The organism is Halorubrum sp. ASP1 (genome assembly GCF_005435135.1).
Classification (GTDB): Archaea; Halobacteriota; Halobacteria; order Halobacteriales; family Haloferacaceae; genus Halorubrum; species Halorubrum tropicale.
Genome location: NZ_SGUA01000006.1, coordinates 167,789 through 221,924 on the forward strand (window position 1 = coordinate 167,789; position 54,136 = coordinate 221,924).

54 protein-coding genes and 2 tRNA genes (2 of these 56 cut by a window edge) are annotated in these 54,136 nt (G+C 70.0%); 25 read left to right on the plus strand and 31 right to left on the minus strand.

Annotated features, from left to right (window positions below; all coding sequences use genetic code 11):
• On the minus strand, nt 1-247 hold the 5' portion of the coding sequence (locus EXE48_RS10970) for a nascent polypeptide-associated complex protein (RefSeq protein ID WP_137711411.1). Its footprint begins 161 nt before the window's first position; 247 of the gene's 408 nt are visible here — the first part of the coding sequence; its start codon is at nt 245-247; the stop codon falls past the left edge of the window.
• A gap of 167 nt (nt 248-414) precedes the next feature.
• On the opposite strand from EXE48_RS10970, the gene EXE48_RS10975 reads away from it, so the two are divergent.
• Nucleotides 415-1,200, plus strand: coding sequence for a creatininase family protein (locus EXE48_RS10975; RefSeq protein ID WP_053771410.1), 786 nt, complete (start codon nt 415-417; stop codon nt 1,198-1,200).
• Here EXE48_RS10975 and EXE48_RS10980 read toward each other — a convergent pair.
• From EXE48_RS10980 to EXE48_RS10990, 3 genes are all read right to left on the minus strand, one after another.
• Entirely contained in the window at nt 1,197-1,922 is a 726-nt protein-coding gene (locus EXE48_RS10980) for a 6-hydroxymethylpterin diphosphokinase MptE-like protein (protein WP_137711412.1), read from the minus strand. The two genes, EXE48_RS10975 and EXE48_RS10980, sit on opposite strands and share 4 nt — an antisense overlap.
• A 162-nt stretch (nt 1,923-2,084) precedes the next feature.
• Nucleotides 2,085-3,356, minus strand: coding sequence for a dihydropteroate synthase (folP, locus tag EXE48_RS10985; RefSeq protein WP_199236381.1), 1,272 nt, complete (start codon nt 3,354-3,356; stop codon nt 2,085-2,087).
• Nucleotides 3,357-3,696: 340 nt separating this feature from the next.
• Nucleotides 3,697-4,266: a DUF192 domain-containing protein gene (locus EXE48_RS10990; protein ID WP_137711413.1), complete on the minus strand. Its 570-nt coding sequence runs from the start codon at nt 4,264-4,266 to the stop codon at nt 3,697-3,699.
• Between the two features lie 141 nt (nt 4,267-4,407).
• Between EXE48_RS10990 and EXE48_RS10995 the strand changes: the two genes are divergently transcribed.
• Genes EXE48_RS10995 through EXE48_RS11010 form a run of 4 tightly spaced genes read left to right on the plus strand, consistent with a single transcriptional unit; the run spans nt 4,408 to nt 6,894 of the window.
• Nucleotides 4,408-4,998, plus strand: a complete 591-nt coding sequence (locus EXE48_RS10995; RefSeq protein WP_053771412.1) for a DUF8114 family protein — start codon at nt 4,408-4,410, stop codon at nt 4,996-4,998.
• The gene (locus tag EXE48_RS11000) at nt 4,995-5,858 is read left to right on the plus strand and encodes an RNA methyltransferase (protein ID WP_121599536.1); all 864 of its coding nucleotides are present in this window, start codon (nt 4,995-4,997) and stop codon (nt 5,856-5,858) included. Before EXE48_RS10995 ends, EXE48_RS11000 begins: the two co-directional genes overlap by 4 nt.
• 2 nt (nt 5,859-5,860) lie before the next feature.
• A complete protein-coding gene (locus EXE48_RS11005) occupies nt 5,861-6,550 on the plus strand; it encodes an AzlC family ABC transporter permease (protein ID WP_053771414.1) in 690 nt (229 codons plus the stop codon).
• Nucleotides 6,547-6,894 (plus strand): branched-chain amino acid transport AzlD family protein, encoded by a 348-nt coding sequence (locus EXE48_RS11010; protein WP_053771505.1) that lies wholly within the window; start codon nt 6,547-6,549, stop codon nt 6,892-6,894. The genes EXE48_RS11005 and EXE48_RS11010 overlap by 4 nt, the downstream gene beginning before the upstream one ends.
• Before the next feature lie 84 nt (nt 6,895-6,978).
• On the opposite strand, the gene EXE48_RS11015 is transcribed toward EXE48_RS11010, so the two are convergent.
• Together EXE48_RS11015 and EXE48_RS11020 are read right to left on the minus strand one after the other, a co-directional pair.
• Nucleotides 6,979-7,314 (minus strand): DUF8066 domain-containing protein, encoded by a 336-nt coding sequence (locus tag EXE48_RS11015; protein ID WP_137711414.1) that lies wholly within the window; start codon nt 7,312-7,314, stop codon nt 6,979-6,981.
• Between the two features lie 61 nt (nt 7,315-7,375).
• The gene (locus tag EXE48_RS11020) at nt 7,376-9,307 is read right to left on the minus strand and encodes an aldehyde ferredoxin oxidoreductase family protein (RefSeq protein WP_053771416.1); all 1,932 of its coding nucleotides are present in this window, start codon (nt 9,305-9,307) and stop codon (nt 7,376-7,378) included.
• 278 nt (nt 9,308-9,585) lie between these two features.
• Between EXE48_RS11020 and EXE48_RS11025 the strand changes: the two genes are divergently transcribed.
• Nucleotides 9,586-10,068 carry a VanZ family protein gene (locus EXE48_RS11025; RefSeq protein WP_137705352.1) on the plus strand — a complete coding sequence of 161 codons (483 nt, stop codon included), beginning with the start codon at nt 9,586-9,588 and terminating at the stop codon, nt 10,066-10,068.
• Nucleotides 10,069-10,080: 12 nt separating this feature from the next.
• Here the strand turns inward: EXE48_RS11025 and EXE48_RS11030 are convergent, their stop codons facing one another.
• Entirely contained in the window at nt 10,081-12,003 is a 1,923-nt protein-coding gene (locus tag EXE48_RS11030; protein ID WP_137711415.1) for a bifunctional metallophosphatase/5'-nucleotidase, read from the minus strand.
• A 298-nt stretch (nt 12,004-12,301) separates the two neighbouring features.
• Here EXE48_RS11030 and EXE48_RS11035 point away from each other — a divergent pair, with 298 nt between their 5' ends.
• The gene (locus EXE48_RS11035) at nt 12,302-13,396 is read left to right on the plus strand and encodes an archaeosine biosynthesis radical SAM protein RaSEA (protein ID WP_137711416.1); all 1,095 of its coding nucleotides are present in this window, start codon (nt 12,302-12,304) and stop codon (nt 13,394-13,396) included.
• 219 nt (nt 13,397-13,615) lie between these two features.
• Nucleotides 13,616-13,819 carry a DUF8106 domain-containing protein gene (locus tag EXE48_RS11040; protein WP_137705355.1) on the plus strand — a complete coding sequence of 68 codons (204 nt, stop codon included), beginning with the start codon at nt 13,616-13,618 and terminating at the stop codon, nt 13,817-13,819.
• A 60-nt stretch (nt 13,820-13,879) separates the two neighbouring features.
• Here EXE48_RS11040 and EXE48_RS11045 read toward each other — a convergent pair whose 3' ends face one another.
• Entirely contained in the window at nt 13,880-14,620 is a 741-nt protein-coding gene (locus EXE48_RS11045) for a 5-formyltetrahydrofolate cyclo-ligase (protein WP_053771421.1), read from the minus strand.
• A 215-nt stretch (nt 14,621-14,835) separates the two neighbouring features.
• Between EXE48_RS11045 and EXE48_RS11050 the strand changes: the two genes are divergently transcribed.
• Nucleotides 14,836-15,525, plus strand: a complete 690-nt coding sequence (locus EXE48_RS11050; RefSeq protein WP_137711417.1) for a DUF4013 domain-containing protein — start codon at nt 14,836-14,838, stop codon at nt 15,523-15,525.
• 123 nt (nt 15,526-15,648) lie between these two features.
• Here EXE48_RS11050 and EXE48_RS11055 read toward each other — a convergent pair whose 3' ends face one another.
• Nucleotides 15,649-17,274, minus strand: a complete 1,626-nt coding sequence (locus EXE48_RS11055) for a Na+/H+ antiporter NhaC family protein (protein WP_121599546.1) — start codon at nt 17,272-17,274, stop codon at nt 15,649-15,651.
• Between the two features lie 409 nt (nt 17,275-17,683).
• On the opposite strand from EXE48_RS11055, the gene engB reads away from it, so the two are divergent.
• Nucleotides 17,684-18,304, plus strand: coding sequence for a GTP-binding protein EngB (gene engB, locus EXE48_RS11060; protein ID WP_137711418.1), 621 nt, complete (start codon nt 17,684-17,686; stop codon nt 18,302-18,304).
• A 499-nt stretch (nt 18,305-18,803) separates the two neighbouring features.
• Here engB and EXE48_RS11065 read toward each other — a convergent pair whose 3' ends face one another.
• Together EXE48_RS11065 and EXE48_RS11070 are read right to left on the minus strand one after the other, a co-directional pair.
• Nucleotides 18,804-19,850 (minus strand): enolase, encoded by a 1,047-nt coding sequence (locus EXE48_RS11065; protein WP_053771425.1) that lies wholly within the window; start codon nt 19,848-19,850, stop codon nt 18,804-18,806.
• Between the two features lie 70 nt (nt 19,851-19,920).
• Nucleotides 19,921-20,628 carry a DUF1405 domain-containing protein gene (locus EXE48_RS11070; protein ID WP_137711419.1) on the minus strand — a complete coding sequence of 236 codons (708 nt, stop codon included), beginning with the start codon at nt 20,626-20,628 and terminating at the stop codon, nt 19,921-19,923.
• A gap of 172 nt (nt 20,629-20,800) precedes the next feature.
• Here EXE48_RS11070 and EXE48_RS11075 point away from each other — a divergent pair, with 172 nt between their 5' ends.
• The 7 genes from EXE48_RS11075 (at nt 20,801) to EXE48_RS11100 (ending at nt 25,668) form a co-directional block, all read left to right on the plus strand.
• On the plus strand, nt 20,801-21,418 hold the full coding sequence (locus tag EXE48_RS11075; protein WP_137711420.1) for an FxsA family protein: 618 nt from the start codon (nt 20,801-20,803) through the stop codon (nt 21,416-21,418).
• Between the two features lie 103 nt (nt 21,419-21,521).
• Nucleotides 21,522-21,595 (plus strand) — tRNA-Ile (locus tag EXE48_RS11080).
• Nucleotides 21,596-21,813: 218 nt separating this feature from the next.
• Nucleotides 21,814-22,998 carry a threonine synthase gene (locus EXE48_RS11085; protein WP_137711421.1) on the plus strand — a complete coding sequence of 395 codons (1,185 nt, stop codon included), beginning with the start codon at nt 21,814-21,816 and terminating at the stop codon, nt 22,996-22,998.
• Nucleotides 22,999-23,328: 330 nt separating this feature from the next.
• A complete protein-coding gene (locus EXE48_RS19270) occupies nt 23,329-23,451 on the plus strand; it encodes a hypothetical protein (RefSeq protein ID WP_255510294.1) in 123 nt (40 codons plus the stop codon).
• 74 nt (nt 23,452-23,525) lie between these two features.
• The gene (gene dhaK / locus EXE48_RS11090; RefSeq protein WP_137711422.1) at nt 23,526-24,524 is read left to right on the plus strand and encodes a dihydroxyacetone kinase subunit DhaK; all 999 of its coding nucleotides are present in this window, start codon (nt 23,526-23,528) and stop codon (nt 24,522-24,524) included.
• On the plus strand, nt 24,521-25,240 hold the full coding sequence (gene dhaL, locus EXE48_RS11095) for a dihydroxyacetone kinase subunit DhaL (RefSeq protein ID WP_053771430.1): 720 nt from the start codon (nt 24,521-24,523) through the stop codon (nt 25,238-25,240). Before dhaK ends, dhaL begins: the two co-directional genes overlap by 4 nt.
• Complete coding sequence (locus EXE48_RS11100; RefSeq protein ID WP_137711423.1) at nt 25,240-25,668, plus strand: PTS-dependent dihydroxyacetone kinase phosphotransferase subunit DhaM; 429 nt, start codon at nt 25,240-25,242, stop codon at nt 25,666-25,668. Before dhaL ends, EXE48_RS11100 begins: the two co-directional genes overlap by 1 nt.
• 30 nt (nt 25,669-25,698) lie before the next feature.
• Here the strand turns inward: EXE48_RS11100 and ptsP are convergent, their stop codons facing one another.
• The 4 genes from ptsP to EXE48_RS11120 all read right to left on the minus strand — a co-directional run bounded on the left by ptsP (nt 25,699) and on the right by EXE48_RS11120 (nt 29,380).
• A complete protein-coding gene (ptsP, locus tag EXE48_RS11105; protein WP_137711424.1) occupies nt 25,699-27,420 on the minus strand; it encodes a phosphoenolpyruvate--protein phosphotransferase in 1,722 nt (573 codons plus the stop codon).
• Nucleotides 27,417-27,734: an HPr family phosphocarrier protein gene (locus tag EXE48_RS11110; protein ID WP_053771433.1), complete on the minus strand. Its 318-nt coding sequence runs from the start codon at nt 27,732-27,734 to the stop codon at nt 27,417-27,419. The genes ptsP and EXE48_RS11110 overlap by 4 nt, the downstream gene beginning before the upstream one ends.
• Nucleotides 27,735-27,802: 68 nt before the next feature.
• Nucleotides 27,803-29,005 (minus strand): redox-regulated ATPase YchF, encoded by a 1,203-nt coding sequence (locus tag EXE48_RS11115; RefSeq protein WP_053771434.1) that lies wholly within the window; start codon nt 29,003-29,005, stop codon nt 27,803-27,805.
• Between the two features lie 117 nt (nt 29,006-29,122).
• Nucleotides 29,123-29,380 carry a DUF5789 family protein gene (locus EXE48_RS11120; RefSeq protein ID WP_053771435.1) on the minus strand — a complete coding sequence of 86 codons (258 nt, stop codon included), beginning with the start codon at nt 29,378-29,380 and terminating at the stop codon, nt 29,123-29,125.
• A 123-nt stretch (nt 29,381-29,503) separates the two neighbouring features.
• Between EXE48_RS11120 and EXE48_RS11125 the strand changes: the two genes are divergently transcribed.
• Nucleotides 29,504-30,040: a universal stress protein gene (locus EXE48_RS11125; RefSeq protein WP_121599560.1), complete on the plus strand. Its 537-nt coding sequence runs from the start codon at nt 29,504-29,506 to the stop codon at nt 30,038-30,040.
• A 28-nt stretch (nt 30,041-30,068) separates the two neighbouring features.
• On the opposite strand, the gene EXE48_RS11130 is transcribed toward EXE48_RS11125, so the two are convergent.
• The gene (locus EXE48_RS11130) at nt 30,069-31,058 is read right to left on the minus strand and encodes a biotin--[acetyl-CoA-carboxylase] ligase (RefSeq protein ID WP_137711425.1); all 990 of its coding nucleotides are present in this window, start codon (nt 31,056-31,058) and stop codon (nt 30,069-30,071) included.
• Nucleotides 31,059-31,154: 96 nt separating this feature from the next.
• On the opposite strand from EXE48_RS11130, the gene EXE48_RS11135 reads away from it, so the two are divergent.
• Nucleotides 31,155-31,550, plus strand: coding sequence for a 2Fe-2S iron-sulfur cluster-binding protein (locus tag EXE48_RS11135; RefSeq protein ID WP_053771437.1), 396 nt, complete (start codon nt 31,155-31,157; stop codon nt 31,548-31,550).
• A 171-nt stretch (nt 31,551-31,721) separates the two neighbouring features.
• Nucleotides 31,722-32,288 (plus strand): DUF8526 domain-containing protein, encoded by a 567-nt coding sequence (locus EXE48_RS11140; protein WP_137711426.1) that lies wholly within the window; start codon nt 31,722-31,724, stop codon nt 32,286-32,288.
• Nucleotides 32,289-32,324: 36 nt separating this feature from the next.
• On the opposite strand, the gene EXE48_RS11145 is transcribed toward EXE48_RS11140, so the two are convergent.
• On the minus strand, nt 32,325-33,260 hold the full coding sequence (locus tag EXE48_RS11145; RefSeq protein ID WP_137711427.1) for a DMT family transporter: 936 nt from the start codon (nt 33,258-33,260) through the stop codon (nt 32,325-32,327).
• A gap of 183 nt (nt 33,261-33,443) precedes the next feature.
• Here EXE48_RS11145 and EXE48_RS11150 point away from each other — a divergent pair, with 183 nt between their 5' ends.
• Nucleotides 33,444-33,926: an Lrp/AsnC family transcriptional regulator gene (locus EXE48_RS11150; protein WP_053771440.1), complete on the plus strand. Its 483-nt coding sequence runs from the start codon at nt 33,444-33,446 to the stop codon at nt 33,924-33,926.
• A gap of 45 nt (nt 33,927-33,971) precedes the next feature.
• Here the strand turns inward: EXE48_RS11150 and EXE48_RS11155 are convergent, their stop codons facing one another.
• From EXE48_RS11155 to EXE48_RS11165, 3 genes are all read right to left on the minus strand, one after another.
• Nucleotides 33,972-34,523: a phosphate-starvation-inducible PsiE family protein gene (locus tag EXE48_RS11155; protein ID WP_053771441.1), complete on the minus strand. Its 552-nt coding sequence runs from the start codon at nt 34,521-34,523 to the stop codon at nt 33,972-33,974.
• 107 nt (nt 34,524-34,630) lie between these two features.
• Entirely contained in the window at nt 34,631-36,514 is a 1,884-nt protein-coding gene (gene gatE, locus EXE48_RS11160; protein WP_053771442.1) for a Glu-tRNA(Gln) amidotransferase subunit GatE, read from the minus strand.
• A gap of 467 nt (nt 36,515-36,981) precedes the next feature.
• Nucleotides 36,982-38,037 (minus strand): alpha/beta fold hydrolase, encoded by a 1,056-nt coding sequence (locus tag EXE48_RS11165; protein ID WP_137711428.1) that lies wholly within the window; start codon nt 38,035-38,037, stop codon nt 36,982-36,984.
• Nucleotides 38,038-38,708: 671 nt separating this feature from the next.
• On the opposite strand from EXE48_RS11165, the gene EXE48_RS11170 reads away from it, so the two are divergent.
• Complete coding sequence (locus tag EXE48_RS11170; RefSeq protein WP_137711429.1) at nt 38,709-39,635, plus strand: hypothetical protein; 927 nt, start codon at nt 38,709-38,711, stop codon at nt 39,633-39,635.
• Between the two features lie 185 nt (nt 39,636-39,820).
• Here the strand turns inward: EXE48_RS11170 and EXE48_RS11175 are convergent, their stop codons facing one another.
• The 3 genes from EXE48_RS11175 to EXE48_RS11180 form a co-directional block, all read right to left on the minus strand.
• The gene (locus tag EXE48_RS11175; RefSeq protein WP_053771444.1) at nt 39,821-40,345 is read right to left on the minus strand and encodes a hypothetical protein; all 525 of its coding nucleotides are present in this window, start codon (nt 40,343-40,345) and stop codon (nt 39,821-39,823) included.
• A 153-nt stretch (nt 40,346-40,498) separates the two neighbouring features.
• Complete coding sequence (locus EXE48_RS18425; RefSeq protein ID WP_158295113.1) at nt 40,499-40,672, minus strand: hypothetical protein; 174 nt, start codon at nt 40,670-40,672, stop codon at nt 40,499-40,501.
• Between the two features lie 398 nt (nt 40,673-41,070).
• A tRNA-Leu gene (locus EXE48_RS11180) sits at nt 41,071-41,155 on the minus strand.
• A gap of 183 nt (nt 41,156-41,338) precedes the next feature.
• Between EXE48_RS11180 and EXE48_RS11185 the strand changes: the two genes are divergently transcribed.
• Nucleotides 41,339-41,899, plus strand: a complete 561-nt coding sequence (locus EXE48_RS11185) for a DUF420 domain-containing protein (protein ID WP_053771445.1) — start codon at nt 41,339-41,341, stop codon at nt 41,897-41,899.
• Between the two features lie 29 nt (nt 41,900-41,928).
• Here the strand turns inward: EXE48_RS11185 and EXE48_RS11190 are convergent, their stop codons facing one another.
• The 5 genes from EXE48_RS11190 to EXE48_RS11210 all read right to left on the minus strand — a co-directional run bounded on the left by EXE48_RS11190 (nt 41,929) and on the right by EXE48_RS11210 (nt 49,245).
• Nucleotides 41,929-42,993 (minus strand): halocyanin domain-containing protein, encoded by a 1,065-nt coding sequence (locus EXE48_RS11190; RefSeq protein WP_053771446.1) that lies wholly within the window; start codon nt 42,991-42,993, stop codon nt 41,929-41,931.
• A gap of 156 nt (nt 42,994-43,149) precedes the next feature.
• Nucleotides 43,150-44,649 carry an amidophosphoribosyltransferase gene (purF, locus tag EXE48_RS11195; RefSeq protein WP_137711430.1) on the minus strand — a complete coding sequence of 500 codons (1,500 nt, stop codon included), beginning with the start codon at nt 44,647-44,649 and terminating at the stop codon, nt 43,150-43,152.
• Nucleotides 44,650-44,788: 139 nt separating this feature from the next.
• A complete protein-coding gene (locus tag EXE48_RS11200) occupies nt 44,789-45,181 on the minus strand; it encodes a DUF5820 family protein (protein ID WP_137711431.1) in 393 nt (130 codons plus the stop codon).
• A gap of 73 nt (nt 45,182-45,254) precedes the next feature.
• Nucleotides 45,255-47,438 carry a ribosome rescue protein RqcH gene (gene rqcH, locus EXE48_RS11205; protein ID WP_137711432.1) on the minus strand — a complete coding sequence of 728 codons (2,184 nt, stop codon included), beginning with the start codon at nt 47,436-47,438 and terminating at the stop codon, nt 45,255-45,257.
• Between the two features lie 82 nt (nt 47,439-47,520).
• Nucleotides 47,521-49,245, minus strand: a complete 1,725-nt coding sequence (locus EXE48_RS11210) for a tRNA uridine(34) 5-carboxymethylaminomethyl modification radical SAM/GNAT enzyme Elp3 (protein WP_137711433.1) — start codon at nt 49,243-49,245, stop codon at nt 47,521-47,523.
• 87 nt (nt 49,246-49,332) lie between these two features.
• Between EXE48_RS11210 and EXE48_RS11215 the strand changes: the two genes are divergently transcribed.
• The gene (locus EXE48_RS11215) at nt 49,333-50,850 is read left to right on the plus strand and encodes a DUF790 family protein (protein WP_053771452.1); all 1,518 of its coding nucleotides are present in this window, start codon (nt 49,333-49,335) and stop codon (nt 50,848-50,850) included.
• Between the two features lie 10 nt (nt 50,851-50,860).
• Here the strand turns inward: EXE48_RS11215 and EXE48_RS11220 are convergent, their stop codons facing one another.
• Both EXE48_RS11220 and EXE48_RS11225 read right to left on the minus strand, forming a co-directional pair.
• Nucleotides 50,861-51,391 carry a DUF7122 family protein gene (locus EXE48_RS11220; protein ID WP_137711434.1) on the minus strand — a complete coding sequence of 177 codons (531 nt, stop codon included), beginning with the start codon at nt 51,389-51,391 and terminating at the stop codon, nt 50,861-50,863.
• The gene (locus EXE48_RS11225) at nt 51,388-52,344 is read right to left on the minus strand and encodes an RsmB/NOP family class I SAM-dependent RNA methyltransferase (RefSeq protein WP_121599576.1); all 957 of its coding nucleotides are present in this window, start codon (nt 52,342-52,344) and stop codon (nt 51,388-51,390) included. The genes EXE48_RS11220 and EXE48_RS11225 overlap by 4 nt, the downstream gene beginning before the upstream one ends.
• A gap of 97 nt (nt 52,345-52,441) precedes the next feature.
• Between EXE48_RS11225 and EXE48_RS11230 the strand changes: the two genes are divergently transcribed.
• Complete coding sequence (locus EXE48_RS11230; RefSeq protein ID WP_137705548.1) at nt 52,442-53,182, plus strand: proteasome assembly chaperone family protein; 741 nt, start codon at nt 52,442-52,444, stop codon at nt 53,180-53,182.
• Between the two features lie 17 nt (nt 53,183-53,199).
• Here EXE48_RS11230 and EXE48_RS11235 read toward each other — a convergent pair whose 3' ends face one another.
• A protein-coding gene (locus tag EXE48_RS11235) for an isochorismate synthase (RefSeq protein WP_121599578.1) crosses the window boundary here: on the minus strand, nt 53,200-54,136 show its 3' portion. The gene runs 452 nt beyond the window's last position; only the last 937 of its 1,389 coding nucleotides appear in the window; its start codon lies beyond the right edge, outside the window; its stop codon occupies nt 53,200-53,202.

The window sequence follows — 54,136 nt, forward strand, 5'->3', positions numbered from 1 at the left end:
CGCCGCCCTCGACGGCCGTCGCGCCGCCCGCGCCGGCGTCGGCGACCGACTCGGGCGAGCCGACGATCTGGTAGGTCTCCTGCCCCTGGGCGTCCATCTTGGTCACCTGGGCGCCGTCGAAGACGAGGTCGTCGCCGTCGGCCGTCTCGATGACGACCCGCTCGGCGTCGAGCTCCTCGACGTCGATCCCCATCTGTTTCATCATCTGTTTCATCTTGCGCGGGTTCATGCCGCCGCCTCCGAACATGCCACCTGATTCGGCCGGACGACACAAAAAGGGTGTCGACACGGGCCGAAGCGGCGACGCGCCGCGGGAGCGCGGTCGCGGCGAGGCCGGCTGAACGCAGTCCGACCGAACCCGGCGAACCGGACCGAGACGGCTGGGTTGATACGTGTCGCGCGCGAGGCGGCGGTATGTACCTCGCGGACCACACCTGGCCGGAGCTGGGCGACGCGCTCGCTCCCGGCTCCGTCGCGCTCGTCCCGCTCGGCTCGACCGAACAGCACGGCCCCCACCTCCCGCTCGCGACAGACCACCTGATCGCCGAGGCGCTCGCGACGGCGGCCGCCGAGCGGTCTGACGCGTTCCGAACGCCGACGGTCAACGTCGGCGTCAGCCCGCACCACCGGCAGTTCCCGGGGACGATGTGGGTCGACCCGCCGGAGTTCCGGGACTACGTCGAGTCGTTCTCGCGGAACCTCGCGTACCACGGGATCGACCGCGTGGTGTTCGTCAACGCCCACGGCGGCAACGTCCAGCACCTCCGCGAGGTGGGGCGCCGGCTCCACGAGGACGAGGTCGCCTACGCCGTCGAGTGGATGTGGGACGAGTCGATCCCGGAGCTGGTCGACGACCTGTTCGAGCACAACGGCCCCCACGCCGGACCGAAGGAGACGGCGATGATCACCCACATCGCGCCCGACCTCGTCCGCGAGGGCCGGCTCGAAGACGCCCGCGACGGCGGCCTCGTCGACCTCGCGAGCGCGGAGGCGACGGTCCACGGCGCCCGCACGTTCTACGACGCGATCGACAACTCGCCGAACGGCGCGTTCGGCGACCCGACCGACGTGACGCCCGAGAAGGCGGAGCGCCTGTTCGAGGCGGCCGCGGACCAGCTCGTCCAGCTGGCGGAGTGGATCGGCGAGCGCGACGCGGAGGAACTGTTCCCGGAGCCGCGCGTCGAAGGAGAGACGGCCTAAGCGCCGTCGGGCTCCCGGTCGCCCCCGTCGCCGAGGATCTCGTCCAGCGCGGCGTCGGTCGCCTCGCGCCGGCCGTCGAGGACCGCGAACGCCTCGCCGCGGCGGCGTTCGAGCCAGCGGAGCAGCCGCGCCGCCCAGTCGAGCTTCCGCGCCTTCATCGGGTCGACCGCCGGGTCGTCGAAGTCCCAGCCGGGGAAGACAAGCTCGCCGGCACCCACGTGGTCGGCGAGGAACGCGGCTCGGTCGCCGTCGGTGAATCCGCCGGGGTTTCGGACCGGGCCGACGGGGGCCGTCTGCGTCGTCGCCAGCGTCCACTCGTCGGCGAAGCGCGGGAGCCACTCGCGGACGGCGGGGACGTTGTCGCCGTGGGCGTGGGCGGCGACGGGGACGCCCTCGCGGGTCAGCGACGCCGCGGTCTCGGGGTTCTTGTCGAGGTCGGTCACCATACAGTCGACGTCGACGCCGCGGTCGGCGAGCACGTCGGCCGCCGTGGAGGCGGCGACGACGACGTCGGCGTCGCGGGCGAGCGCCACCTCGTCGGCGAGGCACGGCGCCGCGCCCGCGACCGCGACAGTCTGCCCCTCCCAATCACCGAGGCGGTCGGGCGGGAACGGCGTCGCGAGGTCGGCGGCGAGGTCTCGGGCCCGCTCGTCGGCGGCTCTGTCGAACCCGAAGTCGGCGAGGATCGCCTCGTAGACGGGCTCGAAGGTCGCGAAGTTCACGGACTGGTCACTCCGCGTGCGGGATCCTGTCTCCGTCCAGACCGGCGCCGCCGCTCGCCGGTCGAATTATGGTATGGACCGGAGTGGCACAGAGTACCCCTACCCGCGTGCCCCTCCGGCGTCCGGTCGATCGGTTGTCTACACGAGGGCATAAACTTTCTCTTAACTGACGTTGGCTGCGATTCCGTCGAGCGCGGCGTCGAGCGCGTCGGAGACGCCTGAAACCGACTCCCTGACCGATTCGATCGCGTCCGGGGTCCCGATCAGGAGGCCGCGACGGCGGTCCGGGAGGGCGCCGCCGGCAGATCCGCCGTTCGCGCGGTCACCGGTCCCGCCGTCGGTCGTCGTCGGAGTCGTCGGGACGCCGGCCCGGTTCGGATCGCCGAGCGCGAACGTCGCGGCGCTCGCGTCGCCGCCGACGGTCGCGGCGCGCAGGGCGCCGACCGCGGCGTCGCCGAGCCCGTCGAGCTCGTAGGTGCGGACGACCGCGGCCTCGGCGGGGTCGCGGTCGCCGTCGGCCGCCCGCGGCGCGCCGATCCGATCGAGGTGGCGCCCCGCTTCCCGGACCGTCGTCACGTCGAGCTCCGCGACCGCGACGGCGTCGTCGGCTCCGCCGGCGTAGCGGTCGCGGGCGAACTCGGCGCCGATCAGGGCGGCGTCGCGCGTCTCGGCCACGTCGTGCGTCCGGATCACGTGGGCGCCGCGCTCGACGGCCATCGACGTGGCCGCGAGCGAGACCGGGAGCGCCTCCTCGGTGCTGCGGCCGGCGACCGTCTTGAGGAAGCTCTTGCGGTTGATCGAGACGAGGAGGGGGCGGCCGTAGCCGCGGAACTCGCGCAGGCGGTGGAACGTCTCGCGGTCGTCCTCGTGGGTCTTCGCCTCGGACCAGCCGCCGAACGCGGGGTCGAGGATCGTCTTGTCGGTGAGGCCGTTCATCGAGAGGGCCTCGTAGATGTCGTCCACGTCCTCGATGGCGCCCGGGCGTTCGAGGTCCGGCGGCGAGGCCATCTTCGAGACCGCCACGTCGTGTTCGCGGCAGACGCGGGGCATCTCCGGGTCGGCGAACCCGCAGATGTCGTTGACCATGTCGAAGCCGCGCGAGAGCGCCTCGTCGGCGACCTCGTGGTAGCGCGTCTCGATCGACCAGACGGCGTCGCCCGAGGTCGATTCGAGGGTCTCGACGGCGGTGTCGAGCCGATCCAACTCCTGTTCGGCGGAGAGCACGTCGAGGTCCTTGTTGGCCGATTCGAGGCCCACGTCGACGATGTCGGCGCCCTCGCCGATCAGTTCCTCGTCGACGTACGCCGCGGCCTCACCGGGGTCGTCGTACACGCTGGGGTCGTACGGCGACTCCTCCGAGACGTTGAGCACGCCCATGATCCGGGGCGGGTGGTCGTCGCCGATCCCGAGCCCCGCGGCGTCCACGTTTCGCATACGATCACCACGGGCGCGAGCGACATAAACGGGGCGAGTACCCGACGGGTTCGCCGGGGGATCGACCGGACAACTATTTATAAATGATCGGTGGTGCGGTGGCGCGTGCCCGCGAGGCCGCTTTGCGGCCGAGCCGCGAGGGGCCTTTGGTCCCTCTGGAAGCCGGCGCGCAGCGCCGGTGACGGCACGCGCGAGGGACGCCGCGGGCGACGCGGGCGACCGAAGGGAGCCCCGAGCGAGCGGCGAGGTCGTGGTGGTGTGAGGTGCTGCACCAGGCGGGGTTCGAACGGGCCGGGGCTTTGGCGGTGTTCGCCGCCGATCCACGCACTGAAGACTCCAATTACAAATCGAACCGGAGGGAGTCGCCGACTCCGACGCCGTGGCGGTCGGTCCACTCGTACGGGACCTCCAGCACGTACTGCCCGGAGCCGGGGTACCGCTGCTCCTCGCCGTCCTCGTTCGGTCCCGGTTCGGGCGCGTTGTGGATCCGTGTGATCTCCCGGTCGCCGTCGGCGTAGACGATGTCGATGCCGAAGCTCATCCGACGCATCACGTAGGTGAGCGAGTCGCGCGGCGAACCGTAGACGAACAACATCCCGCTGTCCTCGGGCAGCGACTCGGCGTCGCTGAGACCCAGACGGCGTTCAGGACCGGTGGAAGCCATCGCGGCGGTCACCGACCCCTTCAGTTCTCCGTCGGGGCCCGCTACTGTCACGGTTGTCGTCTCGTAGTCCGCGTACGCCCCGGTAGGCCACGCGGTCTCGCCGTCGCCGCCGTCCGAACCGCCACCGCGGTCGGTCGAGTCGTTCTCCCCGCCCGCGCCGTCGCCGCCCGCGCGGTCGCCCAGACAGCCCGCCGCGGCGCCGAGGGTCCCGGCCGCGGTCAGTCCGAGGAGTCGCCGCCGTCTCATGGCCGGAACGAGGTCGGCCGGGGATATAAGGGACCGCGTCGGCGGCGAGCGCGTGCGGACGCCGCGGCCCCGGCGCGGCGCAGCGACCGTCCGCGTGCCGGGAAGGACGCGCTTTTATCGCCGCCGGAGCGTAGCGTGAACATGGCGAAAGTGAGCATCGGCCTCCGCGGGTGGCGCTTCGAGGAGGACGAGATATTCAGCGACGACGAGGAGCTGAAGCCCCTCGACGAGATTCCGGAGGACCCGCGGGAACGGCTCCTGCGGCTCGTTAGCCTCGTCGAGGAGCCGTGCGACGTCTGCTACCTCGACTACGGTGAGGCGGAGGTCCACCGCTGTAACGAGGCCGAGATTGTGTACGGCGAGCCGGAAGGGGAGGTCCTGCTCTGCCCCGAACACGAGCCCGACCTGCTCTACTGGTTCCGCGAGGAGGGCGGCAGCGAGCACAAGGGGTCGGTCGAGTTCGCCGACCGCTTCCACGAGTGGGTCGCCGCCGGCAACGAGGCCCCAGAGGGGTACGGCTCCGTCGAGCACGTCGAGGAGGACCCCGACGGGCTCCCGGACCTGCCCGACCAGCAGGAGGTCCAAGAGCGGATCGAAGAGGGGTTCGAGGGCGAGCGGATCGACATCCTCGAACTCGCCCGCGGCGAGGAGACCGACCGCGAGGAACTGACCGAGGAGGAGCTGGCGGAGTCCGACCTCGACCTCTCCACCGACTACCCGTCGGACCGATGAGCGGCGACGAGCGAGCGCCGGCGACGGGCGAGGGAGCGGCGGAGCCGACCGACGCCGAGGCGTCCGCCGAGTCGGACGACGCTGCGGATCGGCAGACGCCCGTGGTCGTCGTCGTCGAGCCCGAGACCCCGGGCAACGTCGGGACCATCGCGCGGGCGATGAAGAACTTCGGCCTCACCGACCTCAAGCTGGTCGACCCGCCGGAGCTGCGGGAGGACGGCGAGGCGTACGGCTTCGCCGGCCACGCCCGCGAGGACGTGCTGCCGAACGCGGACGAGGTCACCTTCGAGGAGGTCGTCGCGAACTACCACACGGTCGGCACGACCGCGATCACCGGCGAGGACGACCGCAGCCACGAGCGCTTCCCGTTCAAGACGCCCGTCGAGCTCCGCGAGTCGCTGAAGACCGTCGACGCGCCCACCGCCATCGTCTTCGGCCGCGAGGGTCGCGGGCTCAACAACGAGGAGCTCTCGCGGCTCGACGAGGTGTGTTCGATCCCGGCCGACGACGACTACCCCGTCCTCAACCTCGGGCAGGCCGCGACCGTCCTGCTGTACGAGCTGCGTGACCTCACGGTCGGCGAGACCCAGCTGCCCGACACCGAGGTCACCCGCGCGCCCGAGGCCGACGTGGAGCGCTTCCACGGGTTCTTCGAGGACTTCCTCGCGGCGACGGGGCAGCGCGACCACGTCCGCGAGAAGAACGCGCTGCTGATGCGCCGGCTGCTCGGCCGCGCGCACCCGACGGAACGCGAGATCCACACCCTGCTCGGCACCTTCCGCAAGGCGAACACGAAGCTGGAGCACGCCGACCACCTCGCGGCGAAGTACGACGAGCCGCCGTACCCGCGGGAGAAGTAGCCGTGTCCGACTCCGTCCTCGACGAGGACCTGCTGGCCGGCGTCCGCGACGTCTCGCCGCTCATCCTCGGGGTCGCGCCGTTCGCGCTCGTGGCCGGCATCGCCGCCGTCGACGCCGGGCTCGGCCTCGCCGAGGCGGTCGGGATGTCCGTGATCGTGTTCGCGGGCGCCTCGCAGCTGGCGGCGCTGGAACTGCTCGGCGAGAACGCGCCGCTCGCGGTCGTCGTCGGGACGGCCGTCGTGATCAACCTCCGGATGCTGATGTACTCGGCGTCCATCGCGCCGCACTTCGCCGACTACGGGCGCCGCCTCCGCGCGGGGCTCGCGTACCTCCTCACCGACCAGGCGTACGCGCTCTCGGTGGCCGAGTTCGGCGAGAACCCCGACCGGAGCCGGTGGCGCTACTACCTCGGCGCCGCCGCCTCGCTGTGGGTCGTCTGGCAGATCGGCACCGTCGCGGGCGTCGTCCTCGGCGCCGGCGTCCCCGACGCGTGGGGGCTCACCTTCGCGGTGCCGCTCGTGTTCCTGGCGCTCCTCGTCCCGGCGATGAAGGACCGGCCGACCACCGTCGCGGGCGGCGCGGGCGGCGCGGTCGCGGTCGTCGCGGCCGGGCTGCCGCTCAACCTGGGGCTGCTCGTCGGCGCGCTGTGCGGGATCGGCGCGGGGCTCGCAACGGAGGTCGCGGGCCGGTGACCGGCGCGCTCGTCGCCTCCCCACGGGCGTGGGCCGCCATCGTCGTCATCGGCGTGATCACCTACGGGATCCGGCTCTCTTTCATCCACCTGTTCGGCCGGATCGACGGGGTCCCGACGCGCGTCCAGCGGCCACTCCGGTACGTCCCGCCCGCCGTCCTCGCGGCGCTCGTCCTCCCGGACCTGGTGACGCTGCGCCCGTCGGTCGCCGCGACCCTCTTGGACGAGCGGCTGATCGCCGGCGCCGTCGCCGGCGCCGTCGCGTGGCGAACCGAGAACGTCTTCGCGACCATCGCGACCGGGATGGGGACGCTGTGGCTGTTCCGGTTCGTCGTGTTCGGCTGAGGCTCGCGAGGCGCGCTCCGTGCGGCCGCGTCGGCGTCGCGACGGCGTGACCCGCTGCCGCGGCCGACTGGAGCGACGAGTCCGTCAGCGCTCGCGCTCCGTCGGCCGCTCCGCGGAGGGCTTCCGGGAGGCCGAGTCGCTGCGGTCGACGGGGCGGTCGAACCGCGAGCCGCCTTCGTCGGCCTCGCGCTCGCGGGCGGCGGCGATCCGCTGGGCGGCGTCGGCGAGCGAGTCGAGCGCCGCGAACACCCGGTACGAGAGGTACGGGCCGACCGAGAGCACCGCGACGGCGATGACCCCGAGCAGGATCTGTCCGACGATCAACAGAGAGTAGACGAACACGAACAGGCTCACGGCGCCCAGAACCGTGCCGGCACGGGTGCGGAGGGCCTCGGACGGCGAGAGCGGGTCATGCGGCATAGCCGGGGCTACCGGCGTGAGACACTTAAAAATGAACGCGGGTCGGCGGACGCGGTGTCGATCAGTCGTCGGCCGGGGCGGCGGAGTCGCCGGCCGAGACGCCGGTGCCGGGGCCGATGTCGATGCCGAGCTCCTCGAGCTTCTCGTCGGGGACGACCCCGTCGACCCAGTCGCGGGTCTCGTAGTACTCGGCCTTCAGCTGGTCGAGTTCGACGAGTTCGCCCTCGCTGGCGCCCGTGCCGGGGACGGCGTCCGGGTGGCCCTCGATGAACCGGTTCGGCAGCGTGTCGTCCGCGCCGTCGAAGCCGGCGAGGTTGTTGTAGTAGCGTTCGAGGTTGTAGACGCGCTCGCCGGCCTCGAACAGCTCGTCCTCCGAGAGGTCGCGACCGGTCACGCCGTTGTACTGGAGGACGTACTCCTCGATCCCCTCCGCGAACGCGCTGAACTTACAGATGTCGAACGAGTCCGACACCGCGTGAAGGTCCTGGAAGGTGGCGGTGAGCTCGCCTTTCCCCTCCCACTCGTACGGGTCGACCTTCTCCGGGATCCCGAGGATCTCGGCGGCCGGCGTGTAGCCGCGCAGGTGGCAGGCGCCGCGGTTGGAGGTCGCGTACGCGATCCCCATGCCCTTCATACAGCGCGGGTCGTAGGCGGCCATCGTCTGCCCCTTGACGGAGAGCTTGTTGCCGTGCGCGTCCTTCGCGTCGGCGACGCGCTCGGGGCCCTCCGCGAGCAGGTCGCCGAGGTCCGACGAGCGGTGGCCGATCTCGTCGATGAGGTCGATCATCGTCTCGGAGTCGCCCCAGTCGAGGCCGCCGACGCCGTCCAGCTTGTCCTCCTCGCTCATCTCCATCGCCATCGCCATCATGTTGCCGGCCTCGATGGTGTCGATGCCGAGGTCGTTACAGCGCTGGAGCATGACCGCGATCTCGTCGCGGTCGGAGTGCCCCGAGTTCGGGCCGAGCGCCCACGCGGACTCGTACTCGTACGACTCCGTGCGGACGTTCATGTCCTGACCCTTGTGCGTGACGTTGACCTCGACCTCCTTCTTACACGCGACCGGGCAGGAGTGACAGGTCGGCTCGTCGACGAGGATGTTCTCGCGGACGTTCTCGCCGGAGACGCGCTCCGCCTCGATGTCGACGCCCTCGCCGTCGTGGTACGCCTCGGTCGAGGTGTACTTCGCGTTCTTGGTCGGGAGCCCGTCCATCTCCTCGGTCGCGTTCATCAGGACGTTCGTCCCGTACATCGAGAGCCCGCCCTCGTTGGGCGCGGTCACGTCGGACTCGCGGATGACCTCCATCGCCTGCTGGTACCCCTCCTGGAACGTCTCGGGGTCGGCGGGCTTGGGCATGTCCGTGCCCGACTTCACGACGACCGCCTTCACCTTCTTCGCGCCCATCACGGCGCCGGTGCCGCCGCGGCCCGAGGCGCGGTCGTCCTCGTTGATGACGCAGCCGTAGCGAACCTGGTTCTCGCCGCCCTGACCGATGGCCATCACGGAGACGTCGCGACCGACCTTCCCCTCGACCTCCTCGCCGATCTGGTCGATCGTGTCGTGGACGCCCTGGCCCCAGAGGTGCGAGGCGTCGCGTACCTCCACGTCGCCGTCCTCGACGAACAGGTAGACGGGCTCGTCGCTCTCGCCGTCGAGCAGGATGCCGTCGAGCCCGGCCCACTTGAGCCGCGCCCCGGACCAGCCGCCGTGGTGCGAGTCGGTGACGGTCCCCGTCAGCGGGGACTTGGTCACCAACGCGATCCGGCCGCTCATCACGGTCTGGGTGCCCGTCAGCGGGCCGGTCATGAACGCCAGTCGGTTCTCCGGTCCCAGCGGGTCCACGTCGGGCCCCTTGTCGAAGACGTACTTGACGCCGAGCCCGCGCGCGCCGATGTACTTCTTCGCGTCGTCGTCGTCGATCCCGCGGTAGCTGACCTCGCCACCGCCGAGTTCGACCTGTGCCACACGGTCTCTGTAGCCGCCCATTTCAGTCATGTAATGCTCGTTCATTATAGACGGACCACAACGTGTTAGGTGTTCACCTCCGGACGCAACCGGAACCAGTTACCAAACTGGAGGCGTCGGCGCCACGGCGCTTATGAATGGACCGCGCGTTCCGTGCGTGAATACTCGCGGACGGCAGCGGGGTGCGAACGGTTCTCACGTTACCGCGACGACGTGGTGCGAGCGACCGGTTTCGGTCGGCGTCCCGCGTCGGACGCCGAACATCGCGAAGCCGCAGGCCATAATTGCCGGCGAGGCGAAGCGCGAGCGTGACCGACCGAGACGGGCGGGGAGAGACGACCGGACGCCGTCCGGGAGGGGTCGCGCGCCGTCTGAGGGCGACCGGGCGCGACCGAGCGAGGGCGTTCGGGGTCGCGCTCGCCGTGCTCGTCGCGTCCGTGGTTCCGGTCCCGGCGTCGTCGGGCGGCGAGGAGAGCGCGCTCGGCGGCGCTCTCGACGCCCTGCCCGCCGAAGTCGGGCTTACCGACCCGTTCCACCTCGTCGGCTACGCGGTCCTCGCAGCGCTGCTCGTCCCGGTGGCGCGGGGACATCGGTTCGGACCGCTCCTCGCGGCCGGCGCCGCGGTCGCGTTCGGCTTCGGGATCGAACTCGTCCAGGCGCCGATCCCGTGGCGGTCCTTCGCGTGGCGCGACGCCGCGGTCAACGCGGTCGGCGCGGTCATCGGAGCGGGGATCGCGGTCGCCTGGGGGAGCGGACCGGAAGCGGCGAGCGACCGCGACGACGGGCGCTAGTGACGCCCGCGTTCAGCGTCCCGGCGGGCCGGCGCGGCCGCGGCCGCGGCGCCGGACGGTCGCCGCCACGTCGGCGTTCAGCCGCGAGCGCTCGAAGTATATGTGGTCGAACTCGCTCGACTCGTACTTCGCGTACAGGTCGAGCGGGACCTCCTCGCCGTCGTCCGCGTCCTCGACCGTCTCGGCGAGGTCGCCGTCGTCGACGCGCACCATCAGGGTCGCCTCCTCGTCGTCGAAGACGGCCTTCTCCGCGTCGAGGTGCTCGCCGTCGGACGCCCAGACGGCGACGGTGTCCTCGGCGACGGAGTCGACGTCGTCGGGCGCGTCGAACTGCGTGACCACCTTGCCGTTCCCGTCGACGGTGACCGAGGCGTCGGGGAGGTCGCGGTCGACGCGCTGCATCCGGCCCTCGACGGTCGGCGCGATCGTCTCCCGGGGTTCGAGGTAGTCGACGACCGTCGTCGCCTGTAGCTCGCCCGTCTCCTCGACCACGGGCTTGTCTTCGAGCGGATAGCCGCTGCCGCCGTTCGCGATGTAGCTGTTGACGGCCACCTCGTATGTCTCGTCGGGGTCGAGCGGCTCGCCGCCGACGTACACCTCGCGGACCAGTTCGTCGGCGTCGTCGTGGGGCACCCACTCGAAGCGCAGGCCGCTTGTCTGCTGGGAGATCTCCTCGCCGAACTGCTGTCCGGTGTCGCTCTCCAGCGTGACGACCTGGCTCTCCAGCGTCTCGACGAGCTCCTCGCCCGTGAGCTCCAGTGAGACGACCGTGTTCGGGAACGGCAACGTGTTGAAGATGTCACCGCCGGTGATCTCGCCGGGCCCGTACACCGAGTCCGAGCGGATACCGCCCGCGTTCGTGATCGCGGCGTCGGCGTCGACGCGCTCGCGCATCGCGTCGGTGATCAGGTTCCCGTAGCCCGTCTCGCGGTGGTAGTTCGCGCCGAACGTGGCGTTGAGCGGCGTCTCGGTCTCCACGACCGGCGAGTCGAGGCTCACTTCCGCGCGGTAGTCGTTAATGATGCCCGACGCGGTCGGGTCCTTCTCGACGTCCTCGGTGACCTCGATCAGCTCCCCGTCCCACGCGGTGACCTCGCCGCCCTCGATCGTCAGTTCGATCTCGCTGAGGTAGGCCGCGCGGGCCCGCGCCTCGGAGACGATCGATCCGTCGACCTCCTGGGGCGGATAGAGCTGCTCGTCGTCGCCGACGACGATCACGTCGATGTCGTCGTCCGCGTCGGCCTCCGCGAGCCCCTCGGCGTCGCCGATGCCGGTGTGCGCGAGCGCGACGACGGCGTCGACGCCCTCCTCTTCCTTGAGCCGCTTCGCCTCGGCGGGGCCGGTCTCGGTGTAGTCCTCGATGGTGATGCCCTCCGCCGCGAAGTCGATGTTCGTCTTCCCCGTCGTCGCGCCCTGGTCGGCGAGGCCGATGATCCCGACGCTGACGCCGCCGCGTTCGACGATCCGGTACGACTCCGTGCCGTCGAACGCCTCGCCCGTCTCGCTGTCGACGAGGTTCGTCGCGAGCCACGGGAACTCGGAGTCGGCCGTCACGTCCGAGATGGGGTCGAGCCCGTAGTCGAACTCGTGGTTGCCGATCACGTCGGCGTCCGGCTCGACCTCGTTGAGCACGTCCACCGGCGCGCGCCACTGCGATATCGGGCTCAGCGCGTGCGGTCCCACCTCGTCGCCGCCGCCGACCACGACGACGGGGCCGTCGGCCGCCGCCCGCCGCTGCTCGATGAGCGTCACCAGCCGCGGGAAGTTCTCGTCCTGCGCCGCCGCCGTCTGGATGTCGTTGTACGACAGGACGGTGAGCGTCGTCGCTCCCTCGCCGTCCGCGGCCGCCGCCGATCCGGAGACGAGCGACCCGCCGAGTACGATTCCACCCGCTCGCAGTACGTCACGCCGTCCGTAGTCACGGTCCCGTGACATCGAATTCTTCCACACAGAGAAGTTTATAAAATCTTTCTATGAAATGATATATATTTACCAGTTCGGCGTGTTTGAGTATTCTTCGCAAACGATTCGTCTCCGGCCGGCGGGCGCGTGGTCGACCCGCGTCGTCGGACTCGCGGCCGACCGCGACCGCGACCGCGACGACGCGACCGATCCCGACGCGGACGCGACATGGGGCTCGACGGCGCGGACGCGACATGGGACTCGACGACGAGGACGCGACGCGGCCCGCGATGACGACACCGCTTTACGCGCGCGACCGCTTTTCCCGGTAATGAGCCAGCCGAGCCCCGACGCGTACGAGCAGGGGCGCGGAATGGACGCGCACAACGCCGTGATGCGCGACATCCGCGCCGAGCGCTCGGAGACGTACGACCCGACGGAGCCGACCCGCGTGTGGATCGACGAGGACAACACGCCCGACGGCGTGGTGAACTCCCTCACGATCATCCTGAACACCGGCGGCTGCCGGTGGGCCCGCGCCGGCGGTTGTACGATGTGCGGCTACGTCGCCGAGTCGGTCGAGGGCGGCAGCGTCACCCACGAGGACCTGGTGACGCAGATCGGCGCGTGCCTCGACCACGAGGCCGAGGAGGCCGAGGAGCCGGCGGAGCTGATCAAGATCTACACCTCCGGCTCCTTCCTCGACGAGCGCGAGGTGCCGGCCGAGACCCGGCGGGCCATCGCCGAGACGTTCGTGGACCGGGACCGGATCGTCGTCGAGTCGCTGCCGGACTTCGTCGATCGAGAGAAGATCGCCGACTTCGCGGACTACGGCATCGCGACCGACGTGGCCGTCGGGTTAGAGACCGCGACTGACCGCGTCCGCCACGACTGCGTGAACAAGTACTTCGACTTCGCCGACTTCGAGGCCGCCTGTGCCGAGGCGGCCGCGGCCGACGACGAGTTCGACGCCGACGTGGGGGTCAAGGCGTACCTCCTCATGAAGCCGCCCTTCCTCGCGGAGCCCGAGGCGGCCGCCGACATGATCGACTCGATCCGGCGGTGCGCCGACGTGGACGGCTGTCACACCGTCTCGATGAACCCGACGAACGTCCAGCGCTACACGATGGTCGACGAGCTGTTCTTCGAGGGCGGCTACCGGCCGCCGTGGCTCTGGTCGGTCGCGCACGTGCTCGAAGCGACGGCCGACGTCGACGCCATCGTCGTCTCCGACCCGGTCGGTCACGGCTCCGACCGCGGCGCGCACAACTGCGGCGAGTGCGACGACCGCGTCCAGACCGCGATCAAGGACTTCGACAAGCGGCAGGACCCGAGCGTCTTCGAGCAGGTATCCTGCGAGTGCGAGGCCACGTGGGAGTACGTGATGGCCGAGGAGACGAGCTACAACATGCCCTTGGCGCGATAGCCTGCGACGGAAGCGCGGTCCGGGGCGAGGCGGACCTCCGAGGCGGGCGACGGAACGCCCCGGAACGATGATGACAGTCGCCGATCAGTTATTTTCTAATCGGTGAAATGAACGATCTATTATCTCTGAAAGTGCGTGACAGTCACGTTTTTGACTCCCGACCATACTGAACGATCAGGTCGAACAAGACCCTTATAGCTCCGGGCCCTACCGGACACCATGAACGCAGACGCCAGCGGTTCCCCGCCCTCCCGCAGGAAGTCGGTCCTGTTCTGTCCGGAGTGTCGCTTCGAGAGCCCCCTGTCGGACGGGTGGCTCGTCGTCAGCGACGGCGACGAGCGCACGATCGTCTGTCCGGAGTGCGGCCACGTCGCCGACCACCGGGCGGAGCGGGCCACGCCGACGCCGCAGCACGCGGACTGAGGGTATCGTACCGCCGACTGAACACCGTAATCGCCTCCTTTCGACCGCGATTTTCTCTCGTCAGGGTGCCCGCTCGGCGAGGACGGGAATTTCGGACAGCTTCTCCGCGTCGAGCGCGTCCCAGTCGACGCCGTCCGGCCGCGCGTACGGCGTGTCCGTCCGAACCGTCCGTTCCGGCGTCACGACGAGGTCGAGGGGAACGTCGTGGGCGTCGGGCGCCGGGAGGTCGGCGTCGGCGCCGACGGCGGACTCGGGGCCGTCGAGCACGGAGCACTCGTGAACGGTCGTCGCGACCTCCGTGTCCGCATCGGCCGCGCCGAGTTCGCGGAGGACCGCCCACTCCAGGTCGCTGTACCCCTCGCCCTTCCCGATCCGGGCGCCGTCGGTGGTGACGCCGACGGAGCCGGCGACGATCAGGTCGACGTGCGCGACGTCCTCGGGCGCGGTCGGCGTCCCGTACTCGCCGATCCCGGAGACGGTCGTCGCGTCGTCGATCTCCTCCGGCGGGATCTCGCCGGGGTCGAGCCGGAGGAACGGGTCCGGATCGCGGAGCCGGGGCTGCGCGACGTAGACGGTCTTGCCGGCGCGGAGCGCGGCTCTGCGGACCGGGAGCTGCGGCGCGTCGGGGTTGGCCTTCAGCGTCGCGGCCGCCTCCCACGCCTCGGTATCCGCGAGCCGCTCAGCCGCGGCGTCGGCGCCGGCGAAGTTCGGGATCCGGTCGTGCGGCGGGAACGGAAAGCGCGCGTGGTCGCCTGCGTCGAAGGCGTCCCACACCGCCTCGCGGACGGTCTGTTTGTTCATGCCGCAGGCAGGGGCGGGACCGACAAGTAGCCGGCGACGCGGCGGCACGGAGGGTCTCTCTCACGACGCCCACGCGGTGCGCACACGGTGTCCGCGCGACGGCGCTCACGCGACGCCGACGACGCTCGCGGCCTCGAACCGGACGCGGACGTGCGAGCGGTCCGGCGCGCGAACAGTGGCATCGATTTATATACCGGATCGCCGTGGTCGGAGGTATGATAGAGGACGGACTGTCGTACCCGGCGCGGGGCGACTGGGTCGGTCGTATCGTCATCGGCGGCGTGTTGGAGTTCCTCTCGGTGCTCGTGATTCCCACCTTCGCCGTCCTCGGATACCTCGTGCGAGTGCTCGAACGGACCGTCGCGGGCGAGGAGGAGCCGCCCGAGTTCACGGACTGGGCGGACCTCTTCGTGAAGGGCGTCGTCGCCACGCTGATCGCGATCGTGTACTCGATCGTCCCTCTGCTGGCGTACGGGGTCCTCGTCGCGGCCGTCGCGGGCGTGGGCGCCGGGATCGGCGGCGACCTCGGCGCGCTGATCGGCCTGACGGGCGCGCTCCTCGCGCTCGCGTTCATCCCAGTGCTCCTGTTCGTGTACTACGCGGTCCCCGCGGCGCTGACGGCGTACGCGGCCCGGGGCGAGGCGAGCGCGGCATTCGACGTCGGGCTCCTCACGCCGACCCTGTTCAGCGTGGAGTACCTGCTCGCGGTGCTCGTGCCGATCCTCGTCGCCGTCGGCGTGTTCGTCGTGTCCGCCGTCCTGATCGTCACCGTGGTCGGCGCGGTGCTCGTTCCGTTCGTCCAGTTCTACGGTCAGGTCGCCGTGTTCCGCATGTTCGGGACGGCGTTCGCCGACCAGAGCGACGGCATCGACGTCGGGACCGCCTCCGACGACGCCGCGATCTGATTGCGGCGAGAGCGCGGCGGGCCGGCGGCGACGACGCGTCGGAGAGACTGTCGGCCGCGCCCCGCGCCGGCCGGGGTCGTCGGCGAACCGTCCGGCGCGGCGCGCCCTCGGTGTGGCCGGGGGTCAGTCGTCGTCGGCCGGCGACCGGTCGGCGGATTCGACGGTGCGGGTCGCCGCCACGCCCTTCCGGTTCGCGTCGAACTCGGAGAGCGCGTACACGAGACCGGCGAGCGTCACCACGCCGATCGGGAGCAGCACGAGCGGCGTGATCCGCGTGGCGCCCCACACCGTCAAAAGCGTCGCGGCCACGACGAGCACCGTCGTGGCGTAGTAGATCTGGGTGCGGACGTGGTCGATGTGGTCCGCGCCGGTGAACGTCGACGAGAGGATCGTCGTGTCGGAGATGGGGGAGCAGTGGTCGCCGAAGATGGCGCCGCTGAACACGGTCCCGATCGCGACGGGAAGCAGCGCGGGCGTGGCGCCGCCGACGCTCCACGCCAGCGGGACCGCGATCGGCGTCACGATCGCCATCGTTCCCCACGAAGTGCCCGTCGAGAACGCGATGAACGCGGACGCCATCAAGACGACGACCGGGAGCAGCGTCGGCGACACGAACTCCTGAGCGATGTCGGTGACGAAGACGCCCGTGCCGAGGGCGGTGGTAACGGTGCCGATCGTCCACGCCATCACGAGGATCGTGAGCGCGGTCAGCATCATTCCGAAGCCGTCGATGACGGTCTCCATCGCCTCGTCGAGGTTCGCGATCCCGCTGGCGATGCCCATGGTGAGCGCGACGGCGACCATCATGAACGTCCCCCACAGGAGCGCGTCGACGAACGCGGCGTTGCCGGCGATCTCGAACGGCCCAGCGCCGGCCTCCGACGCGCCGAGTCCGGTGTAGAACCCGCCGCCGACCACGGTCGCCATCAGGGCGAGCGTCGGCACGAGGAAGTACCGGAGCTGCGGCGAGTCGGTCAGCACGTCGCCGAGGCTGTCCTCGGCGCTCTGCATCGGGATGGCCCCGTCGCGCAGGACCTTCCCCTCCGTCGCGGAGCGGTGCTCGGCGTCGAGCATCTCGCCGAAGTCGCGCCTCGAGAAGACGATTATCCCGACCATCACGACCGCCAGCAGGCAGTACATGTTGAACGGGACGCTCTGGAGGAACAGCGCGAAGGCGCTGGGGACCTGACCGGCGTCGACGGAGACGCCCGCCGCCTCGTAGCCGTCGCGGATCATGCTCAGCTGGTACGCGACCCAACTCGAGACGCCGAACGTCGCGACCGGCGCGGCGGTCGAGTCGATCATGTACGCGAGCTTCTCCCGAGAGATGCTCACCTCGTCGGAGATCTCCCGCATCGTGGTGCCGACGATCGCCGTGTTCGAATAGTCGTCGAAGAACCAGATCATGCCGAAGATCCACGTCGCCGCGCCGACCTTCCGTTGGCTGTCGAGCCTGGATGTCACCGCGTTCGCGAGGGCGTTCGCCCCGCCGAGCCGCCAGATGAGTGCGACGCCGGCCCCGAGGAACAGCACGATCAGCATGATCTTCGCGTTGAACGTGCTCTCGCCGATCGAGGAGACGAGCCAGTCCAGCGTCTGGACCACGCCGTGGTTCGTCGTGTAGATCGCGGCCCCGGACCAGATCCCTAAGAACAGCGAGAGGACCGGTTTCCGCGTCACCATCGCGAGCACGATCGCTAACAGCGGCGGCACGAGGGAGACGGCGCCGAACGTCTCGGCTCCCGTCATACGCCTCCCCCCGAGCGATCCCGACCTGACGAGGGGGACGAGCGGCCCACCGCAGACGACCGGAATCCTCGTCGCACGCGCTCGGAGGCGCCTGTACAGGCGTTCACCGGATTCGTCGAACCGATGCGACGGTCACGAGCCCTCGTCTGGAAAACCATGTTACACACACCCACACCGGCTCGGAGTATATATAATCTATGGTAGTTTCATATTTCTGACCGTACGTTTTCGAAATGTGGACATTCAATTCCCCTTCCGACTGTTTCGCTTCTCGAACGACGAGACGTTCGCGGGTGTGTCTCCCGAAGGAGGATTCCTCTCGGGCCGACAGCGCCCGCCCGCTCTCCGTCGCGACGCGTCAGAGACCGACGACGCGCCTTTTAACCCGCTCAGGCGCGCACCGTCGGGTATGTTCGAAGACCGGCCGGACCGCGACGTCGAGGTCGTCCTCGTTGGGCGCTCGAACGTCGGCAAGTCCACGCTGATGCGCGAGCTGACGGGCCACGACTTCTCGACCGGCGGTAAGCCGGGCGTCACCCGCCAGCCGAACCACTTCGACTGGGCCAGCGAGAGCTTCATGTTCACGGACCTCCCCGGCTTCGGGTTCATGTCCGGCGTGGAAGAGGAGCACCGCGAGCAGATCAAGACGGACATCGTCCGCTACCTGGAGGACAACGCCGATTCGATCCTCGCGGGGGTCGTCGTGATGGACGGCAAGGCCGCGGTGGACATCATCGATCGGCACGCCGAGCGCGGGAACGTCCCCCACGACGTGGAGATGTACGGCTTCCTGGAGGACGTGGGCGTCGAGCCCATCGTCGCCGTCAACAAGACCGACAAGATCGACGACCTCGACGAGCGGCTCGACGAGATCTGCGACCGGCTCGGGCTGTTCCCGCCGTGGCAGCAGTGGTCCGACCGCGTGGCGCCCATCTGCGCGAAGCGCGGCGACGTCGAGGCCTTAGAGAAGTGTCTCCGGACGCGCTTCCACGACCACAACCGCGACGACCTACTGAAGTTCGTCTCTTAAGTAATGGTGTGCTGCGGCAGGATCGGTTGCTCCGTGGGTTCGGCCGTTTATTTATAAGTGAACGTTTGCGAGTCAACGTCGGACAGCGCCACAATCCCAGTTACTTGCTTATAAGTGGCTGCTGACGGACTGACGGCGTACACCGCCAAAGCCCTAGCTGCTCGGCCGTACGTGGGTGACGCCCAATCAACGGTGGACACCGCCAAAGCCCCAGCCGCGAGGACTCGGTGCGCTCGCTGCGCTCCTCGTTCGTTCGCTCCGCTCACTCACTCCGGTGCTTACGTCACGCGCCGTCGTCCTCGCGGCTGCCCCTTTGAGTCCCACCCCGCACAGCGCCTCACACCTCCCCAGCCTCGTCAGCCGTCCTCGCTTCGCTTCGGGCGACTGACTCCCTCGCGCGTGCTCCTCGCGGCCGCCAACGGCGGCCAGTCGGAGGCACGCGCCACCGCAGAGCCATTTGTAAATAGTTGACCCAGTAACCGATTGGAGTCCCGTCGTTTCAGAACTCGAAGCCGACCACGTCGTCGCTCGGTCGGAGCGGGCTCTTCGGATACGGCGGCTCGGCGTCGGGGTCGTTGTAGGCTCGCGGCGCCACGTCGTTCGGCGCGTCGGGGTAACACAGCGCGGCGAGCGTCTGGATCGCGGTGCGGCCGCTCGCGAGTTCGAACTGCCCGCCGCCGTACAGCTGGATCCCCTCCTCCTCGCAGTAGGCGATCGTCTCGAACAGCGATTCGAGCGTGCCGAACCGCGAGGGCTTGACGTTACACCAGCCGGGCTCGACAGGGAGGGATTCGAGGCTCTCGACGCCGTCGATCGGATAGTCGAACGAGAGCCGGTCCGCCTGCGGCTGGACGAGCGCGCTCGTCGCGGGCGTGAACGCCGGGTCCTCCACGACCGCGGCCGGGAACGCCGCGAACACGTCGCGGTACAGCTCCGGGTCGGGCTCGACGTCCACCTCGGTCCCCTCGTACCAGCCCTTCAGATCGAGGACGCGCACGGCGTCGGTCTCCCGCAGCGTCTCGAAGGCCGACTCCGGCCACTCCGGCGTGGGGTCGAGCTTGAACTCCAACTCCGGGTCTCGCGCGAGCAGCGCCTCGACGCGGTCGGTCGAGGGCGGGTCGCCGAGCCGCGTTGAGACGACGAAGCGGACCGGTTCGGGGTCGACGCCGAGGCGCTCACCGAGCGACTCCCCGTGCTGTCTGAGGGCCAAGTCGAGCGCCGCGCTCTCGACCGCCCACCGACGGTAGTTGCGGGACGTCTCGTTTGCTGGCTCGTGGCCGTGGAAGAGGTCGATCTCGTCGAGTCGGTCGGACAGCGCGTCGATCGTCCACTCCCCCTCGATGTCGATCGGGTCGGTGCCGGCGAGGGCGTCGTGGTCGGCGGTCTCGTAGGTGACGTCTTCCCCCCTGCCGACGACGCCGTCGCCGGAGAGCCGGTACTCCGTCGTCGTCCGCTCGAAGCCGCTCGTCGTGTTCGCCGTGTGTCGTCGCCGCGAGACCGACTCGATCGTGACCGTCAGGTCCGCGATCCGCTCGTAGTGGCTCATACCCCCGTGGAGGTCGGCTGTCCACTTAAATCGGTGAGCGCGGGCGGGCTCGACGCTCCCCCCGCCGCGGTTACGACCCGGAGTCGCTCGCGCGGCCTCGCAGCGTCGCGATCCGAGTTCCGAGCGTCCAGAACAGCGGGATCACGGTGAGGACGACCGCGCCGGCGGCCGCGACCTGGAGGACGGTCGTCGTGAACCACGGCGCGCCGTCGGCGTACGGCAGCGAGGTGTGGGTCACCTCGCCGATCACGGGCACGAAGTAGTCCATCAGCAGGTCGATTGTGTACCACGCGGTCGCGACCGCGACCGCCTTCAGCGGGAAGTCGGTGATCCGGTGGAGGACGAACGCCTGGACCACCATCGCGAGGTGGCTGAAGAACAGGAAGGCGTACAGCGCCGGACCGTTGACCGCGAGGAACTCCGGCCAGAAGACGACGAGGACGTACGGGGTCCACAGCCCGAGCTTGACGTTCCCGAAGAACGCCAGCGCGGCGAGCGTGTCGCTCGACCGCCCGAGCGCCCACGCGCCGAGCGCGATCGCGATGAGCAGCGTCGCGCCCGGGCTGTCCGGGATGAACAGCCACATCTCGGTCGGGAGAGCGCGGAACTGGAATCGGTAGTACCAGAAGCCGAACGCGGTGCCGACGAGGTTGATGGCGACGATGACCCACGCGAACCGGAAGGCGACGTCCTCCAGTCGTTGCGGGAGCGGCGCGACCCACCGCGGAAGCGACTCGCGGTCCGGCGGGTCGCGACCGAGCACGCCGACGATGTCCATACCGCCGGCTCGGCCCGGGCGGGCAAAGTCGTGGCGGTCGCGGCGGGCGCGACCGGCGCACCCGATCGGTGTCGCGAGACCAGATCGAGCGCGGACCGAGCGCGATGCGAGCGCCCGTCAGACCCCGACCGCGACGAAAAGGGCTATGGGCGCCCGGCGGAAAGGCGGGGGTATGCGCCCGCGAACGCTGCTCGCGCTGCTCCTCGTCGTCCCCCTCGTGGACGCGCTGTTCCTGATCGTGGTCGCGACGCGGCTCGGGTGGCCGGTGACGGTCGCCTTGGTCGTGTTGACGGCCGTCCTCGGGATGCTCCTGCTCCGCGCCGAGGGGCGAGCGACCCTCGGGCGCCTCCAACGGAAGGTCGCGCAGGGGAAGCCGCCGACCGACGAACTGCTCGACGGCGGGCTGCTCATCGCCGCGGGCGCGTTCCTGCTCACGCCGGGGCTCGTCACCGACGCGGTCGGCTTCCTGCTCGCGCTCCCGCTCTCCCGGGTGCCGATCCGCGTGGCCCTGAAGAAGTACGTCGTCATCCCGTACATCGAACGCGAGACGGACGGCTTCCTCTCGGGCAACGTCTACATCGGCGGCTTCCCGAACGACGGCGACGGCGGCTTCACGATGGGCGGTAGCGGGTTTCCCGGTGACGGCCCGGACGGGTTCGACGGCGGCGACGGCCCCGATACCGACGGAAGTGTCGGGGGGAACGCTGACGCCGGCGGCGGGTCGGCGGACGACGACGTTGTCGACGTGGATTTCACCGTCGAAGAGGAGGAGCGGAAGGGAACCGACTGACGACGTGGAGGTCGTGAGGGTCCGTCAAACCGCCACACGGCGGGCGGCTCACGAAAGGAAACCCTTAAAATCCTACCCGCGCAACGGTTGGATGCGCTCACCTGGGCCAATAGCTCAGTCAGGTTGAGCGCTCGGCTGATAACCGGGAGGTCCACGGTTCAAATCCGTGTTGGCCCACCTGCTTCGCGAGCGGTCTTTGACCGCTCGGGATTGGTGGGCTGGGACTCCCCAGCCACCCAATTTCGGTCTTCTACACCCAGAGAGGCACCGGTAGCGTGTCTTATCAGGGTTGGAATTCTGCGGAGGGGTATCGCATCCACGGCCTCCGAGTGCCGACCGATACCGCGATCGGCCCCCGCGATCAATCATTTGTACACCGCCCGTGAGAGAGGGGTATGGAGCAGCTGACGTGTTACGACTGCGGGGAGACGTATCCGTTCGGAGACGTGACCCGGTGTCGCTGCGGCGAGCCGCTCTGGTTCGAGACCGACGCGGCGGCGTTCGACTGGCCAGACGCGAGCGACGGTTCGCTCGGTCGAGACGCGCTCTGGCGATACGAGTCCGTCCTCCCCGCGACGACGCCGACCGGGCTCGCCGCCGCCGCGGGCGGGACGCCGCTGTTCCGTGCGCCGTCGATCGAATCGACGGACGGCCCTCGGGTCCACCTCAAGGTGGAGGGCGTCAATCCGACGGGGAGCTTCAAGGACCGCGGAACGGCCGTCGGTATCAGTCGTGTCGACGGACCGGTCGGAACGGTCTCGCACGGCAACATGGCGTTGAGCGTCGCCGCCCACGCCGCCGCGGCGGACCGGGAGGCGGTCATCCTCGTGGCCGAGGACACCCCGGACTCCCGGCTCGCGATGATCGCCCAACACGACCCGCACCTGTTCCGGGTCCACGGGGAGTACGGGCGGCTCTACCACGACACCCTCGAACACGACCTCGGCGCCGCGTTTCTCAACTCGGACGCCCCGCTCCGGGTGGCCGGACAGAAGACGGTCGCGTACGAGATCTGCGAGGCGTTCGCCCCCGACGCACCCGACGCGATCGTCTTACCGGTCAGCAGCGGCGGGCAGGCGAGCGGGGTCTGGAAGGCGCTCAGGGAACTGGACGCGGCGGGGCTTCTCACGGCGACGCCGCGGATCTACCTCGCGCAGACCGCACGTTGCGACCCGATCGCGCAGGCGTACCGTCGCGGGGCGTCGCGCGTCGAGCCGGTCACGGGCGAGCCGACGGCGGCCGTCTCGATCAACAACGCAGACCCGCCGAGCGGAAACCGGGCGCTGGCCGCCGTCGCGGAGACGGACGGCGGCGTCGTCTCCGTCCCCGAGGAGGCGATGCTCGCCGAAACGGACCGCCTCGCGGCCGACGCCGGCGTCTCGGTCGAGCCGTCTTGCGCCGTGGCCACGGCCGCCGTGCGGGACCTCGCCGCGGCCGGCGAGTTCGGTCCCGACGACGACGTCGCCGTGATACTGACCGGGTCGGGGTACAAGTACGGGGAGACCGAGCCCGACACCTCGTCGGTTCGGGAGGTCGACCGATCGGACGTCCCGGGCGCGGTCCGCGACGCGGTGTCATAACCCGTCGGGCGCCGGCCTCACTCCGTTGCCGCCGCCTCGTCGGTGGGTTCGGCGAGGCTCCCGCCGGCCCCGATCAAGCGGTCAAGGAGCAGCGCTCGGTCGTGGTGACCGCGGCGTCGACGAGGGGAGCCCGCGTCGGGAGTGCCGGAAGCTTACGATCGGTCGAAGGGAACGGATTCGGGAGCGACGATCGGAAGACGGGTGACACGCGCGGGCCGTGTGCGGGGAGTGAGAGCGGCAGCGGCGAGGCGGACCCACGCCGTGTATCCCGCGAAATCCCGGAACGAACCCGACCATAGGCGTTTACACGCAGCTCTCCGTCGGCGGGGCATGAATCCGTTCGACGACGGCGGCGTCTGCGAAAGTGGCTACGGGTTCCGCGTGCCCGACCGGACCGACCCCGGTGTCGCCCGGTGTCGCGAGTTCGGCACCCGCGAACTGGCGCCCATCTGACCGCTCGACGGGGGGCACGGCGGCGCTGAGGGCCACTACGCTTATGCGAACCGAGTGAGTCGGTACCAACGATCATGAAGAAGCTGATCAACGACCCGGACGACGTCGTCGACGAGATGCTGGACGGCATGACGGCGACGTATCCCGACCGCCTGCGACGCCTGCCGGACACGCAGGTGCTCGTCCGCGACGATGGGCCGATCGACGGGAAGGTAGCGCTGGTGACGGGGGGCGGCAGCGGCCACGAGCCGACCCATGCGGGGTACGTCGGCGACGGAATGCTGGACGGCGCGGCCGCGGGCGACGTGTTCTCCTCGCCGACCGCGGACGAGTTCGAGGAATTGATCGGCGCCTGCGACGCGGGCGACGGCGTCCTCGCGATCATCAAGAACTACGAGGGCGACGTGATGAACTTCGAGACCGCCATCGAGCTCGCGGAGATGGAGGGGATCGAGGTCGAGAGCGTCGTGGTGAACGACGACGTGGCAGTCGAGGACTCGCTGTACACCTCCGGGCGTCGCGGCGTCTGCGGAACGATCCTCGTCCACAAGGCCGCCGGCGCGAAGGCCGCGGAGGGCGCCGACCTGAGCGAGGTCAAGCGCGTCGCCGAGAAGGTGGTCGACAACGTCGGCACGATGGGCACCGCGCTCACCTCGTGTGTCACCCCGGAGAAGGGCGAGCCCACCTTCGATCTCGGCGACGACGAGATCGAACTCGGCATCGGGATCCACGGCGAGCCGGGCACGGAGCGCACGGACGTGATGTCGGCCGACGAGATCACCGAGCACCTGACCGAGGCGGTCCTCGACGACCTCGGCCTCGACGAGGGACAGGAGGTGCTCACGGTCGTCAACGGGATGGGCGCCACCCCGCAGATGGAGCTGTTCGTCGTCAACCGACGCCTCCAGGAGCTGCTCGGGGAGCACGGGCTGGAGACCTACGACGCGTGGGTCGGCGACTACATGACCTCGCTGGACATGGCTGGCGCGTCGATCACGGTGTGCGCGGTCGACGCCGAACTGAAGGAGCTGTTCGACGCGCCGGCCGACACCCCGGCGCTGACGGTGAAATGAGCGACGACGGGGCGGCGGTCGTCGCGGCCGTCGAGGCCGTCGCCGAGCGCATCGAGGCCGAGCGCGACCACCTCACGCAGCTGGACTCCGCGATCGGCGACGCCGACCACGGCGGGAACATGGCGCGCGGCTGGGCCCGGGCGGCCGACGCCGCGCGCGACCTCGACGACCCGGACGCCGAGACCGTCGCGAAGACGGTCGGCAAGACGCTGATGGCCGAGGTCGGCGGCGCCTCGGGTCCGCTGTTCGGCGGGTCGCTCGTGTTCGCGGCGGGCGAACTCGACGGGGGTATCAGCCACGAGACGGCGGTGGCGTTCGCCGAGACGTACTTGGAGAAGGTCGAGGACCGCGGCGACGCGCGCGTCGGCGACCAGACGATGGTGGACGCGCTGACGCCCGCGGTCCACACGTTCAAGAAGTCGATCGAGGCCGACGACCTGCCGCCGATCGAGGCGCTCGCGAAGGCGGTCGACGCCGCCGAGCGCGGCGTCGCGTTCACCGTTCCGATCCGGGCGCGGAAGGGGCGCGCCTCCTACCTCGGCTGGCGCTCGGTCGGGCACCAGGACCCGGGGGCGACCAGCACCTTGTTCATCCTCGAAGAGCTGCTCGCGGTCGCCGCCGACCGGCTCGGCGTCGACGCCCCGGAGCCCGACGCCGCCTCGCCGACGATCCCGGACGAGGACCCCGACGACGCGGGGGTCTCGGAGGGCGACTGATGGTCGGGATCGTCGTCGTCTCGCACAGCGAGAGCGCCGCCGAGGGGATCGCCGAGATCGCCGCCGAGATGGCTGGCGACACCCGGATCGAACCGGTCGGCGGCGACGGGAAGGGCGGGATCGGCACCGTCCCCGACGCGATCGAAACGGCGATCGACGCCGCGGCCGGTTCCGAGGACGGGAGCGACGCGGTCGGGGGCGAGGAAGACGGAGGCGACGCGGACGGCGTCGTCGTCCTCGTCGACCTGGGCAGCGCGGTGATGAACGCGGACGTCGCGGTCGAGATGAGCGACGCGGAGGCCGTCATCGCGGACGCGCCCGTCCTCGAAGGCGCCGTCAACGCGGCGGTCGCGGCGACCGACCCCTCGGCCACGGTCGAGTCCGTGCGCGAGCAGGCGGAGTCCGCCCGGGACATCGAGAAGCTGTAGGGGCGGATCCGGCCCGTTTTTCCGAGTCGGCTACGCGTCGCGCTCGCCGAGCCCGAGCGCGTCCAGCACCTCGCCGCGCGTCTCGCAGGCGAGCGCCTCGTTCGCGAGGGACGCCGCGGCGTCGGCGTCGACCTCGCGGACGCGCGCCTTCACCTCGGGCACCGTCACGGCGCTCATGCTGAGCTCGTCGAAGCCGAGCCCGACGAGGAGTTCCGTCAGCGCCGGGTCGCCGGCCATCTCGCCGCACATCCCGACCCAGGCGTCGCTCCCCTCCGCGGCCGCCGTCGTGCGGTCGAGCGCGCGCAGCACCGCCGGGTGGAGCGGGTCGTGGTGCTCGGCGACGGCGTCGTTGCCGCGGTCGGCCGCCATCACGTACTGCGCGAGGTCGTTCGTCCCGACGCTCAGGAAGTCGAGCCGGTCGGCGAGCGCGTCCGCGAGGAACGCCGCCGCGGGCGTCTCGATCATCGCACCCAGTTCGGGGACCACATGGGCGACGCCCTCGTCGGCGAGGTCGGCCGCGACCGACTCGACGGCGTCGACCGCGCGCTCGACCTCCTCGACGCGCGTGACGAGCGGGAACATGACGGCGAGCCCGTCGCCGTCCTCGGTCGCCGCGGCGCGGAGCAGCGCGCGGAGCTGCGTCTCGAAGAGGTCCGCGTGCTCGTCGAGCGACAGCCGGACCCCGCGCCGCCCGAGGAACGGGTTCGGCTCGTCGGGGAGGTCGAGGTACGGGACCGGCTTGTCGCCGCCCACGTCGAGCGTCCGGACGACGACGCGGTCGTCGGGGAACGCCGACAGCGCGGCCGTCACGGCCTCGTACTGCTCGTCCTCGGTCGGGGGCGCCTCGCGGTCGACGAAGAGGAACTCGGTCCGGAACAGTCCGACCCCGTCCGCGCCGCGCCCGGCGGCCGGCGCCAGTTCGACTTCGCCGCCCACGTTCGCGGCGACCGCAATCGGCCGGCCGTCGGCGGTCGCGACGCGTTCGGGGATCGCGTCCGGACCGGACTCCCGCACCGCGTCGCGGCGGGCCTCGTCGGGATCGACGACGACCTCGCCGGCCTCGCCGTCGACGAGGACCGTCTCCCCGTCGTTGATCGATTCGAGCGTCTCGCCGACGCCGACGACCGCGGGGACCGCGAGCGACCGCGCGATGATCGCGGCGTGGGAGGTACGACCCCCCTCGACGGTCGCGACCCCGGCGACCGCCTCGGGGTCGAGCGCTGCGGTGTCGCTCGGCGTGAGCCGCTCCGCGAGCAGGACCGTCCCGTCGGGGAGGGCCGCGAGGTCCGCGGCGGCGGTCGACACCCCGCCGTCTCCGGCGAGGAGCGCGCGGAGCAACCGATCGCGGACGTCGCGCAGGTCGTCGGCGCGCTCCGCCATCCGCCCCTCCATGCCCTCGAACTGCGCGACGGCCTCGTCGAGCCGGTCCGCGACGGCGTGTTCCGCGGGCGTTCCCTCGCGGATCGCGGCCTCGACGTCCTCGATTATCGTCGGGTCGTCGAGGAACCCCTCGTGGGCCTCGAACACCGCGGCCTCCTCCTCGCCGACGCGCTCGGCCGCCCGGTCCCGGGCGTCGCGTAGGGCCTCTCGCACGGCGTCCCGCGCCGCCTCGTACCGGTCTAGTTCGGCGTCGGCGTCGACGGACGCCGGGTCGGGGCGGTCCGGGAGCGTCAGGTCGGCCTCGGGACGGTACCAGCGCGTCGTCCCGACCCCCGCACGCGGCGTGCTGCCGACGCCGGCGAGCGTCCTCACGGCGCGTCCTCCGCGTCGCCGCCGTCGGTCCCCGACTCGTCCGCCTCCTCAACCGGACTCGTGAGCAGGTCGCAGACGGCGTCGAGTGCGGCCTCGGCGTCGGGCCCCTCGGCGACCACGCAGACCGACTCGCCGTGCCCGACGTTCAGCCCGCTGACGGAGAGCATGCTGTCGGCGCGGACGAGGCCTCCGTCGCCGTCGTCGGCGCGACCGATCGACACGTCGGCGTCGAATCGGTTCGCCGTCTGTACCAGCTTCGAGGCGGGTCGCGCGTGGAGGCCGGCCTCTGGTTCGACCGTGACGGTCCGTTCCATGCGGTCCGGTTGGGCCCCGGTGGGTAATAGCTGATCGGGGCGGCGGGCGGGCCGGCGGCGCAGGGCGACTACGGCGCCGCCTGCTTCGTCGAGACCAGTTCGATCACGTCGCGGTGGGAGAGCTCGCGGTCGGTCCCGACCTGTCGGCCGCTCCGGCAGTCGGTGCCGTGGAGGAGCCCCTCGCCGATGTCCGAGTGGATGTGGTACGCGAAGTCCTCCGTCGTGGAGCCCTCGGGGAGGATGAAGCAGTCGCGGAAGACCCCCTTCTCGTCTTTGCTCCCGTTGGCGGAGCCGGGGAAGACCGCGATACAGCCCAGCACGTCGAAGACGGCGGCTTCGAGCGCGCCCTGGACGCCCGTGCCGTCGTACTCGCCGACGAACTCGCCGATCCGATCGAGGCCGGCCGCCTGCTCGCCGGAGACGTCGCCGACGATCTCGAACTCGTCCGCGCCGGGCGTGTAGTCGACGACGCCCGCCTCGTCGGCGTTCTTCAGCGCCTTCTCGGCGTGAGCGCTCGCGGGGACGAAGGACAGGTGGTCGTAGTCGGGGTCCGACGTGATCTCCTCCCAGTTCGCCTGCGCCTCGGGGGTGTCCATCTTGTTGGCCGCGATCACCATCGGCTTCGTCCGCTTGCGGATCTCGCGGGCCAGTTCGACCTTGTCCGTCTCGTCCCACGTCTCGGGGTCGAGTTCGAGCCCCTGCGCGAGGATGGTCCGCTTCATCCGGTCTTTGTCCGTCCCGAACGCGGACATCTGCTCGGCCAGCTCCTCCTCGACGGCGGCGTCGGCGCCCTGGTACCGCGTCTCGTACTTCTCGAGGCCCTTCTCTAGCACGTCGAGGTACCACGCGTCCAACTCCTCCTCCAGGAAGTCGATGTCCTCGCGGGGGTCGTGGCCCTCCGTCGCCTCGCCCTCGATGTCGGTCTTCCCCGAGAAGTCGACGACGTGGATCAGCACGTCGGTCTCGTTGAGGTCGGTGAGGAACTGGTTGCCGAGCCCGCGCCCCTCGTGGGCGCCCGGGACGAGCCCGGCCACGTCGACGAGCTTCACCGGGACGAACCGCGTCCCCTCGCGGCAGACGCCGACGCTCGGCGTACACGTCTCGTCGAACTCAGGGGCGGCGCAGTCGACGCGGACGTACGCCTCGCCGACGGTCGGGTCGATGGTGGTGAACGGGTACGCCCCCTCCGGCACGTCGTTCATGGTCGCGGCGTTGAAGAACGTCGACTTCCCCACCGAGGGCTTGCCGACGAGACCGATCCGGTAACTCATTACCGCCAGTCCGCGATCCGCGGTAAAAAGCGATGCGAGACGCGCCGTGGCGTGGGACTCGATGACGAGGGACCGCGGCGTGCGAACGGTGACGAGGGAGCGAGAAAGCGGCCCTCGTCAGGCGTCGCCGTCGGACTGGCCCGGCTCCCCGAGCGCCTCGATGGGGAGGACGTTCTGGAGCGCGGCGTGCGCGTCGTCGGCGCTCTCGAACGTCTCCTGATCGACGTGGGCGAGGAGGTCGCCGAGGTCGGCGTCGCCGTCGGCGAACAACACCGTGGTGCCGGCGAACGCCTCGGCGAGCGCGTCTCGATCGGCGGGGTACGCGTGATCTTCGAGCGTCGGTTCGAGCCGGGAGAGGGTGATCTCGTCGGACATACCGTCCCCTCGACGGGACGGAGCATAAACGCGCGCCCCGTCGCGGCCGGGGCGGGGCGACGGCGAGAAACCGGCAAGAACCGCAAAAGGTTATCCGTCGTCGGCGATATGAGTCATGTGAACATGCCCCTATACGACCGGATCCTGGTCCCGACCGACGGCTCCTCGGAGGGGGAGCTGGCGGTGTGCCACGCGCTCGACCTCGCCGCGGTCCACGGGGCCTCGGTCCGCGCCATCTACGTGGTCGACACCGCGCGGTACGCCGGGATGCCGATGGAGACGACATGGGAGGGCGTCGGCGACCTGCTGTACGACGACGGGGAGGCGGCGCTCGAAACGGTCCGCGAACTGGCCGCCGACCGCGACGTGGACGTGGAGACGGTCGTCGTCGAGGGGTCGCCCAGCCGCGAGGTCATCACCCACGCCGAGGAGGCGGGCTGCGACCTCGTCGTGATGGGCACTCACGGCCGCGGCGGCATCGACCGACTGCTCCTCGGCAGCGTCGCGGAGAAGGTCGTGCGGGGCTCGTCAATTCCGGTGTTGACGGTCCGGATCGGCGACGGGGAGGAGCCGCCGAGCGCCGCCGAGTCGGCGACGGCGGGCGAGACGGCCGGGACCGACGCCGAGGGGGCGGTCTCGGACGCGACGGAGACCGGATAGGGAGGAGGCTCGCGCTCGGCCGCTCTCCTCACTCCGCGCCGCGGAGGTGTTCGCAGTCGCCCGCGTGGACGCGCCGCCGGCCCTCGTCGGTGTCGACCACGAGCGCGCCAGGCTCGGCGACGTCGACGGCGGTGCCCTCCACGACGCCGTCGGCGGCCTCGACGCGGACGCGCCGCCCGAGCGTGCTCGCTCGCTCGCGCCACGCCGGGAGGACGCCGTCGAGCGCCCTGGGCGACGCGGTGAGCTCCGCGTAGCGTTCGAGCAGCGTCGCGGCGAACCGCCGCCGATCGACCGGGGCGCCGCGCTCGGCCGACAGCGACGTCGCGCCCGCGGGCAGCGTCTCGGGGTCGAGGTTGGCGTTGACGCCGACGCCGACGACGAGCCAGCCGACGCGGTCGGCCTCCCCCTCCATCTCCGTGAGGATCCCCGCCAGCTTCCGGCCGCCGCGGCCGCCGAGATCCGACGCGGGGGCGCTTTCCTCGGGCGTCCCGTCGCCGACCAGCACGTCGTTCGGCCACTTGATCCGCGCGTCGACGCCGGCCTGGCGGGCGGCGTCGGTCGTCGCGACCGCGGCCGCGAGCGTGAAGAGCGGCGCCCGCGCGGTCGGCACGTCGGGGCGGGTCAGGACCGACAGCCAGACGCCGCCGCTCGGCGCCACCCACTCGCGGTCGAGGCGCCCCCGGCTCCCCGTCTGCTCGTTGGCGACCACCGCGACGTCCGCGGCGTCCGCTCCCGCGAGCTCGCGGGCCCGCTCGTTCGTCGACCCGACCCGGTCGTGGTACTCCACCGAGTAAGGGGCGTCGAGCCCGAACGCGATGCCCGGCCCGGAGTAGCCCGGGTCGTCGGGCGCGACGTAGCCGTCCGACGTCGACTCCACCGCGAACCCCTCCTCGCGGAGCCCCTCGACCGCCTTCCAGACGGCCGCCCGGGAGACGTCGAGCGACTCGGCGAGGGCGGGCCCGGAGACCGGGTCGTCGTCCGCCGCGAGGGCGTCGAGCAGCGCGCGCCGCGTGTCCATACGCCCCGATCCGGCGGCCTGGCCGAAAGCCGTTCCGGGTCTCGAACGCCGCGTCGGGTCCCCGACGCTTTGTGTCCGGGGCGCGAAGGACCGCCGATGACCGACGTGGACCGCGACGGCGACGACCGAACGGAGGCCGGGAGCGAAACCGTGTCGCTCGTCGTCGTCGACGGCGACGAGCGCGTCGACCTCGACGTGGAGCGGGGACGGAACCTCCGCCGGGTCCTGCTCGACGCCGGGCTGTCGCCGTACGCGGCCGCGACCCGCCGCCTCAACTGCGGCGGACGAGGGATCTGTGCGACCTGCGGCGTCCGCGTCAGAGAGGGACCGCCGGCCGACCACTGGCACGACCGGCTCGCCGACCGGTTCGGCTACCCCCGGCTCTCCTGTCAGATCGCGGTCGACCGCCCGATGACGGTGTCGCTCGTCGACAAGCGCGTGTGGGGCGGGCGGCGGTCCGAGGCGGGCGACGGAGAGCCGGACGGCGGCTGACGCCCGGGCCCCACACCTCGTTTCCGGTGAAACGGCGAACGGTACCGCGTCACACGGGCGGCCCGTCGAGGGGTTCCGAAGGGACGTCGCGGGCGTTCGGCCCGGTGATCGGGGGCCTTCTGGCTGCCGTCGCGGCACAAAAGCCAAGTCCGCTGGCCCGAACGGTCGGGTATGCAACCCTCCAAGGAGCGCGAGTCGTCCGACGACGACCCGATGGACGACCTCGACGACCTCCTCGACGACGACCTCGGTGGCGGCGAGGGGGCGTCCGACGCCGACGCCGGCGGCGCCGCGGCCGCCGAACCGGGCGCGCGGAGCGCCGGGAACGCCGGGGACGCCGGCAGGGTCGGCGTCTCGGGCCGGTGGTTCTCGGCGAAGTCGTTCGGGCTCGCGCTCGCGACCGTCGCGGTCGGCGTGTTCGTCGGCGGGCTGATACCGCTCATCGGGGGAACGATCGGCACCGCGGGCGGCGTGTTCGTCGCCTCGTTCCTCCTCGGCCTGGCGCTCTCGACGCGCCGGTACGTCGAGACGGGGGTCGCCGGCGGCGCGGCGGGCGCGGCCAGCGCGGTGACGAGCGTCCTCGGCGTCGGCTTCCTGCCCATCGGGATCGACTACCTCTCGCAGTGGGGGCTCCCGCTGGTCGCGGTCGGCGGGGGCGTCGGGCTGGCGCTCGCGCTGCTGGGGCACTACTTCGGCCGCGACCTCCGCGCGGGGCTGAGTCGGGACATCGAGGGGTGAATCCCCGCTGACGGCGCAGGGCCTTTCCGCCGGTCGCTATCCGGTCAGGCGATCGGCGTCGACGTAGTCGGCGATCTCCCGGCGCTCCAAGACGAGGAAGCCGGCGAGGATCGCGACGAATCCGACGAGCGCCGACGCGTCGACGAGGTGGCCGAGCAGGAGCCAGCTGCCGACCGCGGCGACGACGGGCTCCGCGTAGCCGACGAGGTGGAGCTGCGACGGGCCGACCGCGTCGAGCAGCGCGAAGTACAGGAGAAACGCGACAACGCCGGACAGCAGCGTCAGGTACGCGAGCGACGCGATCGACGTCTGGTTCCAGACGACCGCGGCGGGCGACTCCCCGATCGCGGCGGCGGCGACGAGGAGCTGGCCCGCCCCGATGACCATCGCCCACCCCTGAAGCGCGGCGATCGGCAGGTCGGTGCGGAGGGGTCGCAGCAGGACGGCGCCGAGCGAGAAGGCCACCGCGCCCGCGAGCGCGAGGCCGACGCCGACGACCGCCGCGCTGCCAAGCCCGGCCGCCGCCGGGTCGGCGACCACGGCCACCCCGAGGACGCCGAGCGCGAACCCGCCGATCTCGACGGGGCCGAGGCGTTCGTTCGGGAGGAGCGCGGCCGCGAAGACGGCCGTCAGGACCGGAGAGAGGCTCACGACGACCGCGGCGACCGCGCCGGAGATCCGGACCTCGCCGAGGTAGAGGAGCCCGTGGTACGCCGCGATCACGAACGTCCCCGCGACGGCGACGCCGAGCCACTCGTCGCGGCCCCGCGGCGTCCACCGGTCCGCGGCGACCGCGGCGTAGCCGAGCACGACCGCGCCCGCGACGGCGTACCTGACCCCCGCGAACAGCAGCGGCGGGAAGTATTGGAGGCCGGCCTCGATGGCGACGAAGGAGGTCCCCCACAGCGTCGCGAGGAGGAGGAACGCGGCGACGATCGCTTCCGGAGTAGAGAGGAAGTTTCTGAGTTTCACTGGCTACTCGTTCGAAATACGCGACTGTAGTTAAATTATACTCTCGAAACAGCCGACATTTGGAATGAAGAATCAGACATACGAATCAGATCCGATTCGAACACCTAACTGTGCTCGAATATTAGAGCAGACTCCAACCCTGTCGGTCGACATATACAACCGGTCGGGGGTCGATCCGGGGGTATGGACGAGCGCGACGTGCGGCTGTTGAAGGCCATCTCCGATCTCGGCACCGGGAGCCCCGAACGGCTCCACGAGGAGACCGGGATCCCGGTGTCGACGATCCACTATCGGCTGAACAACCTGCGCGAAGACGGCGTCATCGAGAACGACCTGTACGACCTCGACCACGAGGCGCTCGGGCTCGGCGTCACCGTCATCGTCGAGGTGCTCGCCAGCTACGAGGGCCCCTACGAGGAGTTCGCCGAGGAGCTGCTGGCGGTCGAGGGCGTCACGGAGGCGTTCTTCACGATGGGCGAGACGGACTTCGTCGTCCTCGCGCGGCTCTCCTCGTCGGACACCGTCGAGCGGCTGATCAGCGACTTCGAGGCGATCCCGCAGGTCGAGCGCACGAACTCGACGTTCACCATCGCGACGCTCCGCGACGAGTCGCGCGCCCCGGCGACGTACGACATCGACACGCTGATCGAGGAGCTGACGGAGTGACACGGCGCTCGGGAGCCGAGTACGGCGGGGCGGCCGCTGCGCGGATCAGTCGGGGCCGAGCGACGGTCCGACGGACCGCTCCACGAACAGCAGTGCGACGAGCCCGAGGACGACTAAGGTGTACGAGAGCGCGGCGAACAGGGCGTCCTGCGTGGTCGAGTACTCTGTGGTGCGAAAGATGATCACCTTCCTGACCATCGCGATGACGCCGGTGTAGATCACGAGCCGGACGATCCGGCGGGTGTCGCTCTGCTCGATGTACGCGACGACCGTCTCGTACACCTCGACGATGATGAGCAGCAGCAGTCCGGTCTCGATGAAGCTGATGACGGTGTTGGGGTCGGTGATCTCCCCCGTGGGGACCGACTCGGCGATCTGGATCGCGAGGTCGACGACGCCGATGCCGAACAGCAGCGCGAAAAGCGCCGCTGCGGCCAGTTCGACGCCGTGGACGAACTTGTTCGTCACGTCGGAGACGCGGTCGCCGCGCGTCTTCGCGACCGCCGGGTCCGGCTCGGGGCCGGACGTCGGCGCGTCGTCCGACAGGTCGGTCCGTTGTGAGTCGTTCGGGGAGTCGGCCGGGGGAGAATCGTCCATCGAGTCTGACCTCTCGGATCGAGACACGGCCGCCCGACAAGTAAGTGGCAGGGGCCGTACCGGGGGCGATCGAGAGAACGTGACCCAGCGGGGGCGACCGGGAGACGCTACGACCGCTTCCCGATCTCCTCGCGTAACACGTCGGAGACGACCTCGCCGTCCGCCTTCCCGCGGAGCGCGCCCATGGCCTCGCCCATCAGCCCGGAGAACGCGCCCATCCCCTCGGCCTCGACCTGGTCGGCGTTGCGCTCGACGACCTCGACGACGGCCTCGCGGACCTCCGCCTCGCTCACGCCTGAGAGCCCGGCCTCCTCGACCGCCTCGCTCGCCGTCAGGTCGGGGTCCTCGGCGAGCGTCGTCAGCACCTCGGGGACGCCCTCCTTCGCGAGGTCGCCGCCCTCGACGAGGTCGAACAGCGCGAGGAAGTGGTCGTCGGTGAGGTTCTCCACGGGCGCGCCGTCGCGCCGGATCTCCGTCGTCGTCGACTCCAGCGTCGACGCCGCGAAGGTGGGCTCGGCGCCGCGCTCCACGGCCGCCTCGAACAGCGGGAACCGCTGGCCGAACGCGACCTGCTCGGCGAGGCCGGCGTCGAGGCCGAACTCCGCCTCGTACCGCTCGGCCTTCTCGTCGAGCAGCTCGGGCGTCTCCACGTCGGAGGGGTCCGGCTCGACCGGCGGCACGTCCGTCTCGGGGTACATGCGTGCGGCGCCCGGCAGCGGCCGGAGGTACCGGGTCGTGCCGTCGTCGTTCGCGCCGCGGGTCTCCTCCGGGACGCCCTCGATCGCGGTCTCGGCGCGGTCGGCGGCCGCCTCGATCGCGAGGTCGGCGGTCTCCGGGTCGGCCGCGACGATGGCGACCGCGTCGCCCTCGCCCGCGCCCACCGCGTCGCGGAGCGCGTCGACCTCCGCCTCGGTGACGCCGTACGCGGGCAGCTCGTCGGTGTGGAAGATGCCGCCCGCGCCGTGGCGCTTCGCGTGGTCGGACAGCTCCGTGCCGAGCCGCCGGTCCGGCTGGATCTCGCGGCCGACGAGGCCGTCGAAGCCGAACAGCGGGACCGCGGTCACCTTCCCGCCCGCGTCGAGCGCGCCGCGGATGACCCCGGACTCCGTGTCGGCGAAGACGTCGGTCACGTCCGAGACGTCGCCGACGCTCGCGTCGCGCTCGCGGAGTTCGTCGCGGATCGCGAGCAGCTCCGCCTGTCGGCCGACCTCGCCGCGGACGATGTCCTCGATCCCCTGGAGGTCCTGGACGCCCTTCACCTCGACGCGGGCGCCGTCCGCGATGGAGACGTTCACGTCCTGCCGAATGGTGCCGAGCCCGCGCTTGACCGCGCCCGTCGACCGGAGCAGCATGCCGATCCGCTCGGCCGCCTGCCGGGCGCCCTCGGGGCTGCGGATGTCCGGGCCCGTCCCGATCTCGACGAGGGGGACGCCGAGGCGGTCGAGCGAGTAGACGACGCCGTCGTCGGTCTCCTCGACGCGCTTCGCGGACTCCTCTTCGAGCATGAGGTCGACGACCGACACCGACCCCGACTCCGTCTCGATCTCGCCGTCCTGCCCGAGGAGGATCGAGCGCTGGAAGCCGGAGGTGTTCGAGCCGTCGATGACGAGCTTCCGCATGACGTGCGCCTGGTCGACGACGGAGAGGTCGAGCAGGTCGGCGATCTGGAGCGCCACCGAGAGCGCCTCGCCGTCGACGCGTCTGGGCGGCTCGTCGTCCTCCTCAACGAGACAGGTTGTGTCGTACGCGAGGTAGGTGAACTCGCGGTCGACTCGGCTCTCCTCCATCGCCGCGTCGTCGAGCTCGCCCAGTTCGCTCTTCGTCGGGTGGAGCTGACGGGTTATCGACCGGTCGGCCTCGTCCGGGTCGCGCTCGACGGTCGGGGAGTCACAGAACAGCTTCGTCTCCGTGTCGAGCTGCTGGTGGATCTCCAGGCCGGCGACGAGCCCCAGCTCCTCGTAGTCGTACTCGGGGGTCGCGTCCGTACTCATTACGCCTCACTCCGACGGCGCGCGACTAAAAGGGTGGCAGTTCGCGCGAGCGATGCGGAGCAAGAAGCGACGACCGGGGTAATAAACGACGGATGCGTCGGCGCGTGCCTTCGAGCGGCCGCCGAAAGCGGTCGCGAGACGGCACGCGCGAGGTCGTCGGGTTCGCCAGACTGCCAGAGGGACCTCTGGTCCCTCGCTGGACGCGGCGACCGAGGCACCACAGCGAGCGAGGAGCGCAGCGAGCGTACCGAACACTGGCGGGTGGGGGCTTTGGAGGTCCGGCCATCGATCCGAGGTCGACGGCTCTGTCGAACTCCTCGAACGGTACTATGATCTCAGCGCCTCCCTGAATACATGGCGCGAATCAGTCAACAGGTCCACGTTTACTGATCCGCTGGTGACCTCGATACACGAGTCGCCACGCGATGCCGGAGCCCCCCGACAGCGCCACTCGTCGATAGGCCCGGTCAGGAGCCCAGGAACTCCAACAGCACCGACCGGAACTGCTCCGGGCGCTCGATGTGTGGCGAGTGCCCGACGTCCGTGAACGTCTCCTCGCTGTAACTGCCACCGTTGGCGGCGTAGGCCTCGAGTACGTCCCGAGTCTGGTCGTTCATCGGCTGCGGAGGATAGACGTCGTCGCCTGGCCAATCGGGCAGTTCGCCGATCTGGCCTAAATAGCCAGCGTCAAAAAAGGAGGTGTCCGAGACGATCTGGTCGGCGTCGCCCCGGACCCACAGGACCGGCGGTTGCGGTTCAATGGTAGCCAGACCCGACGCGTCGAAGTACTTCGGTGAAATCGCGTTGAGCACGCCCCGCTCGCCTGGTGCCACCCCCGGCCAGTTGTCGGATGGTACCGCGTCACCGGGATAGTTCCCGTCGCCGACGGCCGTCGCACACATCGCCTCAACGTAGGCGTCGGCCGTCTCGGAGGCAAACTCGTGGTCCGGGCCGACGTAGAACGCATGCATCACCGAGCGCGGCGAGGCGTCGGCCTCCGCGGTAACGTCTCCCTCCGCCAGACGCTCGACGAATTCGTCGTCGGCGAGGCCGCCACCTGTGCCGGCGTAATCGGGCTGGCAGGGCGTTCCATCGCGGGTCGTGCCACCGAATCCGTAGGGCGACATCGTGCTGACCAACACCAGCTCCGTCAGGGTCTCCGGATAGTCGATAGCGTACTGCATGGCGATACCGCCGCCGATGGACCAACCGACCAGCGCTACCGCCTCAACCCCGACCTCTGCGAACAGGGCCGCCAGATCCTCGGTGTAATCCTGAACGCCTCGGGTTGCGTCGACCGGTTTCGTCTCCGAGTCGCCGTACCCCCGAAGGTCAGGGGCGAGGACCCAATAGTCGTCCGGCAGGTCGGCCATCAAACCGGCCCAGAACCGTGAAGACGAAACGTTCCCATGAACCAGACAGAGTGGCGTTCCGTCGGGATCGCCCGAGACGAGGACCTTCGTCGTGAGGCGGTCCGTCTCGACGCGTCGTGACTCGACTGAATCAGGGAGTGTATCGTCCATGCTCCTCCTTCGCACGGAAGTGTTATCAATAGATGGGTCGCTCCCTCCTAGTCCCCAGTGGACGGCTTGCCTACTGGTCCCCCCAGGACTGCCGTACTCACCCTCTGTATCTCGTGAGGCGGTCCTGACAGAAGTAGCGCAAGTCTAAGCCGACTCTGGTGTGTGTCTCCGAGACCACAACGGGACTCGCCGTCAATTGAACATTCGACACATCCTGTATATTTATTTTCGGGAATATTCTATACGTATGTCGTGTACCGTCGAGCCCTCCTGGCGTCGCTCGCCACTTCCCTCGCTGGGTGTTCACTGGCGCCGAGTGAACCTCCTCCAGCATCGTATCCAAGAACCAGACCAAACATCTTCATCTCCTTCGATTGGGACCCTGATCGATCAGCGCTCAGTGTCTCGTTCGAGGGCGGAAACCGACTTACAGCCGGAAATACGGGTCGCCTTACCATCGTCACGCCAGACCTCGATGATAGTGAGACAATATGGGTCGGCCCGGCAGAAACGAACGCGAAAGCGTCGTTTCCGCTCACTCCCGAGACAGCTGTGACACACGAACTCCCGCGGCCGGCGTCGACGAATGTGTACTGGTTCGAACCCGGGGAGGGAGACGAGGAACTCGTCGCGCGTTGGGATCCCGAAACAGAATCTACGGAGGTCGACGGATGAATCGCCGTCAGTTTCTCGCCGGCGCCGGGGCAGCAGTTGTCGGCACAGCGGGTGGATACGGCGGTATTCGCGTAGGTGATATCCGTCCGTACGACATTCCGCTGCCGGCAGGCGACTCAGCGCGTGAGCGCATCATCGCGGCGGCGGCGTACCGTTTGGCAGCTGACCACCGGGCGATTACGCGGACTCGGGTTCTGGATGACGGGACCGAAGAGACACCGTATGATCTCGACGTGTACAGACGACGGTATCAACATTCACGTCGCCGATACCTTCATGCGCTAACCACGTACAGAGGACCGCTAAGAAGTGCCGGGATCGACCATCACAGTGGCATGTTCCCGCACCGGAATATCTGGGCACTGCTTCATTACAGCCGAGTGTTCAGGAACCCTGAAAACCTGCCCTTGACCAAGGTCCTCTATATGACGGACGGGAAGATGGTCTCTGATCTTAACGCGCCGGTTCAAGAGGGAGACACCGTTCGTGTTTCAGACGCATGGGCTAATGTTATCGCTCCTCATCGTTACCCGACTGAGCTCGCTCCGACGGAATTTATTCGCCCGCACCGGACCAACTGGGAAACAAGTGAAGAATCATCTCAGACGGTTACCTACCGCCTATCCGACCGGGATGCGTACACGCAGGTGGTTCCATTCCCGTATCGATTACGAGACGTGGAACTCGGCGAATGCTGGATTGAGGTGACGATCAGTCGGAATACAGGCCGACTCCGGCGAATTACCGACCACCGAGTCCACACGCTCACCGAAAGTGAGGGGAGTGAGCGATCACTCACGTATCGTATCGAGACCGAGTTCGACCAGTATGAAGAAACGACTGTCCGCCCGCCGGTTGGAGATATTGATCAGGATCTCACTACCCGATTAAAATCACTCATCGTCGATTTGATCACCTACTGAGTCTCACACTGTTCAGCACCAAGACGCTGGTAGACTCAGCGTCTTGAGCTGTTATTTTCTGATGGCTCTGTCGAACTCCTCAAACGGTACTATGGTCTCGGAGCCGTGCTGAATACGGGGCGCGAGCCGGCCAAGTGGGTAGCGAACGTGTCCGCTGACACCGGGCCGCTCACGAGTCGGAACAGTCAGTGCCCGCTGATCCGACGGCGGCGCTGAGACGCCCACCCTGCGACGGCTCCGATGGGGACGAGCAAGGTACCGACCAGCGGGCTCCACGCAGTAGCGACGGTTCGGGTAACGCCGACAGCAGTCCACAGCGGCTCCGGATAGAGTTGGACTGCGTACTGTAACCCCTGCCCAGTAACGGCACTGAGGAGGAGCGGAAACAGTAGTACGTACACTCCTGTCAGTGTCGGGACGAGTGTCACGATGCCGAAAGCCGTCACACCGCCCACGAACGCTCCCTGCTTCGGAGTCGACACCCGAGACGCGACTCGTCGCCACACGGTAGTGCCCAGGACGAACCCCGAAACAAACGCGAACTGAGGCGCGTATCCGATCCAGTACTGCGCGTCCGGCGACAGGCGCAGCGGAACTACCGCCGCCACGAGCACATAAAAGAGAGAGGCGGCGAGTGCCGCCGCCGCCGTGACGACCCCGGCACCGATACCCCGCCACCGCGTCGCCGAGCGCTGCTGCCACGCGACCATACGGCTTTGGACGCTGCGTGGGAATATAACTGAGCGCAACCGGTCGGTGACAGTTGTACTCTCCGTATCGGACGCACGCCCACTGACGGGGACGAGTAGACGGTGAGGGCTTTGCTACATGGCCGGCGCGTGTCCCGGTGAGTCGCTACGAGGTTACTGCTCGGAACCGTAGCGACCGACTCCGACCGCGATCACCAACAGCACGAGTACGACAGGCGTGTAAACGAGGTCGCCTGTATACGCCATTATCCCCACGATCATCGCAGCGATAAAGATCACGACATTCTTCCAGCGGGCATTCACTCGCGTCCGAATCGTTTCGTTCATGCACGGTAATGCTGTGGTGTCATCTTAGCTGTTACTCCGTTTGACTCCGTAGGGGACTGTTAGTGGTGGTAGCGGCGGTTTAACTCGGATAGAGCAGAACGAACCGAGGCGTTGCGTCGGCATAGAGACCGTTCAGTCGCTGCTGTTCGCCACGCTTCACGCTCCAGATACGGAGTATCCAGCAGTCGAGTCCCGACGCAATCGCGACTTCGAGTCGAAGCGACTTAGCTACTTGTAGGGCGGTAGCCGGACCTTTGAACGTGTTCGCGGACGGTCGCGATCGGTGATCAGTCACGACCAAACGGAACTGCCGCTCCTCGCGTAACGTCGGAAAGGAATTGTGCGTGGGTGCTGTCGTAGAGACAACACCGGCATCGGTGGGGTTGTGCCCCGAGCGATGCGTGGGACCGGATTTGAACCGGCGGACCTCTACAGGACAGCGCCCTCAACGCTGCGCCGTTGGCCTGGCTTGGCTACCCACGCTCGCGGTGTTCTGTCGCGTCCCCACCTACCTTTCCCCTGATTAAAAGCCCTTCCATTCGAGGGAGCCGTGGCGGAGTTTCGCAGACCGCCGGGCGACGGACGCCGGCGCGACTCGGCGACCGCGTCCGGCAGGCGTCGACCGCAACCGGCACGGGTTTGGGGGTCGCGTCCCACCGCACGGACATGAACGACTGGGCCCGCGAGAACGTCTCCGTCCTGACCGCCGTCGCCTCCGTCGTCGCGCTCGCGCTCGTGTTCGGCGCGGTGGGCGGCGTGATCCCGAGTTCGCTGCTGCCGCGCGCGAGCGACGCCGTCCTCGCCGCGATTCCGCATTTCAACGCCGCCGTCTCCCTCACCGCCATCGCGACGATCCTGCTCGGCTGGCGGGCGATCTCGCGGGGGAACGTCGAGCGACACCGGAACTTCATGGTGACCTCCTTCGCGCTGTTCGCCGCGTTCCTCGGCGCGTACCTCTACCGGCTGATCCACGTCGGCACCACCGAGTTCCCCGGGCCGGAGCTCGTCTACTCATACGTCTACCTCCCGTTCCTCGCGGTCCACATCCTGCTGGCCATCGTCTGCGTCCCGTTCGTCTTCCACGCGCTCTTCCTGGCCGCGACCCGCCCGTACGCGGACCTCTACCAGACGCGACACTCGCAGGTCGGGTTCGTCGGCGCCGTCCTCTGGCTGATTTCGTTCACCATGGGGATCGGCGTGTACCTGCTGCTGTACCACGTCTACTGACCGAAACCGCGACGAAGATATCGGGGCGGCTACGCGTTCCGCTCGGCCTTCCGATGGGCGGCGTAGAACAGCGGGACGAGCAGCGCGCCGGCGAACCCGAAGCCGAGCGCCAGCGTTCCGATATCGCTCGCGGAGAGTCCGCTCCCGCCGCCGGAGCCGCCGCTTCCGGAGCCCCCCTCGCCGCCGACGAGCTGGTCGTCGACGGAACCGACCGCGACGGCGCCCTTCATTCCGACCGACTGGTGCGGCTCGCAGACGTAGCGGAACACGTCACCGTCGCCGGCGTCCTCGAAGGTGTACTCGAAGGTCTCCCCTTCCTCTGCCACCGGCTCGCCGCTGGAGAAGACGCCGTTCTCCTCGACGACGTTGTGGCCGCCGCCCTGCCCGGTCCACTCCCAGACGACGGTCGTGCCAGGGTCGACGAGGATAGCGGGCGGGTCGAACAGCAGGCCGTTCTCGCCCGCGCCGACCGCGACGGTGACCTCGCTCTGCCCGCGGAGGTCGCGCGTCCCCTCGTAGTTGCCGACGTTCGAGAACCAGTCGCCGTATCCGGCCGCACCGCCGCCGGAGCCGCCGTCGCCACCCTCCGCCTGCGGATCGACGAGGTCGTCGTCGACGGAGCCGACCGCGACGGACCCCTTCATCCCGATGGACTGGTGCGGGCCGCAGTAGTAGTTGAACACGTCGCCGTCGCTGGCGTCGTCGAAAGTATACTCGAAGGTCGTCCCCTCCTCCGCGACCGCCGACCCGCTGTCGAAGGTGCCGTCGTTCGCGACGACGTTGTGGCCGCCGCCTTGCCCGGTCCACTCCCAGACGACGGTCGTGCCCGGATCGATCAGGATGGCAGCGGGACCGAACAGGAGGCCGTTCTCGCCCGCGCCGACCGAGACGGTGACCTCGCTCTGCCCGCGGTAGTCGTGGGTCCCGTCGTAGTTGCTCACGTCGTCGAGCCAGCCGTCGTACTGGGCGGCCGCGGTACCGCTTCCGGCGGCGACGCCCGCGGCGACCGCCGCGCCGGCGGCCCCGGCGCGGAAGAACCCGCGGCGGCTCATCGACGCGGCGTCGTCCTCGGCAGCGTCGGCGTTCCGTGTCATAGTCGCACGTCTGATCGTGATCGTATTTAAGCCCCCGATACGTCCCGAGCGGTCGAACCGCCGCCGAACGTGTGCGGGGTCACGTTCGAGGAGGCTCGGATCGCGACCGGGCGTTCGAGGCCCGATCCGACCGATGAATTCGGCCGTCAGCGGGCGCTAATCGTCGGCCGGCGTCGGGTCAGAGACCGGCGCGTCGACGTCGCGGTCGGTCGCTTCGCCCTCCACGTCGAAGGGGTACTCGCCGGTGACGCAGCCGAGACACAGGTCGGCGCGGCTCTCGCCGAGCGCCTCCGCGACCGCGTCGATGGAGAGGTACGACAGCGAGTCGGCGCCGACCTCCTCGCGGATCTCCTCGGTCGACGCGTCGGCCGCGATCAGCTCCTCCCGGGTCGCCATGTCGATGCCGAAGTAACAGGGCGCGAGGATCGGCGGGGCGCCGATCCGGAGGTGGACCTCCTCGGCGCCCGCCTCGCGGACCAACTCGACGAGCTGGGTCGAGGTCGTCCCGCGGACGATGGAGTCGTCGATGATGGTGACCGACTTCCCCGCCACCGTCGAGCGGATCGGGTTCAGCTTCAGGCGGACCGCGCGCTCGCGCTCGTCCTGCGTCGGCATGATGAACGTCCGGCCGACGTACCGGTTCTTCATCAGGCCCTCGGCGAACTCCACGCCGCCGTCGTCGGCCGCCCTGGGCTCGCCGTCGGCGGTCGTCTCGGCCGCGGCGTCCGCGTAGCCGGAGGCGAACGCGCGCCCGGAGTCGGGCACGGGCATCACTACGTCGGACTCGACGGGGGACTCCTCCCAGAGCTTGCGGCCGAGCCTCCGGCGGACCTCGTACACGAGGCTCTCGTCGATGACGGAGTCGGGACGGGCGAAGTAGACGTGCTCGAAGAAGCAGTGGGCGGTCGACTCGCGTTCGACCAGTTGATACGTGTCGTAGCCGGTGCCGTCGGGGTCGAGGACGACGAGTTCGCCGGGGCGCACGTCGCGGATCAGCTCGCCGTCGAGCGTGTCGATGGCGGCCGACTCGCTGGCGAGGACGTAGCCGCCGTCGACCTTCCCCAGACACAGCGGCCGGTTGCCGAGCGGGTCGCGGACGCCCAGCACGGTGTCGTCGTGGGTGATCGCCAGCGAGTAGGAGCCGTGGATGCGGTTCATCGTGTGCTTGACCGCCCGTACGAGGTCCTCTTCCAGTAGGTTCCGCGCGAGGTCGTGGGCGATCACCTCGGTGTCGCCGTCGGAGGTGAACGCGTGGCCCGCGGCCGCCAGCTCCTCGCGCACCTCGTCGGCGTTGACGAGGTTGCCGTTGTGCGAGAGCCCGAGCGAGCCGGACTTGAAGGAGACGGAGAACGGCTGCGCGCAGCTCTTGTCGAGGCTGCCGGCGGTCGGGTAGCGCACGTGGCCGATGCCGGTGCCGCCCGACAGCGACGCGAGGTCCCCCTCCTCGAAGGCGTCGCCGACGAGGCCGCGCTCGACGTGGCTGTGCTGTTGGAACCCGTCGTGCGTGACGATCCCCGCCGACTCCTGCCCGCGGTGTTGGAGCGCGTACAGCGCGTAGTACAGCGGTCGCGCGGCCTCCCGGTCCGCGAGCGAGACGCCGACGACGCCGCACTTCTCCCGCGGTTCGTCGCCGCCGTAGTCCCCACCGGCGTTCATGTACGCGAGGGTGAGGCGGGCGGCGATAAAAATCCTCGTGTTCGTGGCGTATCCCCTCGCCACTCACCGAGAGTTATGCATTATTGTGTATATTTTCGGTGAGCGACCACGTGCGGTCGGGCGGTCCGACCGACGCGGCTCACGCCGTCTCGCCGCCCCCGACGAACTCGTCGAGTCGATCGAAGTACTCCTCTCTGGGTACCTGGTACGCCCCCCGGTAGTCCACGTCGCCGGCGACGAACCGCTCCGCGACGTCGACCGCGCCGGCCGCGCCGGCCTCCCGGCTCTCGTGGGTCTCCGTGACCGCCTCGATTTCGGGCTCCAAGAAGAGGACGACGTGCCACTCGTCGGTCGCGTACTGACCCGATCCGGGCCGGGCGTTCCGGGCGCCGTTCGTCAGGTAGATCGTCGGGAGACACTCGTCGGGGAGGTCGCCGCTCCCGAAGACGTCGGGGCGGTAGACGAGGATCGCCCGCCCGCTGGGCTCCTCGTTCCACAGCCGCCAGCCGTCCGGCAGCGATTCGAAGGCCATGCGCCTCCTCGGTCGCGGAGGCTTGAAAACGTCGCGTTCGGGCCGACGCAAGGCACTCGGTCGAGAGTGAGTCTCAGTCGACGATGTCCGACCCGCCCGGCGGCAGGAACTCCTGTAGCCGGTCGGCGCTCGCGACCTTCCGCACGAACGACTGGTCCGCGAACCGCTCTTTCAGGGTCCGGTAGGCCATCATCGCGGCGTCGTTCTGCGCGTACATCCCCGGCTCGAAGGTGACGTGCGCGGCCGCGCGGTCGACGATCGCCGACGGCGGCCCGCCGATGGCGCGGGTGACGGGCTCGCACTGGACGCCGACCGCGATCCGGCAGGGAACGTCCTCGAAGTACGTGCGGTCGCCGCGGATCACGAAGCTCCCCTTCTCGATGTACTCGCCGCTCTCGGGCGTCTTCGACACTTGGTCCGGCTCGACCATGTACGCGTCGCCCGCGCCGCGGCCGTCCTTCCAGTCCGACGAGTAGGAGACGGCGAACTGCGCGGCCTCGCGCAGGGTCTCCTCGGAGAAGTCGACGGGGTCGGCCGACTCCGACGGCCCCGACGCCTTCAGGATCGTCACCGGTCCGCCGTGCGCCTGCGTGTGGAAGAACCGGTCGTGCTTGCTCATGTACTTCTTCACCAGCTCCTCGTTCTGGTCGGCGTTACGGCCGCCGATGACGAGGTATCCCGTGGAGGTGCGGAACCAGCGGAACCGCTCGAACCAGTCGTCCGGGCTGCGGATCGGGATCGACGACCGCGACAGCCAGTCGGTCTCGTACTCCTCGTCGGCGTCGCCCTCGTCGTCAGCGTCGCCTCCCTCGTCGGCGGCCTGCTGCTCCTCCCACTCCCGCTTCCGCTCCTTGACGGCCTCCAGCTCCTCGCGGGTCGACTCGATCGCCTCCTTCGCGCCCGCCTTCTTCTCCTCGACGCGCTTCGCCTCCCGGTAGAGCCGGTCGGCGTTGACCTCCACGCCCTCGCTGGCGTCGAGTTCGACCCGGGTCGTCCCGCCGTCGTCGCCCTCCTCGTCGAGCTCGACCGTCACGGTCCCCTCGCCGCCGTCGACGCCGACGACGGCCTGCGCGGCCTCGATCCCGCGCTCGGCGCCGGCGTCGAGCGTCGCCTCGATCTCGTCCCACGGCACCTCGTTCTCGCGGGCCTCGCGCACGGTCGAGATCACCTCGTCGACGAGGTCGTAGTTCGCGTACAGCAGCTCGGCGCGCTCGCGCTCGGCCTGCGCCTGCTCCTCGAACCCCTCGATCGCCCCCTTCTGCTGTTCGATGATCCGCTCCTGTTTGGCGATCTCCTCCTCGAAGTCCGGGCGGGAGCTGCCGGCGTCGGCGGGCGCCTCGCCGTCGTCGGTCGCCTCGCTCCCCAGCCGGTGGAAGTACTCGTCGACGGCGTCGTTGAACGAGTCGAAGCCGACGCTCGGGAGGTCCTCGTGCTCGGCGAGCGGGAACGGCGTCACGTCGACGACCCGAGGTTCGCCGCCGTCGCCGTCGGTCCCGTCGCCCTCGACCGACTCCTCGTACACGCGGGGGTCGACGTCGCCGGAGCGGAGCCGCTCGTCGATCCGGGCGAGCGCGTCGTGGAGCGCGCGGAGCTGGTCGTCGGTCGCCTCCTCGATCGGCGTCTCCTTCGGCACGCCGGCCCGCGTACACACCTCCTCGGCGTACAGGCCGCCGAGGTTCAGCTGCGTCGCGAGCGTGCGCACCACGTCGCTGTCCGACTCGCGCATGTGGCGCTCGAACCCGCCGTAGCTCACGTCGAGCGGGTTCAGCCGGGAGGCCGGGTACTCGTACTGCGAGCCGGGCGCGACGGTTCGGGACTTGAGCCGCACCGTCGAGAGCGCCCCGATCACCTCGCCCGTCTCGTCGAGCGCGGCGACGTTCCCCTGCCCGAACAGCTCCGCGACGAGGGTGGTGTTCCCGTCCTCGCGCTCGAACTCGAAGGTGAGGATGCGGTCGAACTCGTACTGCTCGACGCCCGCGAAGTCCGCGCCCGACATGCGGTTCCGCAGCATCTTCGCGAAGTTGGGCGGGCGGCCCGGCGCGTCCGCGACGTGCGCCGGGTCGGCGGCGTGCGCGCGCTTCACGTCGCCCACCTCGATCATGAGCTCGACGCGGCCGCGGTCGAAGTCGCGCAGCTTCAGCCGGAGCAGGTCGTCGTCGTAGAGGTACGCCTTGTCGACCTTCGCGCCCTCGTACCGATTGAGTTCGGTGACGAGCGCGGCGAGGTCGATGCTCGACAGCTCCCGCTTCTGGTCCATATCCAAGACAGACCGGCGGGCCGGAAAAAGGCGTGTCGTTGTGGGTGCGGCGGGGAAGCGACCGAGCGCGCGCTCGATCCGGTCAGATCCGCTTCGACACGTACGGGCCGTCCTGCCGGTAGCCGAGCTTGTTCCGGTAGTACTCGCGGGCGCCGATGCCCGAGATGACCGCGACCTTGTCGTAGCCGGCATCGCGGGCGAGTTCCTCGGCGCGTTCGAGGAGCCGCGTGCCGTACCCCTGGTGCTGCCAGTCGCCGTCGCCGCCGATGCCGACCTCGTTGCCGTACACGTGCAGCTCGCGGACCAGGGCGGCGTCTTCGAGCTCCGGGCGGATCGGGTCGCTCTTGGTCCCGGGTGCGCCGGGCTGGTCGGGCGCGAACGAGGGGAATCGCAGTCGGCAGAAGCCGACGAGCAGGTCCCGGACGGGGTCCTCGAAGGAGATAAAGTGCTCCGTGCCGCCGCCGGCCTCGTAGGTGAGCACGTCGAGTTCCACGTCGTCCGGGTCCGGGTCGGCGTCGTTGTGCCCGACCTCGCGGGCGCGGATGTCGCGCTGGACGATCCCCTTCTCCTCGGCGCGCTGCGCCGCGAGCTGTCGGAGGTTCGACTTCTGGACGCCGGCGTCGATGAAGTCCGCGGGGATGTCGCGCTGGACGCGCTGGAGCCGCGTGTACTTCGGGATCTGGTCCATCACGTCGGCGACGAGGTCGGCCGCCTCCTCGCTGGTGAGCGGGTCGAAGTCGTCGCGGCGCCAGCGGTCGTACACGCGGGTCCCCTCGACGACGAGGGTGGGGTAGATCTTCAGGTAGTCGGGCCGCCAGTCGGGGTTCTCGAACAGCTGGCGGAAGTCCTCCAGACACATCTCGCGGGTCATCCCCGGCTGGCCGGGCATCATGTGGAAGCCGACCTTGAACGCCGCGTCGCGGAGGCGGCGGTTCGCGTTGCGGGAGGCCTCGTTGCCGTGCCCGCGATGCATCTCGCGGTTGATCCGCTCGTAGGTGGTCTGGACGCCGACCTCGACCTTCGTGCCGCCCAGGTCGAGCATGCGGTCGATCTGCTCGGGGTCACACCAGTCCGGCTTCGTCTCGAACGTCGTCCCGATGTTGCGGATCGCGTTCGTCTCGTTCTCGGCGATCACGTCTTCGAGGTACTCGAACTCGGTGTCCTCCGGCGCGGGCGCGAACGACTCGCCCTCGGCGGGCTCCGGCTCCTTGTCGAGGTCGTAGTCGTTCATCGCCTGGAGCGCGCGCTTCACGAACCACTCCTGGTAGTCGTGCGAGCGCGCCGTCATCGTTCCCCCCATCAGGATGAGTTCCACCTTGTCGACCGGGTGGCCGATCTTCCGGAGCTGTTCGAGCCGGAGGGTGACCTGTCCGTACGGGTCGTAGTCGTTCTGCTCGCCGCGGGCCGCAGCGGGCTCGTGGCCCGTGTACGACTGCGCCGAGGAGAACTCGGAGGCCGGGCCGCCGGGGCAGTAGAGGCACTTCCCGTGCGGGCACAGCTTCGGCGAGGTCATGATCGCGACGGGGGAGACGCCCGAGGCGGTCCGGACGGGCTTGCGCTGGACCACCTCGATCACGTCGTCGCGCGCCTCGGCGGGAGCGTGGTCCAGTATCTCGGTGTTCTTCGGCACCTTCGGGGAGCCGAACTCCGAACAGGCGTCGAGCTTGGCGCGTTCGAGGTCGTCGCGCTCGATCTCGCCCGCGAGGATGCGGTCGACGAGGTGTTCGCAGGTGCGGACGAACGCCTCCGAGTCGGTGCCGTCCCCGGAAGCGGCGTCGTCGGCGTCGCCCGCCGCGTCGGTACTCATTACGCCTCGATCGACGGGTTTCGGAGTTAAGCGTGTCGCACCGGGGAAACCGGCCGGTTTTTGGCCGACACCCGCGTAGCCGCGGCCGTGTTACGGAAGGACCTCCTGCGCGTCTCCCGGGCGGGCGGCGGCTACCGTCCGCGGTTCGCCGGCCGGGAGCACCGCCCGCTCGCGGCCCGCGTACTCGGGACGTTCGAGTCGCACGTCGGCGAGCGCCGCGGCGACCTCGACGACGCGCTGGCGGACCTGGAGGCCGACGCGGCGGCGCGGAACGGCGACTTCAAGCTCGTCCGCGGGCTCGCGGCGCTCGTCGAGCGCGAGTGCGAGTTCGAGACGCGCGCGCCGGTCCCGCCGCGCCGCGTCCGGCGCGCGGCGTTCGAGGCGGCCGAGGCGGTCGGCGTCGCGAGCGAGGCGGACCGCGAGGTCGCGGTCGAGCGCGCCGCGGACGCGCTGGGGATCGAGCCCGGCGACGTGGCGGCGTCGCTGTACGCCGACCGCGACGTGGAACGGGTGCTCGTCGACGCCGACGTGCGCTGGGACCCGGACGCCCTGTTGGAGCAGTACGATCTCTCCTTGGCCCAGACGGCGCTGTTCGACGCCACCGAGGTCCGGGTGCGGTCGAACGACCCGAAGCGGCTGGTCTCGGCGGTGAAGCGCCTGCGGTTGATGTACGAGGTCGAGCGGACGCCCGAGGGGAGGGAACTCGTCGTCACCGGCCCCGACGCGCTGTTCTCGCGGACGAGGCGGTACGGGACCGCCTTCGCGCGGTTGCTCCGGACGGTCGCAAAGTCGGCGGAGTGGTCGCTGGAGGCGACGATAGACGACCGCGGCCGCGAGCGCACGATGCGCCTCTCGGACGGCGACGTGACGGTGCCGGCCGTCGAGCCCGTCGCGGAGCCCGACTTCGACAGCGGGGTCGAGGCGGACTTCGCCGGCCGGTTCCGCGGGCTCGACCTCGACTGGACGCTCGTCCGCGAGCCGGAGCCGCTGGAGGCGGGCGCGAGCGTGATGATCCCCGACTTCGCGTTCGACTACGCCCACGCCGACTTCCGGCTGTTCTTCGAGGTGATGGGCTTCTGGACCCCCGAGTACGTGGACAAGAAGCTCGGGCAGCTGGCGGACGTGGAAGACGTGGACCTGCTGGTCGCCGTCGACGAGAGCCTCGGCGTCGGCGAGGAGATAGCCGCGCGCGACCACCGCGTCGTCACCTACTCCGGGACGGTGCGGGTGAAGGACGTGGTCGACGTGCTCCGCGAGTACGAGGCCGACTTCGCCGCGGACGCGGCCGCGGACCTCCCCGACGCGCTGTCGCCCGAGGCGGACGTGATCGGACTCGACGACCTCGCGGACGAGCACGGGGTGAGCGTCGGCGCGATCGAGGGCAAGTCGTTCCCCGACCACGATCGGATCGGGCGGACGCTCGCGCGGCCGGCGGTACTGGAGGCGGTCGGGGGAGAGATCGACGCCGGGATGGCGCTCTCCGAGGCAGAGTCGGTCCTCGACGAGTACGGCGTCGACGACGCCAGCGCCGCGCTCTCGCGGCTCGGCTACCGTGTCGAGTGGGAGGGCCTCGGCGGGGGGACCGTGCGGGAGAAGGAGTCGTGACGGCGGTCGGTCACTCCGCGACCGGGAGGTCCGTGCGGCTGCCCTTCGGTACCACCGAGCGCAGTTCGTCGTAGAGGTACAGCCCGACGCCGATCGGGACCGACTCGTCGGCGACCTCGTGGGTCGCGATCAGGTACCCCCAGTCGCCGTCCCACTCGGGCAGGTCCTGGTCGTCCCCGGCGGCGAAGGCGACCGCCCGCTCCGGGCCGAGTTCGATCACGTTCTTCGTCGCGCGCGATCCGAACCGCGAGACCGCCCGCCCCGTCGGCTTCCAGTGCTCCTGTCGCGTCCGGAGGAACGTCATGCCGACCGCCTCGACCTCGCTGGGGTCGGTCGCCTCGCCGTTGAAGATCCAGATCTTCCCGGCCCCCTTCTCCCAGAAGGAGTACCCGGCGAAGGTGTCCCGACCGATCCCGAACCGCTCTTCCCACCAGTCGAGGACCTCCTCGCGGCTCGCGCGACCCTCGACCGCGCGGTCGGCGGGGCTCTCCGGCAGCCGGTCGAACTGCTGCCCGTCGTTGGCGGGCGCGTCGTCGCTCATGCGTCCACCTCCCCGCCGTCGGCGACCGCGCCCCCGTCGCCGGCCGCTCCGCCCACGCGTAGCTTCGCGCAGAAGAACCCGCCCGTGTCGTTGCGGTGGGGGTAGATCCGCTTCGCGCGCGTCACCGACTCGTCGTACGCCTCGCCGTCCCAGTCGGTCACGCCGGGGTCTGTGTCGAGCGGGAGGTCGAAGTCGACCAGCTCGCAGTCCTCGCTCGCGAGGACGTGGTCGAGGACGGCCTCGTTCTCCTCGGGCGCGAACGTACACGTGGAGTAGACGACGACGCCGCCGGGGCGGGTCGCCTGGACCGCCCGCGCCAGGACGCCCTTCTGGATCCCCGCGACCGCGTGGACGTGGTCGAGCGTCCACTGGTCCAAGACGTCCGGGTTCTTGCGACAGGTGCCCTCGCAGGAGCAGGGCGCGTCGACCAGCGCGCGGTCGAACTCGTCGAACGCGAGCGGCTTCGTCGAGAAGTTGCGGGCGTCCTGGTTCGTGACGATCGTATTCGTGATCCCGAGGCGCTCGGCGTTGTGCCGGAGCGCGGAGAGCCGCCCGAGGTTGTTGTCGTTGGCGACGACGGTGCCCTCGTCGTCCATGGCGTCCGCGATCTGCGTCGTCTTGCTGCCGGGCGCCGCGCAGGCGTCCCAGACGCGCTCGCCCGGTTGCGGGTCGAGCGCGAGCCCGGGCAGCACGGACACCTCCTCCTGGCCGTGCGTCCAGCCGTGGACGTACGGCCAGTTGCCGCCGGGGTTCCCGTCCGGGAGCCGGAACAGGCCGTCGTGCCAGTCGACCGGCTCGTAGGCGACGCCCGCCTCGTCGAACGCCTCGCGGACGCGGGCCGGCGTCGCCGCGATGCCGTTCGTGCGCACGACCGAGGGGAGGGGCCGGTCGCACGCCGCCCGGAACGCGTCGACGTCGTCGACGAGCGGCTCGTAACGGTCGAGCGGATTCATAGCCCCCCCTTTCGCGTCGGGGCGTTAGACGGTTTCGGGACTCGGGCGGCGTCGTTCCGCGCCGCACCTTTAGGTCCGCCCCGGGCGTACGGGCGCCATGGCACGCATTACCGTCCTCGACGACGGCGTCTCGCTGGACGCGCCCACCCTGATCGAGGGGTTCCCCGGCGTCGGCCTCGTCGGCAAGATAGCGACCGACCACCTGATCGACGTCCACGGGATGACTCACTACGCGAACGTCCACTGCGACGGGCTCCCGCCGGTGGCCGTCTACCGCGAGTCCGAGACGGCCGCGACGACGCCGGTGCGGTTGTACGCGGACCCGGATAACGACCTCGTCGCGCTCCGCAGCGACGTGCCGGTGAACCCGAGCGCGGCGACGGAGGTCGCGGCGTGTCTCGGATCGTGGTTCGATGAGATCGACCTGTTCCCGGTCTTCCTGTCGGGTCTCGGCCGCGAGAAGGACGAGGCGCCGCCGGAGCTGTACGGGATCGCCACCGGCGACGGCGGCGAGGCGCTGGCTCGGGCCGACGTGGCCGAGCCGTCCGAGTCCGGACTCGTCTCCGGCCCCACGGGAGCGATGCTCGCGGCCGCGCTGGAGCACGGCCGCGACGCGGTCGGCCTCGTCGTCGAGTCCGACCCGCGGTTCCCCGACCCGGAGGCGGCGCGGGTGCTCATCGCCGACGGCATCGACCCGATCGCCGGGATCGAGACGCCGACGGACGGGCTGGTCGAACAGGCGACCGAGATCCGGGACGCGAAACAACAGCTCGCCGAGCGGATGCGAGAGGCGACCGAAGAGAGCTCGCAGGCCGAGCCGCTGAAGATGTTCCAGTAGCGGTTCGCGATCGGGGGCTATCGACCGCCCGCGTCACCGTCGTCGCCCTCCAGCTCGTCGAGGATCGGCCGGTACTTCAGCTGGACCTCGTCCCACTCCCGGTCGGGGTCGGAGTCGGAGACGATGCCGACGCCCGCGAACAGCGTGGCGCGCCGGCGGGTCGCGACCGCAGAGCGGATCGCGACCGCGAACGCGCCGTTGCCCGCGGCGTCGATCCAGCCGACCGGCGCGGCGTACCAGCCGCGGTCGAACGGCTCCGTCTCGCGGATCGTCGCCAGCGCGCGGTCCGGCGGCAGCCCGCCGACCGCCGGCGTCGGGTGGAGCGCCTCGACCAGGTCGAGCACGTGGCGGTCCGCGTCCAGCTCGGCGGTGATCGGCGTGTGGAGGTGTTGGACCGTCGCGAGGCGACGGACGCGACGCTCGCCCGCGGAGATGGACGCCGCGAACGGCTCCAGCTGGTCCCGGACCGTCTCCGCGACCAGCTCGTGTTCGTGGACGTTCTTCTCGTCGTCGAGGAGCTCCCGCGCGAGCCACTCGTCCTCGCTCGGCGTCTCGCCGCGGCCGGTCGTCCCGGCGAGCGCGTCGGTCTCGACGGTACGGCCGCGCAGCGAGACCAGCCGCTCGGGCGTGGCGCCGAAGAAGGCGCTCTCGCCGGCCTCGGGCTCGAACCAGTAGCGGTGGCAGTCCGGGTACTTCTCCGCGAGGCGCTCCAGCGTCGCCGCGCGCGGGAAGTCGGCCGCGAGGTCGGCCTCCAGCGCCTGGGCCAACACCACCTTCCGGAGGTCGCCGTCGCGGATCCGGTCGACCGCCGCGACGACGCTCTCGCGCCAGGCCTCGGGGCTCGTGGTCCGCCGGCTCTCGCTGATCCCGGGCCGGGGTGGCCGGTCCCCGCGGCCGTCAGCGTCGCCACCCGGCGCCTCGCCGACGCCGTCGAGGGCGGCGAAGCGGTCGACC

What these genes read in the sequence shown, in the direction of transcription:
- EXE48_RS10975 (WP_053771410.1), top strand. Translation starts at nt 415, where the DNA reads ATGTACCTCGCGGACCACACCTGGCCGGAGCTGGGCGACGCGCTCGCT.
- folP (WP_199236381.1), bottom strand. Translation starts at nt 3,356, where the DNA reads ATGCGAAACGTGGACGCCGCGGGGCTCGGGATCGGCGACGACCACCCG.
- EXE48_RS10990 (WP_137711413.1), bottom strand. Translation starts at nt 4,266, where the DNA reads ATGAGACGGCGGCGACTCCTCGGACTGACCGCGGCCGGGACCCTCGGC.
- EXE48_RS10995 (WP_053771412.1), top strand. Translation starts at nt 4,408, where the DNA reads ATGGCGAAAGTGAGCATCGGCCTCCGCGGGTGGCGCTTCGAGGAGGAC.
- EXE48_RS11000 (WP_121599536.1), top strand. Translation starts at nt 4,995, where the DNA reads ATGAGCGGCGACGAGCGAGCGCCGGCGACGGGCGAGGGAGCGGCGGAG.
- EXE48_RS11015 (WP_137711414.1), bottom strand. Translation starts at nt 7,314, where the DNA reads ATGCCGCATGACCCGCTCTCGCCGTCCGAGGCCCTCCGCACCCGTGCC.
- EXE48_RS11020 (WP_053771416.1), bottom strand. Translation starts at nt 9,307, where the DNA reads ATGACTGAAATGGGCGGCTACAGAGACCGTGTGGCACAGGTCGAACTC.
- EXE48_RS11030 (WP_137711415.1), bottom strand. Translation starts at nt 12,003, where the DNA reads ATGTCACGGGACCGTGACTACGGACGGCGTGACGTACTGCGAGCGGGT.
- EXE48_RS11035 (WP_137711416.1), top strand. Translation starts at nt 12,302, where the DNA reads ATGAGCCAGCCGAGCCCCGACGCGTACGAGCAGGGGCGCGGAATGGAC.
- EXE48_RS11040 (WP_137705355.1), top strand. Translation starts at nt 13,616, where the DNA reads ATGAACGCAGACGCCAGCGGTTCCCCGCCCTCCCGCAGGAAGTCGGTC.
- EXE48_RS11045 (WP_053771421.1), bottom strand. Translation starts at nt 14,620, where the DNA reads ATGAACAAACAGACCGTCCGCGAGGCGGTGTGGGACGCCTTCGACGCA.
- EXE48_RS11050 (WP_137711417.1), top strand. Translation starts at nt 14,836, where the DNA reads ATGATAGAGGACGGACTGTCGTACCCGGCGCGGGGCGACTGGGTCGGT.
- EXE48_RS11055 (WP_121599546.1), bottom strand. Translation starts at nt 17,274, where the DNA reads ATGACGGGAGCCGAGACGTTCGGCGCCGTCTCCCTCGTGCCGCCGCTG.
- engB (WP_137711418.1), top strand. Translation starts at nt 17,684, where the DNA reads ATGTTCGAAGACCGGCCGGACCGCGACGTCGAGGTCGTCCTCGTTGGG.
- EXE48_RS11065 (WP_053771425.1), bottom strand. Translation starts at nt 19,850, where the DNA reads ATGAGCCACTACGAGCGGATCGCGGACCTGACGGTCACGATCGAGTCG.
- EXE48_RS11070 (WP_137711419.1), bottom strand. Translation starts at nt 20,628, where the DNA reads ATGGACATCGTCGGCGTGCTCGGTCGCGACCCGCCGGACCGCGAGTCG.
- EXE48_RS11075 (WP_137711420.1), top strand. Translation starts at nt 20,801, where the DNA reads ATGCGCCCGCGAACGCTGCTCGCGCTGCTCCTCGTCGTCCCCCTCGTG.
- EXE48_RS11085 (WP_137711421.1), top strand. Translation starts at nt 21,814, where the DNA reads ATGGAGCAGCTGACGTGTTACGACTGCGGGGAGACGTATCCGTTCGGA.
- EXE48_RS19270 (WP_255510294.1), top strand. Translation starts at nt 23,329, where the DNA reads ATGAATCCGTTCGACGACGGCGGCGTCTGCGAAAGTGGCTACGGGTTC.
- dhaK (WP_137711422.1), top strand. Translation starts at nt 23,526, where the DNA reads ATGAAGAAGCTGATCAACGACCCGGACGACGTCGTCGACGAGATGCTG.
- dhaL (WP_053771430.1), top strand. Translation starts at nt 24,521, where the DNA reads ATGAGCGACGACGGGGCGGCGGTCGTCGCGGCCGTCGAGGCCGTCGCC.
- EXE48_RS11100 (WP_137711423.1), top strand. Translation starts at nt 25,240, where the DNA reads ATGGTCGGGATCGTCGTCGTCTCGCACAGCGAGAGCGCCGCCGAGGGG.
- EXE48_RS11110 (WP_053771433.1), bottom strand. Translation starts at nt 27,734, where the DNA reads ATGGAACGGACCGTCACGGTCGAACCAGAGGCCGGCCTCCACGCGCGA.
- EXE48_RS11115 (WP_053771434.1), bottom strand. Translation starts at nt 29,005, where the DNA reads ATGAGTTACCGGATCGGTCTCGTCGGCAAGCCCTCGGTGGGGAAGTCG.
- EXE48_RS11120 (WP_053771435.1), bottom strand. Translation starts at nt 29,380, where the DNA reads ATGTCCGACGAGATCACCCTCTCCCGGCTCGAACCGACGCTCGAAGAT.
- EXE48_RS11125 (WP_121599560.1), top strand. Translation starts at nt 29,504, where the DNA reads ATGCCCCTATACGACCGGATCCTGGTCCCGACCGACGGCTCCTCGGAG.
- EXE48_RS11130 (WP_137711425.1), bottom strand. Translation starts at nt 31,058, where the DNA reads ATGGACACGCGGCGCGCGCTGCTCGACGCCCTCGCGGCGGACGACGAC.
- EXE48_RS11135 (WP_053771437.1), top strand. Translation starts at nt 31,155, where the DNA reads ATGACCGACGTGGACCGCGACGGCGACGACCGAACGGAGGCCGGGAGC.
- EXE48_RS11140 (WP_137711426.1), top strand. Translation starts at nt 31,722, where the DNA reads ATGCAACCCTCCAAGGAGCGCGAGTCGTCCGACGACGACCCGATGGAC.
- EXE48_RS11150 (WP_053771440.1), top strand. Translation starts at nt 33,444, where the DNA reads ATGGACGAGCGCGACGTGCGGCTGTTGAAGGCCATCTCCGATCTCGGC.
- EXE48_RS11155 (WP_053771441.1), bottom strand. Translation starts at nt 34,523, where the DNA reads ATGGACGATTCTCCCCCGGCCGACTCCCCGAACGACTCACAACGGACC.
- gatE (WP_053771442.1), bottom strand. Translation starts at nt 36,514, where the DNA reads ATGAGTACGGACGCGACCCCCGAGTACGACTACGAGGAGCTGGGGCTC.
- EXE48_RS11165 (WP_137711428.1), bottom strand. Translation starts at nt 38,037, where the DNA reads ATGGACGATACACTCCCTGATTCAGTCGAGTCACGACGCGTCGAGACG.
- EXE48_RS11170 (WP_137711429.1), top strand. Translation starts at nt 38,709, where the DNA reads ATGAATCGCCGTCAGTTTCTCGCCGGCGCCGGGGCAGCAGTTGTCGGC.
- EXE48_RS11175 (WP_053771444.1), bottom strand. Translation starts at nt 40,345, where the DNA reads ATGGTCGCGTGGCAGCAGCGCTCGGCGACGCGGTGGCGGGGTATCGGT.
- EXE48_RS18425 (WP_158295113.1), bottom strand. Translation starts at nt 40,672, where the DNA reads ATGAACGAAACGATTCGGACGCGAGTGAATGCCCGCTGGAAGAATGTC.
- EXE48_RS11185 (WP_053771445.1), top strand. Translation starts at nt 41,339, where the DNA reads ATGAACGACTGGGCCCGCGAGAACGTCTCCGTCCTGACCGCCGTCGCC.
- EXE48_RS11190 (WP_053771446.1), bottom strand. Translation starts at nt 42,993, where the DNA reads ATGACACGGAACGCCGACGCTGCCGAGGACGACGCCGCGTCGATGAGC.
- purF (WP_137711430.1), bottom strand. Translation starts at nt 44,649, where the DNA reads ATGAACGCCGGTGGGGACTACGGCGGCGACGAACCGCGGGAGAAGTGC.
- EXE48_RS11200 (WP_137711431.1), bottom strand. Translation starts at nt 45,181, where the DNA reads ATGGCCTTCGAATCGCTGCCGGACGGCTGGCGGCTGTGGAACGAGGAG.
- rqcH (WP_137711432.1), bottom strand. Translation starts at nt 47,438, where the DNA reads ATGGACCAGAAGCGGGAGCTGTCGAGCATCGACCTCGCCGCGCTCGTC.
- EXE48_RS11210 (WP_137711433.1), bottom strand. Translation starts at nt 49,245, where the DNA reads ATGAGTACCGACGCGGCGGGCGACGCCGACGACGCCGCTTCCGGGGAC.
- EXE48_RS11220 (WP_137711434.1), bottom strand. Translation starts at nt 51,391, where the DNA reads ATGAGCGACGACGCGCCCGCCAACGACGGGCAGCAGTTCGACCGGCTG.
- EXE48_RS11225 (WP_121599576.1), bottom strand. Translation starts at nt 52,344, where the DNA reads ATGAATCCGCTCGACCGTTACGAGCCGCTCGTCGACGACGTCGACGCG.
- EXE48_RS11230 (WP_137705548.1), top strand. Translation starts at nt 52,442, where the DNA reads ATGGCACGCATTACCGTCCTCGACGACGGCGTCTCGCTGGACGCGCCC.